The following is a 57,671-nucleotide window of genomic DNA, read 5'->3' on the forward strand; positions in this document are numbered from 1 at the left end:
GAAGCTTGACTGGAACATCAGCCAGAACCACCGCTTCAACATCAAGTATAACTTCCTGAAGTCGTACTCTGATATTCCGCCGAGCACCTCAGGCGCTATCAACAACCAACGCTCTCAGTCGCAGTTCGGTTTGCCGTTCTCGTCGTCGTACTACACGATCAACAACAACCTGAACTCGCTGATTGCTGAATTAAACAGCACCTTCGGCGGCGGCCGCTTCTCAAACAACCTGACGGCTGGCTACTCGGCCTTCCGCGACTTCCGCGAAAGCAGCGGTGGTATTTTCCCGCTGGTTGACATTGGTACTGGCATCGGTCGCAGCACAGGTGCCGCTCTGAATGGTATCACGGCCTCTAACTCGCTGACTTCGTTTGGCTACGAGCCCTTCTCGGCTTTCAACATCCTGAACTCGGATGTGTACCAGTTCGGTGACAACTTTACCGCTTACCTGGGTAAGCACAACGTAACGGTTGGTACCTACAACGAATTCTACAAGTTCCGGAACGGCTTCGCTCCCAACTACTACGGTAACTATTCGTTCAACTCGCTCGAAGACTTCTACGCTTCGGCTGGTTTCAACTACGACCGGGCTACCGGTACCTATACCCCGCTGGCTGCCGGGGCCACCCGCCCCGGTCCGGCTCGCTACAACCTGCAGTACTCGGCTCTGCCGGGCGGTGAGTTCCCCTACGCTGATATCACGGCTGCTCAGCTTGGCCTGTATGCCCAGGACGAATGGTCGCCGCGTAACAACCTACGGGTAACTTACGGGGTACGGGCTGACTTGCCTTTCGTGACGTCAGATCTGCAGCAGAACACGAATGCAGCTAACCTGACCTTCCGCGACGGGGTAAAAATTAATACCAGCCAGCTGCCCAAGAAGCAGGTTCTGTTCTCGCCCCGCGTTGGTTTCAACTGGGATGTAAACGACGACAAGAAAACGCAGGTACGCGGTGGTACGGGTATCTTTACGGGCCGTGTACCGTTCGTATGGTTGTCAAACCAGGCCAGCAACAACGGGGTGCAGTTCGGCTCGTTCAGCACTTCGGGCTCAGTAGCTACTACCAACAGCGCCGGAGTAACAAACCCCAACGCGTCCATCTACCCCTTCAGCCCGAACGTAGATGCTTACCGCCCGCAGAATGCAGCGGCTAACACGGCCTACAACCTGGCCGTAACGGATGAGAACTTCAAGTTCCCGCAGGTATGGCGCAGCAACCTGGCCGTTGACCAGCAGCTGATTGGTGGCATCATTGGTACTCTGGAAGCATTCTACACCCGCGACATTAACGCAGTGTACCACCAGAACGTGAACCTGCCGGGCAGCGAAGAAGCTCCTTTCGCCCGTTCCAACGGCGCAGACACCCGGCCGATCTTCTACACCTTCGGTGCTCCCCAGACCGGTGCCAATGCTGGCTTGGTAACTGCTACTCGTAACTACCAGATTTACGGTGGTCGTGGTGGCGCTACGGCGGCTAACCCCAACATCAGCGACGCCATCCTGATGAAGAACACCAACAAGGGGTATTCGTATGCCGTTACCGCGCAGTTGCAGAAATCGTTCAGCAGCGGCCTGTACCTGAGTGCTGCTTACACCTACTCGGACGCTCGTTCGGTAAACGACGGCGGCTCGATTGCACAGTCTATCTGGCGTGACCGTGCCGTATCCGGTGACCCGAATGCGGAAGCCCTCAGCTACTCGAACTTCCTGCAGCAGCACCGCGTGATTGGTTCGGTGTCGTACCGCAAGGAGTACTTGGGGCACTTGGCTACTACCCTCTCGCTGTTCTACGAAGCTGCTCCGGCCGGTCGTTTCTCCTACGTATACTCGGGTGACATGAACGGGGACAATCAGACGTCGAATGACCTGATGTACATCCCGCGCAACCAGAGCGAAATCAATCTGCGCCCGGTAACCACCAACGGGGTAACCTACAGCGCAGCACAGCAGTGGGCTGACCTGGATGCATACATCAACCAGGACAAGTACCTGAGCAAGCACCGTGGTGAGTACGCTGAGCGTAACGGAGCCGTTCGTCCGTGGCAGAACCGCCTCGACGCTCGTCTGCTGCAGGACATCTTCACCAACATCGGTGAGAACCGCAACTCGCTGCAGCTGAGCATCGACGTCTTCAACATCGGCAACCTGATCAACAGCGACTGGGGTGTGTTCCAGACTACGAACCGCACCAACCCGCTCACGTTCTCTGGTTACAACCAGCAGGGTCAGCCGGTATTTGAATACCGTTACCTGACTAACCCCACCTCGACGACCGTGAATGGCACGACGACGGTGACTCCGGGTGTGCCGCTGTCACAGACTTTCCGTAACGATACCGGTGGTATTGGTTCCCGCTGGCAGGGCCAGATCGGCCTGCGCTACATCTTCAACTAAACCAATGGTTTAGGTTCTAAAAAGTGGGCTGACGATAGTGTCAGCCCACTTTTTTTATGCGGTAATTGAAAATATTTTTCACTTTTTTTGAGGCAAAAACTTGCAGATTCGAAAAGCCGCAGTACTTTTGTCACACCAAACGCAACCGGCGAATGGGTTATCAAAAACGGGGGATTAGCTCAGCTGGCTAGAGCGCTTGCATGGCATGCAAGAGGTCATCGGTTCGACTCCGATATTCTCCACTCTCGTTAAAAAAGCCTGACCGAAAAGTCAGGCTTTTTTGTTAATACCCCGTTTGCCCGCTAAGTACATAAAACCCCAAAGGCCACTCTCAGTAAGCACCGAGAGTGGCCTTTGGGGTTTTATAGAGACGTGCTACCCCTTACACAAACAACCCTTCTACTGAAAGGTACCGCTCACCGGTATCATAGCAGAAAGTAAGCACACGGCCCCCTTCCGGAACTTCACCGAGCTTTTTAGCCACCGCGGCCAGGGAGGCTCCGGAAGAAACTCCTACAAACAGACCTTCCTCGCGCGCAGCACGGCGGGCATACTCAAATGCTTCCTGCTGGCTGACCTGAATAGTACCATCTAGGATGTCGGTGTGCAGGTTGTCGGGGATAAAGCCGGCACCGATGCCCTGAATAGGATGTGGACCAGGGACTCCCCCGCTAATGACGGGGGAAAGCTCGGGCTCCACGGCGAAGGTCTTCATCTGAGGAAAATGCGGCTTTAGGACTTCCGTTACAGCCGTGATGTGGCCTCCGGTGCCTACCCCGGTAATATGAAAGTCGAAGCCTTCGGGGGCATCGCGCAGAATTTCCTGGGCCGTGGTTTCGGCGTGCACTTTGATGTTGGCGGGGTTACTGAACTGCATGGGCATCCAAGCGCCGGGGGTGTCTCGCACCAGTTCGTGGGCTTTTTCAATAGCCCCTTTCATACCCTTCTCCCGGGGGGTCAGCTCTAGGTTGGCGCCGTAGGCGGCCATCAGGCGGCGGCGCTCAATGCTCATGCTCTCGGGCATTACCAGCGTTAGCTTATACCCTTTTACGGCCGCTACCATAGCCAACCCTACCCCTGTGTTGCCCGAGGTAGGCTCTACAATCAGACTGTCAGAGGTCAGAATACCGTCTCGCTCGGCCTGTTCAATCATGCTCAGGGCAATCCGGTCTTTGATGCTGCCGCCGGGGTTGGCGCGCTCTAGCTTCACCCACACTTCTACGTCGGGGCGGTGGGCGAATAGCTTATTGAGGCGCAGCAATGGCGTATTGCCGATGGTATCCAGAATGGATGTGGCTTTCATGATGGTGGAGAAATAAGAGAACAAAGAAGAAAGGCCTGCACCGTCGGGCCGGAGCAGACGGCGAAGGGTGTCAGAACAACTTAAATGGAAAACGTAATATCTTCGGTGGGGTCCTGAGAGCGGGTAACGTGGATGTGAGCCTGATGATATACCCGGGAGTGCGAGGGCACACTTTCCGTCAGCCAGACATTGCCCCCAATAATGCTATGGCTACCTACCGTAGTACTACCGCCCAAAATAGTAGCTCCGGCGTAAATCACCACGTAATCTTCAATGGTAGGGTGGCGCTTGATACCCTGCAGGTGCTTGGCCACACTCAGCGCACCCAGCGTTACGCCCTGAAAAATCTTGACGTGCGCCCCGATTATGCAGGTTTCGCCAATTACCAGACCAGTACCGTGGTCGATGCAGAAAGATGGCCCGATGCGGGCCCCGGGGTGAATATCGATACCCGTACGCTGATGCGCGTACTCACTCAGAATGCGGGGTACGCGCGGTACCCCGCGCTGGTGCAGCCCGTGCGCGAAACGGTGCATGGCAATGGCGTAGAATCCGGGATAGGAAGCCACTACCTCCGCCAGGCCCTGGGCGGCGGGGTCGGCCGCTACAATGGCTGCAGCATCCTGCAGCAAGGTGGCGCGCAGAGCCGGCAAACCTTGCATCAGGGCGGCTGCTAACTCCGCAGCCGGTGGGGCGGCGGGTACCGTCCGGAGCAGGGCAGTCAGGTCGTTCTGGAGCTGGTCGAGGGTAGCAGCCACGGCATCGGGGTTGCGCAAGGGCCGGGCAGAGCGCTCCGGGAAAAGCAGGTCCAGCAGCTGCTCGGCCAGGTGGCAGAACGCGGCGGCGGGTAGTGGAGTGGCCGTTTGCAGGTGAGCCTGCGTCAGGGCCTGGATAAAAGTGTGGTTAGCAGGAAACATGAGCAAAGCAGAAGCCCTGACAGTGGGCGAAAGGGCGGAAGATAAAACGGCCGCGACTTTTCCCAACCACCGTTGCCCGCGGAAGGTTTAGGATTCGGGCACTGAGGTAACCTGTCCTTGCTCCGTCGCGTTAGGTTCAGGAGCAAGCACCTCTTCACTTTACTTCCTACTATATGGCTGATACCACCATCACCAAAGTTGATTCCCGCTTCTCCCCCACCGGCGCCGAGGGCGAAAAATATTTGGCTTCCGGCGTGCACGTGGCCATGCGCTTGTGGGAAGACGAGCAGCCCGGCGAACCGAAAGAGCCCTCGTCCCGCCCCTACGAAACGGTAGGCTACGTGCTGAAAGGCCGGGCTGAGCTACACCTGGAAGGCCAGATGGTAGTACTGGAGCCCGGCAACTCCTGGGTAGTGCCGAAAGGTGCTTCCCACACCTATAAGATTCTGGAAGCCTTTTCCGCCGTTGAAGCCACCACGCCGCCCGCCCAGGCCCACGGCCGCGACGAAGAATAAGTTTACTTCCCATTTCATACACAACGGCCCCAGCTACTAAGGCAATGTAGCTGGGGCCGTTGTGTATAAGGTAAGCGGATCGGAAGCCTGGACTATAGCTCAGAAGTAGAGAAACCGGGGGCCTGCCTTTTTCGAGCAGTGCGAAACGCCTGTGGCGGGCGCGTTTACGGCAATAACTCCACCCGCTCAATTCGGTCCCCAATGTCGAGGCGGCTGACAACCTCCATGCCCTGCACTACCTGCGCAAAAATGGTGTAACGGCCGTCGAGGTGGGGCGTGGGAGCGTGGGTGATAAACCACTGACAGCTTTCCGTGTCCTTGCCCGCCGAGGCCAGGCCCACGGCTCCTTCCCCATAGCGCAGGTCGGCAAACTCGGAGCGCAGGTTATAGTCGGAGCTGCCCCAACCGTCGCCGCGCGGGCAGCCGCCCTGGGCCACAAAGTTGGGTACTACGCGGTGAAAGTTTTTGCCATTGTAGAAGCCTTGGCGGGTAAGCGTCACAAAGCTGGCCACGGAGCCCGGTGCCTGCTCCACCAGCAGCCGCAGAATAATGTCGCCTTTATCCGTGCGAACGGCTACTCGCTGCCCGACCGGAATAGTGCGCACCAGTTCCCAGTCGATGGGATGGGTAGCGGCGGCCGCTACGGGCGTAGTGGTAGCCGGACGGTGCTGCACATAGTCAATAGTCTGCTGCAAGGATTGCCAGGCCTCCAAGTCGCGGGGCAAGGTAAGTTGGTTGCGGGCCTGCACCAGAAAGTCCGGGTTGGGCAGCCACTGGTGCAACTGTAGTTTCGGGTCGCGGATAGCTTCGGCAGCGGTGCCTATTAAAGCTACGTCGCGGCTGAGCACCCCGCGGCGCAGGGCCAGCGCCAACTCGGGGTAACTTGCCTTTGGAAAGCCGGGCGAGCGGCCCATCGCTATCAGCGCTTCCATGCCGTAGGTGCCAATCACGACGGGCTGATTGGGCGCGAAGGTAGCCTCCTGCACAAAACTAAAGGTGGCGGGGTCTTCGCCGAGGGCCTTGAGCAAATAGCCTTTCTCGTAGGGGTCGGGGGCTGCGGTATACCGCTCCTGAACAGCCCGTCGGATGGCCGCCTGCTCGGGGCTAGCCTGGCGCAGGGCCGCCGCCAGCAGAGTAGCCCGTACCCGCCACTGCGGGAGGCGGTTGGCTTTTTCCAGAAAAGAGGCACCAGGCTCCCGGGTGGCATGGAGCAGGAAGAACTCCGCGGCCGCCAGGGCAACCTGGGCGTTGGTATCGGTAAGAGCATCCCAGGCAGCTTCCTTTACCGGGGCGTACATGCCGGCGTTCATTGCCCGCAGAGCGCTTACCCGCACCCGGTAGTCAGGGTCGCGGCGGGAGAGCAGGGCCAGGTGCCCCGGCACGGCAGCGGCCCCCGCAGCTTTGCCCAGTGCCGCCACGGCACCGCTCCGAACAGCATAGTGCGGGTCCTGTTGGGCGGCGGCGCTAATAGCGGCGGCATAGGGCGTCAGGTTCAGGCCGCGCGTACGAGCCAGGGCGTTGGCCGCGGCCAGCCGGGCGCTCATCGGGTTGCCGCGGCCTAGCAGCTGCACCAGCCGCCCAACGGCCGCTTCCGAGGTTACCCCCCGTAAGCTAGCCCGGTACAGGCCCCAGGCCTGCCCACTCAGCGCGGCCGTGTCGGTGGCCAGGGCGGGGGGCAGCCGCGCGAGCATAGCCAGCCCGGCCCGGGACGTGCAGCGTCCCAGGGCTTCCAGTACGTAGCGCCGCACTACCCCATCGGGCTCCACGCTGCTGCGCTGCACCAGCCCTGCTTCGGCGGTGGAGTCGGCGGTTTGCCCGAGGGCATAGGCGGCGGCCCGCCGCACGGCCGCATCGGGGTCTTCCCGCAGCCGGGCCAGCAAGGGCGTAGTAGCCGCCTTATCCTGCACCGAGGCCAGGGCCTCCGCCGCGGCCCGGCGGTACTGGGGCTGGGAACTGCTGAGGTAGGGAAGCAGCGCGGCGGTGCGGCGCTCATCCTGGCTGGTGGCAATGCGGCGCAGCACACTGTCGGCGGCGAAGTGGTTGGCGAAGGCTCGGGTGGCGGCTGGTTTTGGCTGGGAGGCGCAGGCAGAAAGCAGGGCGCTGCCGGCAACCGCCAGCATGGCAGCCCGACACTGGGCAGAGTAGGTCATGGTTGGTCTAAGGTAGAAATTGCTGCCGTAAGCAACTACCCTGGGCGTTCCGCCATCTACTCTGCTGGCGGATACCCGCTCTGCAGAAATCAGCGCATTTGCGCGCGGGTGTGGGGAAACTGCTTTATAATAGCATCTTTACGGCAGCAAGCACCAGCGTATGTCCAGGGCCAGATTTTATCCATTAGCTTTCCTACTGGTACTCACTGCCCTGAGAAGTCAGGCGCAGACCCGGACAACCACTTCGCCCGCTTCCCCGCAGAAAGAGCTGGTAGTGCGCGTAACCCTACCTACTGTGGTAGGACTGCTGGGTGAGTACACGGGTATTCTGCGTTCCAAGGAAAAAGGCAAGCTCAAAACCCTGACCGGGCCCAACCGGCCGCGCAGCACCAGCAACCCCGTGCTGATTCTGTCCATTCCTCTGCCTAAACTGCTGGCCGACCGCAAGGAAGACCCGGCCCCCTAACCTCCCAGCCACCAGCCGTACTGCGTGCTGGCCGCCTGTATACCAGCCCTTTCCTTCACCCATGAACCTCAACGCAGAAGTGTTTTTCACTGTTCTAATGGCGGTGGCCCTCGTGCGGATGCTACGCAAGTTTCTGGACTTGCCTACTCGCCTACCGCGCCTGAACCAGGCGCTGACCTGGATTTGGGTGCCGGGCGTACTGCTGTTTCTCACCGACCGGGTCTTGGGCTGGAAGTCAGACCAGTTGGATGAGGCATACCTGCTGCTGGTGCTGCTCGTTACGGCCGGGCTGCTGGGGCTGCTGCGTGCCTACCGGCCGGCGCGCACGCTGTTGTTGGGGCTACTACCCTTTATCTTGTTTTCCACCCTGGAGCTGCTGCTCTCCAGCACGCGCCTGCTGCAGGACTACGACGAGGCTTTTGACACGTCGAAAGGCTTTTCCTTTATCTGGCTGTTTACTTCCGTATTCATTGCCCGCAGCCAGAAACGGCACCTGGAGAAAGAGCGCCTGGAACGCGAGGAAGAAGAAAAAGCCAAGCAGCTCATTGCCGCCCAAAACGCCGAGTTGGAGCGCCTGGTAGCCGAGCGCACGGCCATTCTGACCCAGCAGGCCGAGGAGCTGCGCGACGCCCTGACCGAACTCAAAACCACCCAGAACCAGCTTATTCAGGCCGAAAAGATGGCTTCACTGGGCGAGCTGACCGCTGGCATTGCCCACGAGATTCAGAATCCGCTCAACTTCGTGACGAACTTTTCCGACGTCAGCGCCGAGCTGGTGGCAGAGTTGGAGGAGGAGCAGCAGAACCCCAACCGTGACCCACAGCTGGAGGCTGAACTGCTCGGCGACCTGAAACAAAACCTGCTCAAGATTACCCACCACGGGCAGCGGGCCGCCAGCATCGTGCGCGGGATGCTGGAACACTCCCGCGCCAGCACCGGCGAGCGGCAGCCTACCAATCTCAACCTGCTGGCCGACGAGTACCTGCGCCTGGCCTACCACGGCCTGCGCGCCAAGGATAAAACCTTTAACGCTACTCTCTCTACTCACTTCGACCCCAATCTGGGCACCGTGGAAGCCGTGTCGCAGGACCTGGGGCGGGTGCTGCTGAACCTGTTTACCAATGCCTTTTACGCCGTGCAAAAGCGCAAAGAACTGAATCAGCCCGGCTACGTGCCGACCGTTACGGTGCGCACGCGGGCCCTGCCTGACGGGGAAGTAGAAGTGCGGGTATGCGACAACGGCACCGGTATTCCGCAGGCCGTCGTAGAAAAGATTTTCCAACCTTTTTTCACCACCAAACCCACGGGCGAAGGCACCGGCCTGGGCCTTTCCCTGAGCTATGATATCGTCACGAAAGGCCACGGTGGCACCCTGACGGTGGAAACCACCGAAGGCAGCGGTACAGAGTTTAGCATTACCCTACCCGCCTAGTATTCCGTCGCCTGCCCCGCTTCCTTCCACACTCTATTCGCGCAATTTCCCATGAAAATACTTGTTGTCGATGACGAAACCGACGTGCGCACGCTGTTCGAGCAGCGTTTCCGCCGGGAAATCCGCAACGGCCAGTTCTCGTTTTCCTTTGCCTACTCGGGCGAAGAGGCGCTTCGCTACCTGCACGAGCACGCCTCCGAGGTCGTGCTGATTCTTTCCGACATCAATATGCCGGGCATGAGCGGGCTGGAACTGCTCAAGCGCATCAAGCAAGAGTATGCCGCGCCCCCGCCCCCTTCGCCCCAGGTCATGATGATTACTGCCTACGGCGACGCCGACAGCCGCGCCGAGGCCCTGCAGCTCGGGGCCAACGACTTCCTGACCAAGCCCGTGGACTTTACCGCCCTCAAAGACAAACTTCTCCAGCTTGCCACCCATGAAAACTAAGATTCTCGTCGTGGATGATGAGGCGGACCTGGAGCTACTCATCAAGCAGAAATTCCGGCGTAAAATCCGGGAGAATGTGTACGAATTCGTGTTTGCCAGCAACGGGCAGGAAGCCCTGGACACGGTGCAGAAAACGCCCGATCTGGACATCATCCTCTCCGACATCAACATGCCCGTGATGGACGGGCTGACGCTGCTCACCAAGCTGCAGGAAGCCAACCCCGTGCTGAAAACCGTGATGGTATCAGCCTACGGCGACATGCAGAACATCCGCACGGCCATGAACCGCGGGGCCTTTGACTTCGTGACCAAGCCCGTGGACTTTCAGGATCTGGAACTTACCATGGACAAGACGGCCGCCCACGTGCAGCAGCTGCGCCAAACCCTGCGGGCCATCCAGGAAAACAACATCCTGAAAATGTACGTCGACGAAACGGTGCTGAACTTTGTGGGCAAGCCCGGCTTCGAGAGTACCTTAATGGCCAGCGAGCTGGTAGAAGCCACGGTGGTGTTTATTGACATCTGCGGCTTCACGTCGCTGTCGGAGGTGCTGCCGCCGGCCGAGGTCGTCGGTATGCTTAATACGTACTTCGACCAGATGGTGAAGGAGGTTATTGCCCAGGGCGGCTACATCGACAAGTTCATGGGCGACGCGGTTATGGCCGTGTTTCGGGGCGAGTACCACCTCGACCGGGCCGTGGACGCGGCCCTGGCCGTGCGCGCGGTGGTGCAGGCCAACCAGCACACCCTGCCCAACGGCAAGCCCTACCAGCCTCAGGTCAGCATCGGCATCAATACCGGCGAAATGGTGTCCGGCAACATCGGCTCGGCCTCCCTTAAACGCCTGGACTACACCGTCATCGGCGACAACGTAAACGTGAGCCAGCGCCTACAGTCTGTGGCTCAGCCCGGGCAGATTATCATCACGGAAGCTACTTATCAGCGCCTGAAAGAGTCGTTTCAGTGCAAGCCCATTAAGGAAGTAACGCTCAAGAACAAGGCCCAACCCGTAATGATTTACGAGGTGGTAGCGTAGCGGTGGAGCGGTGAGGGAGTAGGCGGCACACCAAGCCCGTATCGGCGCCACTCCCTACTGCCGCGACACGCCTATAAAATGCAAGAAGCCCGTACCCTCAGCGCTGCAGGTACGGGCTTCTTGCATTTTAGTAAGGGTAGTACAGTGGCTACGGCAAAGGCGTTGTCGTGCCGGGCCCTCCCCTTGCTTCCTCACCGATTTACCATCTCGTTCTGACGGCGCAGGCGTTGGCAGAGTACGCGCATGATATTACGTAGTACCTCGCTACGCTCTTCCATTACATCGTAGAAATCCTCTTGATCGAGGCGGAAGGCGACAACCGGGCCGTGGGCTACGGCCGTGGCCGAGCGGGGCTCGGCGTCGAGCAGAGCCAGCTCCCCGAAAAAGTCGCCCGAGCGGAAAGTGGCCAACTGCTGGGCGCCGGTGAAGATGCCCACCTCCCCCTCGTGCACGATAAACAGGGAGGCACCCAGGTCGCCTTTGGCGAAAATCTGCTGGCCGTCGTCGAACGCTACCTCCTTCATGATGGGCACAATGCTGCTGAGCACGTTCTCGGGGGTAGCTGCAAACAGCGCGGTGTTTTTAAGCAGTAAAACCCGCTCCTGGGCTGATAGATGGGAGGTGGATGCGTGGTGGTTCATGGTGAGAGTAGCTAACGTGGGCTGGGCCGCCAGCAGGTGCTGGTAGCCCTCGGGGGCGTTGCGGGCGAACTGTTCCAACACAACAAATGCAGCCTCCCGCACCAGCGGGCTGAGGCTGCGCAAGTGGGGTAGCACCCGGTTAATGGTGTAAGGAGTGGGCTGCCACTGCCGGAGTGCCACGCTCAGGGTCCAGTCGGAGTAGGTTTCTTCACCCTGCTCCACAATGCTGTGCACGATGGCTACGGCCTGGGGCAGGTTACCGAGCAGGGCATCGAGACGGCGGGTTTTCTCGGCGGCGGGAGCCACGTCGAGCAAGGTTTGCAGCGCCTGGTACACGGACCGCGCAATCAGGTTATCGAGCACTTCCAGAGCATTGGCCTGCCGCTCGCGCGCGGCGTGCTGCACGCCGCGCTGGGCATCGGCAATAAGCTGCGGGGGGTAGAGCTGAAGCAAGAGCCCGAACAGCCGCTGCTGACTGCGGCTCAGCTCGTACTCTAGGCCCGCCCGCAGCGGCGCGCTGGCCGTGGTGGCCTGGCCGTGCAGCAGGTGCTGGGCCAGCCGCAGCTCCTGCTGCACCAAGTCGTGAAAAACAGCTGCATCGGTTGGCTCCGGCTCGAAATTGCGCAGGGCGCGCAGGGCCGCCTCCCGCCGCAGGAGCCCCGGTTGCCGCGCCAGCTCGACCAGAATGCGCCGACTGGCGGGCCGGCGCACCTGCCCGCACACGTAAGCTGCCCGCCGCACAATGGCTTCGTTGGCACTGGTGCGCAGCGCCTCGGTCAGGGCCGGCAGGGCTGCTTCGCCCAGGTGCACCAGCCGCTCGGTAGCGGCGGCCCGGGTTGTCTTATCGGTTAGTTCGGAAAGAAGTTGCTGGAGGGTTGCCGCGTCAACGTTTTCGTTGGCAGCGGCTGAGGTATGGCCGTTGGAAGATGGCGCGGGAGCTGCCTCGGGGGCAGAAAACCGGCGGCTGACGGCGTGCTGCAGCTCGGCGAGGTAGTGGCCGTAGGTGCGGTAGAGCAGCAATAGCGCCCCCAGCGTCAGGGCCGCCATCCACGCAAACGTGATGTCGGCTCCCAGCTCTAGCCAGCCGTGTACTACAAACAACAGCACCCCGGCCAGGGCCATGCCCAGGGGCTCGTAGACGCCCTTGGCCAGCGTGTGCGCTTGCAGCCGCTCGTGGGCCGGCAGGGGCTGGAAGAGCACCAGAAAAACGGGGTCGAATACGGCTCGGCGCAGCACTTCCAACGCCAGAAACAGGGCGCAGAAGTACAGCATCATCCCGTCGTTGGGGCCCCGGGACTGAAACACCCCAAACAGCCCCAGCCCCACCAGAATAGTAGCCGGTAAGGCCAGCAACGTTCCGCGGAACCCAATCCGGTCGAGGGTCTGGCTGGTGAGCAGAAGCTTGAACACCAAGGCTAGCAGGTAAGTAACGGCCAGCACGCTGCCCAGGTAGCGCATAACCAGGGCCTGGTCGTGGAAGCGGTGCTTTACGTTCACAAAGAAGGAGTACTCTACCCCCGTGGTAACGGCCGCAATGGCCAGCATACTCAGGCACATGGTCAGCACCAGGCGACTGGAGCCAAACCACCGCTGCAGCCGCGGGGCCACGGTTTCGGCGCGCAACGCCCGCGCCGCCGAGCGGGCCTCGACCAGATGGGAGCGGCCCGTGGCTTGCAATACCAGCAAGGCGCCCAGGTACGCCCCGAAGGCCGTAAGCAGCAGCCAGAGCAACTCGGTGTGGTGGTGAATCAGAATAGCCAGCACGGCCCCGAGGGCCTTGGCGGGCATGTCGCCGGAGCTGATAACGCTGAACAGCCGACGGCTCTGGCGTACATCAAACACCACCGCCGACACGCCCCAGAATTCCAGGTTGGTGAGCAGGTAGATGACGCGGTAACCGGCCATGATGGCAATGGCTGCCAGCACCGAGTGTCCCACCGCCACGAGTACACCCAGCACCGCCGTGAGCACCACCACCGCCAGCAGCACCCGCACGGCCACCCGCTGCAGGCCCAGGTGGTGCTCGAAGTGGGCATACACCTTGCCAGCCGCCATCATCAGCAGGGCGGCTACCCCGTAAGCCAGGGGCAAGTTGCGCTCCGGGTGGTTTTCGAGCAGCAGCACATTGGCCGACACGTACACGAGAATGGTGCCGATACCCAGCAGGAAGTTGTGCAGAAAGAACAGCCCTACCGTCCGGCCTTCCTCGGGCCGGATGCCTAGTAGCTGCTGCCAACGCGCAAGTAGTGTCATTCGAGAAAGGAAGCTTGGAGCGAGAAGCTGCAAGATAGGGCTAGCCGCCGCACGGTGCCGGATTTTTCGTGTACTTACAGAACCCTACCCCTGCCCCGCCGCCATGGACTACCCCCGCGCCGAAGCCTACCTCCTCCACCGGCTGCACCACGAGCTGCCGCCCTCCCTTACCTACCACGGGCCCCACCACACCCTCGACGTGCTGGCGCAAGCCCAGGCGCTGGCCGCCGCAGAAGGCCTCCGCGACCTGGAGCAACTCCTGCTTCTGCGCACGGCGGCGCTCTACCACGACGCCGGTTTCCTTACCACCTACCAGGGCCACGAGGCCGCCGGCTGTGAAGTGGTCCGGCAGGTACTGCCGGGCTTTGGGTACTCTGCTGCCCACATAGAAGTAATTTGCACCTGCATCATGGCCACGCAGGTGCCCCAGAACCCGGGCGCTTGCTTGCTGGCCCGCCTCCTCTGCGACGCCGACCTGGACTACCTCGGCCGCTCCGACTTCTGGCCCATCAGCCGAACGCTGTTCGAGGAGCTGCGGGTGCGGAGCCCAGTGGCGGATGAGCGGGCCTGGAACCAGATTCAGGTGCAGTTCCTGACGGCGCACCACTACTGGACACCCAGCGCCCTGCACCGGCGCGAAACGGAAAAGCAAGCCCGCCTAGCGGAAATACAAGCTTGGCTGGCCGCGCCGGAAAATCAGTCCTGATGCTGAAAACCCAGGCGGGCCGGGGCCGCCCGTCCCGCCTGGGTCTCCCCACTTCCGGTGGCCGCCCCACCAGCGCCCCTACCCACCTACTCCGGCCAGCACTTCCTCCAAAGCCGCGAAGAGCTCCTCGTTGCCACGCTGCTCGTACGTACGCAGGGCGGCCTCAAAGCCGCTCAGGTCGTAGAGAAAGGCTTTCAGGTTGTCGGGGGTGAGGGCCGCAAAGTGGCGGCCGTAGCCCAGCTTCTCTACTTCCGCCGCGTTCAGGAACTGCTCGAACTGGGCCGGAATGGGTACGGCGCAGATGGGCTTGCGCAGGTACACGGCTTCGCTGATCAGGGAAAAGCCGCCGTTGGTTACCACGGCCCGGGCACTGGCCAAGTCGTCGAGAAAGCCCTGCTCGCTAAAGGCGCGCAACTGCACGTTGCCGTGGTCTTCTGCCTTGTTGAACCCGTACACCCGGAACTCCTGGCCGGGTAGCTGCTGCAGCTGCGCCACCAGGTCGCGCTGGGTAGTGGCCGACTGGTACACCAGCACGTGCTGGCCGCGGGTAGGCTGCAAAGCCAGCACCTCGGGCCGCAGAATGGGCGGCACCAGCGTGGTGCGCTCCTTAATGACGGGCAGACGGAAGAAGGTAGTAATGAGGTAGTGGTGGCTGCGCGGCAGCTTGGCCCGCACGATCTGCCGGGCCAGCTGCAGGTTACCGCGCTCCGCGGGTGGCACCTGTACGTCCAGCTGTGCCCGGCTGATAATCTGCATGTTATCAATGCTAATAACGGGCACTCCCTTCCACTTGGCAAACAGAAAGCTGAACGACTCGAAGTCGGAAATTACCACCTCGGGCTCAAAGCCGCCAAGCAGCTCCTGATACTTGCGGAAATTCACGCGCAGGTTGTCCGGGGCCGAGCGTAGCGTCAGGGCGGCCGTGCGCGCCTTGGACACGGTCAGTTCCCGGTAAGCCAGGTGAAAGCCCCGGATTTCGTGGACGAGGCCCGGGAAGTTGGCCGCCAGCATGTGGTAGGCCCGTGAGCTGCTGACTACACGCACGGTATGGCCCTGGCTGAGCAAATGCGCAAGTACTACCTTGCTGCGGGTGGCGTGGCCCAGCCCCTCGCCGGGCACTCCGTACAGAATATTCATTGGGTAATCCGTAACGCTGCTAAGTAGAATAAGTAGGGCGCGGTAAGTGCCTGCCCTCCGCGAAAAAGCCTCGCCATAGGCAGAGCTTTACGGCAGAAACCGGCGCTTAGCGCCGAGCCGTGGGAATGCGGAATTGCAGCCCCAGGCTAGGAATAAAGGTGAAGCCTTTCAGGCGAGTGGTTCTGTTGTTCAGCAGTTGATACTCACCGTAGTTCTGGTAGTACACCGACAGGGCCGGAATAAAGTAGGCGTAGCGGTAGCCCAGTTTGGCGTTGAAAAAGGCCCCGAAGGAGCTGAAGCTGCGCCGGGCCGTGGGCAGCTCGGGCACTTTGCCCGTCACATAGCTGCTGCCGGGGCCGTTGTAGAGGTTGCCGGGGGTCAGGCCGTAGCGGAGGAAGCTGTGGGCGTACACCACCCCGTAGGAAATGGCCCCGATTTCCTCTTCCACACCCAGCGACTTGCTGAATACCAGCGGCACCAGTAAATCGTGGCGCGTGGCCCGAAAGCCGAGCAGGTCGTTCACATTGTCGAGGAAGGGAATGCTGGGCAGCTTGGCCCGCTGGGTAGCGTACTGCAGTCCGATACTGCCATAGGTGGCGCCGGCCTGCCGGCTGCCGGGGTTTTCGGGCGTACCCGTGGGCCCCATAAATTGGTACATGGCATCGAACACATGCGAACCAAAGGCGTACTTGTAGCCTACATCAACCCGCTCAGCCAAACCGTAGCGAAGGTATAGGTCGGAGGAAGGGCGCACCGGGTCGAGGATATAGGCCAGGGCCGCTACCTGTAGGTTATCAACCGTCTGGCTGTAGTAAACGCTGTCTTTGGAAGCCTGGTTAGCCAGGTCCTTGGCCGCCGACTTGATCGTAGAACCCAGCTTGCCAATGGTTTGGGTAGGGGCGTTGAAGGACACGTTGCCTCCCACCCGGAACTCGCCCTTGGGCGTTACCTTGCCGGTACTGACAATGGCGCGCGGTGCCGTGCAGGAAGCCGTAAACAGTAGGCCGGCGCTGGCGGCCAGGGTGAGCAGGCTACGGAAGGAGAAGAAACGATGCATAGAATAGAAAAGTAAAAGCCAAATGGCCGGCCCACGGCCAAAACCAGGCCGAAAGTAGAAAAAGCGTGGCACTACCCCGGCTTTTCGGGGCCAGAACCTTTCCAGCCTACCGGGCCGCTGTGCCCGCCTACCAGCCGGCTCGCCGCAACACGAACCAGGGAGCCGCCTAGTACGCCAGCCACCTACGCTATACGTCCCCTCCGGCCGTTTGTCTGCACTGGCCGCCGGCTGCCTTGTATACTTAGTATACCCTGCTCTACTCGCCAAACGCCGAAAATCCATACTCTTTCTCTTCCGCCTCTGGCCACTGTATGCTCCCATTTTACCTTGATGAACAGCTTGTTTGTACGGCGGAGCCTGCCGACAGCCCCCTACTCGATTTCGTGCGCTATACCCGGCACCTGACGGGTACCTAAATCGGGGAGGGTTAGGAGGGAGGCTGCGGGGCTTGCACCGTGCTGGGGGCGAGGTGGCCCCGGATAGCGGTGCACTACCAGGCCATGCCCTCCTACCTAACGCCGCTGGGCACTACCCAGAGCAAACATACGGTAACAGTGGAAGGCACGAGCGCAGCGCGCGGCCTGCTTAGGCTCGTATAGCAGACCATTGTAGCAGAAAGAGAGAAAGTCGTAGTGCGAATTTTGTTCCGCGGGGTTTGGAATGCCGCTGACGGGCCACGTCCTCAGCTCCCAGCCTAGCACCCTGGAAACGCTCTGGTTTCTATTGACGGCAACGTCTGCCGCTGCACGGGCTACAAAAGTCTGGAGCGGGCCGCGGCATTATTGCAGCAGCTCACCTAGCGGCACAAAGCTCTGCTCCGGCTAGCCGAGCATAGCTTTGTGCCCAGCTACTTCGCTCACATGCCCGGCACGCTCACGCCTCTATGCTCCCTGGTGGCCACCCACGATTCTGCTACCCAAGCTGCTACCCCCACACCCTACCGGCGCAACGGCTCATCCTGGGCTGGGGTACCAACCGTATTGGGGCAACGCCCGGAGCAGCTACGCACCGCCGCAATGAAGCTGGTGTACGACCAGCCGACCCCACGCGGTATCCGACGTACCGAGGAGAGCACTATTGTGCTGGGCGCAGCCACCATAGCCCAGCAGTTTCCTAGCCTACCCCTGCCCTCCCCCGCGACCTGGCAGTATATGCGCGTGCGGCAGCCTGCCTACGCCAGCTGACGGGAGTAGTACTACTGTGCTCGAAAGCCACGGCAGCAGCCCGGGCCGAAGAGGGCAAAATGGTAACTAATGTTCTGCCCACTGACTAAGCATCTATTCGCCCGTTTCCCGATCGGCGTTCGTGCCCTCCAGATACCCCGCGGTAAAGACGTGGTACTGGTCGAAGATAGAACGCACGGAGCGGCGGAGCACAATTTCGCCCTGGGGCCCCGAGGGTACGCTTACACCGGAGGCATAGCCGTTCCATACCGCTCGGTTGGTACGGTTGTCGATGAGGGTGACCAGCAAAGTTCCTTCGGAGAGCAACAGGCGCACGGGCTGGTAGCCCTTACGCTCATCGGCGGGCGTCTCCTCATCCTCGGTGCTACCTCGCTCTACCCACTTGGTAAAGTCGTCCTGGCTGTAGCCGCGGAAACGCATGTCGCCCTCGAACAACCGGAAATTCACCAGCAAATCGGGGCGCCGGTTGGCGGGCCGGTAGCCCTGAATTTTCATGCGTGCGCGAATGGCATCGCGCACAGCCTGGCCGAGCCGGCTGGTATCGGAGTTGATGCCGTCACCGCTGATAAACTCGTAGGTGCGGTAGCGCCGGAACTGCCCGGCGTAGCTGTAGTCTGATTCTACCCGCGCCTCGCGCGACATAAGGCACCCGGACAGCAGAAGGCTGCCGCCGGCCAGCAGAGTAGCAAGCAATTTCATAGGCCCGGAAAAGTTAGGAGCATGAGGTTCCTAAATTACGAAACCTAGTGTGCTTTCAGACTGCTGGTTATGGGTAAAATTATGGGTCGAGCCAGGAAACGGCATTAGAAGGAAAGCTAGCCGGTTTTTGCGGATGCAGTACTTTTTTCAAGCACTAGCGTAAGGCCGCGCCCACCCTGGACGGTACCCACAATATCGAACCCGAACCGCAGATTCAGCAGGAGCATAGCCCGCCAGCGGTTGAAGGTTTGGGTACGGATGGTATGGTAGCCCTGCGCTGCACACCACGCATGCTGCTGCCGCATCAACTCGGCGGCCAGGCCCTGGCACCGGTGGTCTGGGTGTACCCCGCCCAGCCAACTATAGTAGTGCCCGGGCTTACGCTCGTATCCCAGCTTGCAGGCTACCGGTTGGTCACCGGAAAAGGCCAGCCACACCTGCACGGGCTGCCGACTTTGCTGGTAGCGCAACTCACTTTCCCAATCAAGAACAGATGTATCAGGAAATATCTGGTGAAGCAGACCAGTTAGGGCGTTGCAGTCTGTAGCGGCGGACAGGGTTGGGAGAAAACGGAATGTCTGGTTCATGCGCGGTAAGGTAGGCGCAGTATCACATGCTATGAATCAATTCAGAAAGCCTACAAGTTCTACGCTACCTCTTCTTAATATCAGGAAAAATAATCAACCTGATTTCTTTATGCTTATTACAATTTCTAAACCTTAGGTTTTATAAAACAGCATCATACTGTTTAAAGTATATAGCCGCCTTATAAGTTACTTTTTCAGCTTACGAAATATTTTAGGCATGGCCTCAGCATCTACGGCTTCCATATCAATGAGCTTCAACGATTTTACCATGCTAAGCGTCGTGGTCTTGTATTTTTGAAAATGGGGGGTTGTTAAATGTAGCTCATACGCCTCCTTGCTGGCATAAATTTCCAAAATCCTCACCAAGCCAGGGTTATCCTTCTGATACATTGGGTATATGGAAATAACACCTGGCTCCAACCTTACCGATGCGTTGGATTCTTCTTGAAGAATTGCCTTGTATTCTTCTAGATACCCCGGTTGAATTTCTATTTCCGCTATCCGAATCATCATCTTATTCTTTTGAGCAAAAGCGCCAGAGCATGACAGCAAAACAAATAGTAGACTTAATAAGCTCTTCATATGCGTTGATGTTAATTCCTTTAACCAGAAAAAACCGGCATCCTTTCTACAACAAACAGCCCACTAGCTGCTCCTAATAACTTCCGGATTACCGAAATTAGTTTAGGCAACTTGTTACTGATAGCCAGCAGCCTGCAGCTGAAACAGCTCGGCGTAACGGCCGCCGCGGGCCAGCAGCTCCGGGTGACTCCCGATTTCCACGAACTGCCCATTTTCGATGACCAGAATCCGGTCGGCCATGCGCACGGTGCTGAAGCGGTGCGAAATCAGCACGGCGGTTTTGCCCTGGGTCAGGTCCTTGAACCGCTGGAAGACCTCGTACTCGGCACGAGCATCGAGGGCGGCGGTGGGCTCGTCGAGGATGAGCAGCTGGGCGTCGCGCATGTAGGCACGGCCCAGGGCTATTTTCTGCCACTCGCCACCGCTCAGGTCTACGCCCCCGTTGAAGCGGCGGCCTATCATTTGGTCGTAGCCCTGGGGTAGCTTGGCAATGACGGAATCGGCCAGGCTTTGGGCAGCAGCCTGCTCAATACGCGGCCGGTTATCTTTCTGCTCGATGCGGCCCACGGCCAGGTTCTGGCCCGCTGGCAACTGAAAGCGCACAAAGTCCTGGAAAATCACCCCAATTTCCTGGCGCAGCTCGGCTGGGTCGTACTCCCGCAGGTCGTAGCCATCGAGCAGGATGCGCCCTTCGGTGGGGTCGTAGAGGCGGGCCAGCAGCTTCACGAGGGTAGTTTTGCCGGCCCCGTTTTCGCCTACCAGGGCCAGCTTTTCGCCGGCCTGCAGCGTGAAGTTGAGGTAGCGCAGGGCCCACTTTTCGGCGTTCCGATACTTAAACCCCACATTCTCGAACCGGAATCCTTCGCGGATGGGCCGCGGAAACGGCCGCACCAGCTGCGACTCGTTGCGGCGGATCCGGGGCTGCAGGTGGAAGAAGTCAAAGAAATCCTGCAGGTACAGCGCGCCTTCGGCCACCGAGCTGAAACGGCTGAGAATGCCTTCCAGCAGTCCGCGCATCCGGCCGAAGGAACCCGCCAAGAACGTAAGCTGCCCAATGGAAATCTGCCCGCGCACGGCTTGGCTGATGATATAGACGTAGGCGGCATAGTAGCCGCCCGCCCCTACGGCAGCGAAGAAGGTGCCCCAACCGGCCCGCCGAATTACTAGGCTTTTGTTTTGCTGGTAAAACTCGTCGGACAACGTCCGGAACCGGTCAATCAGAAAGCCCGACAGCCCGAAAATCTTGACTTCCTTGGCCGTTTCATCCGATGCACCAGTCTGACGGAGGTAGTCCAACTCGCGCCGCTCAGGCGTCCAGCCGTGTACCAGCGAGTAGCTGCGCTCATTAAAGTGCGACTCGCCCAAGAACGCCGGCACCACCGCTACCAGCAGCAGCAGCAGCAGCCACGGGTTGAAAGCAGTGAGCCCGACGGCCAGAAACACCATCGTAATAAAGTCCTGGGCCTGGCTGAGCACCTGGGCCATGAGCACGGTGCGCGAAAGGGTCTGGCGGCGTGCCCGCTCCAGCTTGTCATAGAATGTGCTATCCTCGAACTGGTCGAGGTCCAGCTCGGCCGCGTGCTGCATGAGGCGCACGGAGGTTTGGTTGGCAAACAGGTCGCCGAGCAGCGAATCGAGCAGGGCAACGCCGCGCCCTAGCGCATCGGAGAGAATTGCCAGCCCAAATTCCAGGGCCACCAACGTCAGCACGGGAGTTAACGCCCGCTCGGCGGCCGGCTGGCGGCTGAGTTGCACTACCGTGTCGAGGATAAGCTGCCCAACGTAGAGCATGGCTACCGGTAAGGCAGCCCGCAACAAGCGAAGCGCCACGTTGCCCAGCGTCAGGGCCGGGCTGGTTTGCCACACCAGGCGCAAGAACTCCGGCAGGTTTTTCAGCGCCGAGAACCGCTCCTGCACCGTGAGGCTGGGCTTGCCGTCGGGGCGTGGTTTCTTAGCTGATATAGTAGAGAAAAAGGAATCGGAACGAGCCATATTCCGGCTATACGGCACACTCCGCGCCGAAGTGCTGCATCAGCCGTTTTGGCAGAGTATGCAGGGTAGGAAACAGGAGCAGCTCAGGCGGGCCGTTACCCGAAAGGTCCGGCTGCGTGCAGCCGGACCTTTCAAAGAAACTAGCAGTACAAGGTGCCCGACAGCCCTTACGCATTCATAATCTTGCCCTGGTTGTCCCAGTGGCTATGCTTGACGGTCATGGTGCCGGGCTCGCGCTTGATGGTGCGCGTAAACCGCTCGCCCACAATTTTGCCGTCGGGGCGGCGCTTGCCGAAGAACAGGACCACCGGCTCCCCGTTTTCATTTGTCAGAAAGGTAATGTCATAGCCCTTGAACACGTCGTTGATGCGGGCCGAAGGCTCGTAGATTTTGCTGAGCTTCTTGTCTAGTTCGTGGTGGAGTGGCATGGTTGTACAGAAAAGGGTTATGGGTAGTGTACGGGGCATTTTCGGAAGCGGTATAGTGTTGAGGTAGGCCGGCGTTGCTCCATCCTTAGTGCCCACTACCCTATTCGAAGCGGAAGAGCGTTACTTTACAGCAGTAATTTCTTGCCGCGCGTACATACCGGTTGGGCTTGCGTAATCTGCCCGTTTGCATTCCTTATGCTGCATAGCATTCTGTTTTCTGCCTTCGATGATGTAGCCCGCCAGGCCCAGTACGTAGCGGTGAAAGCCGCTCTGGAAGCGGAGCTTACGGCCTTTCCGACCCTGCTGCTGGGCAACTTTGAGGTGGAAGGCGAGGTAGTCGATGCGCTGGTGGTGCGCCCGCACAGCCTCACCGTACTCCTGTTTGTGCCCGAGGGCGGATTGCTCGACATCGACACCCCACAAGATGGGGCGTGGCGGCTAGGCTCCTACACCCTCCAGGGCGATGAACACGCGGCCAACCCCTTCGAGCAGTTCCTGCGCCAACAGGAAGCCCTTGCCCGCTGGCTGAGCACCCAGCTGCCCACTAGTTCGGTGCAGCCCGAGCTGATTACCGGGGTAGTGCTCTTTGCGGGTCCCGTGCAGTTTGGGCCAGGGGTAGAAACCTACCTGCGCCGGCAGCCTGGGGCCGAAAGCTTCCAGCTGCTGGCCGAACTGCCTCAGCTTCCGCGCCGCCTGCGCCAGCTCAGCAACCCCGAAATCAACTTCCCCAACGACGAGCTCCTGGCCTGGGCGCAAGTGCTCAAAGATTCTCCTACCCCATCCGAAGAGGCCAACCACGATGAGCCCGGTAGCAGCTACTGGGAACAGAAGGCGCGGCAGCTCTGGCGCTGGCTGGGAGCCGAAGACATTCCGCACGACGCGCCCTACGGCTCGGCGGCCGAAGCCGTGGCCGCCAGTGAGCAGGAAATGCACCGCCTGGAGCAGCTCAGCCAGCAGGTGCGGGCCGAGCTGGCTCAGCAGCGGCAGGAAATGGAAGCCCGCGAGGCCGAACGGGAACGAAGCATTGAGCAGCTGCGGGCTCAGCTGACGCAAGCACCCGGCCCGGCCGCTGAGGTAGCCGCCCTGCAGGCCCGCCTAGCCGCCGAAACTCAGGAGAAAAACCGCCTGGAAGAAGCCATCCGAGCGGCGCAGCAGGAGTCGGCGGTGCGTAACCAGGAGCTGGACGCGCGCATTCAGCAGTTGAGCCACCTGATTCAGCAACTGCAGCGCCAGCCGGAACCGGTGGCTGCAGCAGCCCCGGCGGCCGCTGCTCCGATTATTGTTCCGCCTCGCAAGGTAGCGCCCCCCGTAGCGCGGCCAGTCCCGGCTAGCGGCAACCTGCTACCCCGCGGCTCCTGGCGCATCCAGTGGCCACGGGTGCTGATGGTAGTGGTCATTATTCTCGGCATCGGCGGCGGGGTGTGGGGAGTAATCAATCTAGTGCATAACCGCTTTGCGGCCGCGCCCTCTCCTACCCGCACGAACAATTCCAACCCTCAGCGCCCAACCGAAGAGGCGACGGTGCCCTCACTCACCGATATCCAGCCCGACACTATTGTTGTGGCCGACGAGGAAGGCGCGGCTTCCGAGCCAGCTCCTACCCCCGAAACTACCGACAACCTTGCCGCTGATAGTGCCAGCCAGGAAGATGCGGGGCTGTATGAATCGGGAGAAGAAACTCCGGAGGAAACCAGCTCCGATACTGCGGCCGTCGAAAGTCAGCTGCCGGAATAATACTCGCTGTATAAGCAAAAAGGCCCCAGCCAAGTTGACTGGGGCCTTTTTTCAATACGTAACGGCGGAAACCCGAATTAGTAGGGCTTGGCTTCGTGCCCGATTTTCTCGGCCTGCTGAGCTGCTTCCGAGCTCTTGGCGTCGTTGTACTGGTTGCCGCCTTCGGCCGTTTTGCCGGCTTTGGCTTGCTGCAGCCCTTCGGCCAAGCGGCGGCCATATTCGGCGTCGCACTGGGTGCACAGGTCAATCATCTTGTCCTGAATCACCTGGGCAGCATCGGTGAGGGCGCCTACCAGGTTGTTGATAAGGTCATCCTTTTCCCAGTCTTCGTGCAGATTCCACCGCTCACCGGCCTGCTTGAAGTTGTTGGTGCGGTCGATGCTCTCCCGGATCAGGCGGCCTTCGTAGCGGGGCGTGTGGTCGGGGAAGGTGCGGGGCGCTTCCTTCAAGCCGCTCAAGGATGAAGGCTCGTAGTTCACGCTCAGGTTCTGGCCCGGGGCCGAATCCACGTGGTAGGTCATCTGCCCGTCGCGCTGGTTGGTGGCTACGTGCTTTTTGGGCGCGTTGATGGGCAGTTGCAGGTAGTTGGCCCCCACGCGGTAGCGCTGGGTATCCGAGTACGAGAACGTGCGGCCCTGCAGCATCTTGTCGTCCGAGAAGTCGAGGCCATCGACCAGTACGCCGGTACCGAAAGCGGCTTGCTCTACCTCGGCGAAGTAGTTCTCGGGGTTTTTGTTCAGCGTCATCTTGCCTACGGGCAGGAAGGGGAACTGCTCCTGGGGCCAGATTTTGGTGTCGTCGAGCGGGTCGAAGTCCAGCTCCGGGTGCTCGTCGTCGCTCATGATCTGCACGCACAGCTCCCACTGCGGGAAGTCGCCTTTGGCAATGTGCTCGAACAGGTCCTGGGTAGCGTGGTTGAAGTTTTTGGCCTGAATGGCTTCGGCTTCCTGGGCCGTCAGGTTCTTGATGCCCTGCAGCGGCTCCCAGTGGTATTTCACCAATACGGCTTCGCCCTTGTCGTTCACCCACTTGTAGGTGTTCACGCCCGAGCCCTGCATCTGGCGGTAGTTGGCCGGAATGCCCCAGGGTGAGAACAGGAACGTGACCATGTGCATGGCCTCCGGGGTGTTGCAGATAAAGTCGAAAATACGCTCCCCGCTCTGGCGGTTGGTTACCGGGTCGGGCTTCTGGGAGTGAATCAGGTCGGGGAACTTGATGGCGTCGCGGATGAAGAACACCTTCAGGTTGTTGCCTACCAGGTCCCAGTTGCCGTCTTCGGTGTAGAACTTCACGGCGAAGCCGCGGGGGTCGCGCAGGGTTTCCGGCGAGTGGCCGCCGTGTCCTACCGTCGAGAAACGCACGAACACGGGCGTTTGCTTGCCGGCCTGCTGGAACAGCTTGGCGCGGGTGTACTTGCTGATGGGCTCGTCGCCTACCTTGCCATAGGCCTCGAATACGCCGTGAGCACCAGCGCCGCGGGCGTGCACCACCCGCTCCGGAATCCGCTCCCGGTCGAAGTGGCTGATTTTCTCCAGAAACTGGTAGTTTTCCAGCGTAGCCGGACCGCGGTTACCCACGGTGCGCAGGTTCTGGTTGTTGCTGACGGGGTGGCCCTGGCGGGTGGTCAGGGTGTTAGCATCTTCGCCGCTGGCCGTGCGCTGGTCGTACGACGAACCGGTGCCGGTCACGGCCGTGCCGGTTCCCGACATAGCGTCGCCGGAAGCGGCGGAGTGGCCGTTTTGCGCTTGATTCTGCTGGTCTTGTGCCATACCTGATGTTGTGTGAGTGATGGGTGTAATACCGGCAAGGTACACCAGAGGTTAGGTCTAGTGGAGAATTTTTCTCCGAAAGAATTTTGGCATTTTCCTTCCTGCCCGGCCGAAACCACGTTTTATACGGCCGCCCGAAGCTTCAGGAGCTACCTTTGCCCTCCATGTCTGCTCCTTCCCCGACTGCTCCTGCTCCCGTGTACACCATCGGCTTCTGGCTGATGTGCCTCTCGTCGCTCCTGTTTTTCATGAGCTTCAATATGCTCCTGCCCGAGCTGCCCGACTACCTCACGCGCCTGGGCGGGGCCGAGTACAAGGGCTTCATTATTGCCCTGTTTACCCTCACGGCCGGCCTTTCGCGCCCCTTCAGCGGCAAGCTGGCCGATACGGTGGGGCGCATTCCGGTAATGGTGTTTGGCTCTTTGGTGTGCTTTGTCTGCGGGTTCTTCTACCCCTTCACGGCCACGGTAGCCGCGTTTCTGGGGCTGCGGCTGCTGCATGGCTTTAGCACGGGCTTCAAGCCCACTGGCACGGCCGCCTTCATTGCCGACATCATTCCCTATGCCCGGCGCGGCGAGGCTATGGGCCTGCTGGGGGTAGCGGGTTCGTTGGGCATGGCGGCCGGACCCATGCTGGGCTCGTTCCTGGCCGAGCAATTCTCCCTCAATACCATGTTCTACTGCTCCTCGGGGCTGGCGCTGCTGAGCCTGGTGGTGCAGGGAACCATGACGGAAACTCTACCCCAGGCTCAGCGCCAACCTTTCCGCTGGAGCCTGCTGCGCCTGGACTGGAGTGAGGTGCTGGAGCCCCGGGTGCTCAAGCCGGCCCTCGTGACACTGCTGTGCCTCTTTCCTTTTGGGGCGGTGCTCACCGTCATTCCCGACCAGAGCCGCCTGCTGGGCCTCACCCACGGCAGCAAGGGCCTGTTCTACACCTGCTACACCGGCGCCTCCCTGGTTATTCGCCTGCTGGCCGGTCGTGCTTCCGACCGGTACGGGCGCGTGCCGGTGCTCATTGGCTCCTCGGCCCTGATGGCCCTGGCGTTGGGCCTGATGGCCCTGGCTACTTCGGTGCCGGTGTTTCTGGGCGCGGCCATTCTGTTTGGGCTGGCTACGGGGCTGAACTCGCCTACCCTCTACGCCTGGACGGTAGATTTGAGCCACCCCGAGCGGCGGGGCCGGGCCGTGGCTACCATGTACATTGCTCTGGAAGCCGGCATCGGGCTGGGCGCGTTGCTGGCCGGCTGGCTGTATGCCAATGAGCCCGCCCACCTACCCCTGGTGCACGGCCTGAGTGCCGCCATGGTGGCCGCAGCTCTACTCTACCTGCTGCGGCAGCCGCGCACCAGTCCTGTTATGGTTGAGTAAGACTTGCTAGCTCGCGGGGTTTTCAATAGCTTTGCTGCACCCCGGGCCTGCCCGGATAGTTTATATTTCCCAAAGCTATTCTCGTCGGATGATTATGCGTGTTAGCCCTACCGTGTGGCGCGGGGTCCTGAGCGGGTTGCTGCTCACCCTGCCAGCCCTGGGGCGGGCCCAGGAAGTTCCCCTTCGCTTTGGCAAGCTGGACGCCAAGGAAGCCGCCGAACTGCTGGCCCGCCCGGCCCCCGACTCGGCCGCGGCAGAGGTAGTGTGCGACTTCGGACAATCCAAAATTCAGGGTGGCCAGGAAGGCTTCGAGTTGCGCTTCGAGCGCACCGCCCGCCTATTGATCCGGCGCCGCCCGGGCTACGAGCATGCTACCGTGCGGGTGGTGCTCTACCACGACACCAAAAACGGCGAGCAGGAGCAGATTCAGCAGCTCAAGGGCATTACCTACAACCTGAGCGGCAAGGAGCTGACCAAGGATGCGCTCCGCACCGAGGCCGTGTTCAGCCGCAAGCTCTCCGACCGCCTCGATGAGTACGCCTTCACCTTGCCCAACGTGCGCGAAGGCTCCATCCTGGAGTTTACCTACGTGATTCGCTCGCCCTTCCTGTTCAACCTCCAGGACTGGCAGTTTCAGCAGGAAATACCCGTGCGCTGGAGCGAGTACCGGGTGCAGATTCCAAGCTTCTACCGCTACAAGGAAATAACCCGCTCCTACTGGCCCTTTGCCGCCAACGAAACGGGCGCCGCGCCCTACTCCACCGCCTACCGCGAAAGAGTCCGGGATTCATATGGGGTTAGCTCCAGCGCCACCGAACGCGCTTATACCATTACCACCCAGGCGCTTACCCGGCGCTGGGCCCAGAAAGATATGCCGGCCTTCCGGGCCGAGCCCTTCCTGACGACGGAAAACGACTACCTGAGCCGGGTGGATTTTGAGCTGGAACGCATCCAGTTTGACGCCGACCGTGACCCGCAGTTTGTGGTGGGCACCTGGGGCCAGATTGAAAAGGAGCTGCTGGAGCAGGAGGGGTTTGGGGAGTACCTGACGCTCGACTCGCCGCTGGCAGCCGGCGCAGCGGCCCTGCGCACCATGCCGGACCCAGCCGCCCGCGCCGCCGCGGCCCGCCGGCTGGTGCAGCAGGCCGTAGGCTACTCGGGCACGGCCTCGCTCTATGCCCGCGCTACCCCCAAGCGGGTGCTGGAAACGCGCCAGGGCAATGCCGCTGAGGTAAATCTGCTGCTGGTACGCGCCCTGCGCGAAGCTGGCCTGGAAGCCCAGCCTCTGCTGCTGAGCACCCGCAGCCACGGCCAGATTCAGACGGAGCTGCCCGTGCTCAGCCAGTTCAACTACGTGGTGGCCCACGTGCGCCTGCCCGGCGACAAGGAACTGCTGCTCGACGCCACCGACCCTACCCTGCCCGGGGAGCTGCTGCCCCAGAACTGCCTGAACGGGCAGGGCCGCCTGCTCGGGCCGGCCGGGCGCTGGGTTCCGCTGGTTTCGGCCACACCCCACCTGCGCTACACCCACGCCCGCTTGGCGCTTGATGCCCAGGGCAGCCTGCAGGGAACCGTGCGCCAGGAGTACGCCGGCTACGCCGCCACCGAGTACCGACAGCCCCTGGCTGCCCTGCGCCAGCAGTGGCAGCAGGCCCACCCCGACTGGCAGGTGGAAAAAGCGGAAGCCACTACCGACGACCTGTCCCGCCCCGTAATCCTGACCCTGGCGGCCCGCCTGCCCGGAGCCGAGGCGCGCCCCGCTACCCTCTACGTGCGCCCCCTGGCCCAGCTCGGTATTCCGGCTACCCCCTTCCAGCAGCCCGACCGCCTATATCCCCTGGATCTGGGCAATAGCCGTCGGCTGGACTACTTGCTGGAGCTGACGTTGCCCGCGGGCTACGCGGCTACTGAGCTACCCGCAGCGGCCACGCTTTCCTTGCCCAATGATGGCGGCCGCTTTATTTTCCAGGTGGTGCAGCCCACGCCCCAGACCCTGGCCATTACCGGCAGGCTACACCTGGCCAAAACCCGCTATTCGGCTCAGGAGTACGCGGCCGTGCGCGAGCTATACGCCCGCGCCCTGGCCAAGCTGGCCGAACCCATTGTGCTGCAGCGGCAGTAGCGGCTTTTCCCCGTTTGCGTGTGTGCCCGCTACTCGTGATATTTAGCTGTCGGCCGTTTCCCGGTGCTGCTTTTATCCCGTTGCCGCATTTTAGCCCCGTTCTGGCTTCCGCCAGCCCCAGTGTCCTACCCTAGCTATATCCTAACTTACCCTTTTTCCTACCCCTGTTGGTATGATGCAACCTCTACTCCGCCAGCTGCTACTAGCCGGTATCTGCAGCGCCGCGTCCGTGTCGCTGGCCCAGGCCCAGGCCGAGCCTATCAAGTTCGGTAAGATTGACGAGCGAGACCTGACCGGGCAGAACTTCGTGGCCGACAGCGCCGCTCCCGCCGTGGTTCTATGCGACTTCGGCCGCTCTACCTTCGACTACAGCGAAGGTCAATTTCGAGTGATTTTTGAGCGGGTCGCCCGTATCAAGATCCTAAAAAAAGCAGGCTACGAACACGCCACGGTAGAGGTGCCACTCTACCACCGCGGCACCTCGGAGGAAAAGCTGACCGGGTTGCGCGGCTTCACTTACAACTTGGTGAATGGGCAGGTAGTCAAGGAAAAGCTCAATTCCGAGTCTATATTCCGAGAAATCAGTACTCCTAATATTACCATCCGCAAGTTCACCATGCCCAACGTGCGCGAGGGCTCTGTTGTGGAGTTTACCTATACCGTGGCGTCGGAATTTACCTTCAACTTCCAGGACTGGAAGTTTCAGTCGGACATTCCGGTGCGCTGGAGCGAATACCGGGCGGCTATTCCAGAGTACTTTGATTACAAGATGCTGATGCAGGGCTACGAGCCCCTGGAGGTGCAGGAACGCACGGAAGGCACCACGCAATACACCATCCGGTGGTCATCCAACATAGACTCGCGCACGGGCCAGCGCGAATCAGGCGGGGCGGGCGTGGTAACGCCGCGCGTAACCAACTACCGCTGGGCTATGAAGAACGTTCCTGCCCTGCGCGAGGAGCCCTACATGACCACCACCGACGACTATATCGCCAAGATTGACTTCGAGTTGGCCGGCACCAAATGGCCCGATGAGCCCTACAAGGCAGTAGCAAACACCTGGGAAAAGATTGACCGGGAGCTGCTCAACGAAGAAAACCTGGGGGCTCAGCTTAGCCGCGGCGGCTTTCTGAAGGAACAATTGGCCCCGCTGCTGGCCCAGCATACGGAGCCCGCCGCTCGCGTAGCGGCTATTCATGACCTAGTGCGCCGGGCCGTGAAGTATAATGGCAATACTGGCATCCTGACCTCGGGTAACCTGCGCCGGGTGTACGAGCAGAAAACCGGCTCGGCCGCCGACATTAACCTGCTGCTGGTTGCGGCCCTGCGCGAGGCCGGCCTGACGGCTAATCCGGTACTACTAAGCACCCGCAGCCACGGCCGGATGGAAACCAATGTGCCCTTAATCAGCCGGTTTAACTACGTGCTAGCCCACGTAGCCCTGCCCGAAGGCAAAACAATGCTGGTAGACGCTACCGAAGAGCTGGCTCCGTGCGGTATGCTACCCTACCGCTGCCTGAACGGGGTAGGGCGCCTGCTGCTGCCCAAAGAAGGAGAATCGCGTTGGGTGGAGCTAAAGCCCGCCGACCGTCTGCTCACGTACCGCCAGGTAAACCTGACGGTGGATAATACCGGAGCCCTCAGCGGCAAGGTACACCAAGAGCACGGCGGCTACCTGGCCCTGACGCAGCGCGAAAAATTGCGCAAGCTGGGCGAGAAAAAGTACGTGGAAGAGCTGGCTGCCGGGCACGAAGGCTGGAGTGTGCCAAAGTTCACCTTCAAGGAACGTGACACTTTCCACAAGCCCCTGACCCTGGAGTATGAGTTTACTGCGGCGGGCGGCGAAACGCCTGCTGGCACCATCTACCTCAACCCGCTGCGGCATTTCGGCACCGATAAAAATCCCTTCCTGCACGAGGACCGTCGCTTTCCCGTGGACTTCGGCACTGCCCTCGACGAAACGGTGCTCATAAACATTACCCTACCCGCTGGCTACGAGTTAGAGGAAACCCCTAAAGGCATGGCGGTGGAAATACCCGAGGGCGGCGGACGCTTCCTCTACAGCGTGCAGCCGGGCCAGGGGACGCTCCAGATCATCAGCCGCCTAAGCCTGATGCGCCCCGTGTATTCGGCGGAGGAATACGCCCATCTACGCGAGTTTTTCACGCACGTCATCACCAAGCAGGGCGAGAAGCTGGTGCTTAAAAAGAAAGCCTGATGCGTACGTTGCTAGCGGCTCTGACGATGGGAGCCAGCCTTTCCTTTCCCACCACCTCCTGGACAGTTGCCGGCCCGGCTCCCAAATATGCGGTAGCATCCATGCCGGCCGCCCTGCGCGAAAATGCCCACGCCGTAGTGCGCCGCCACGAGGAAACCCTGACGGTGAAATCGGTGGGGCGCACGGTGGAAACCTTGCGCCGGGCCGTGACGGTGCTCGATGAAGCCGGCTCCCGCTGGGCCAGTGAGTTGGTATACTACAGCCAGCTCAACAGCATTAGCTACTTCCGGGGTAGCGTATACGATGCCGAGGGCCGGCTGCTGCGCCAGCTGCGGGCCGCCGACGTCCAAGACATCAGCCTCTCCGACGGCTTTAGCCTGGCCTCCGATGCCCGCGGCCGCGTGGCCGATCTGAGCCAGCCTACCTATCCCTACACCGTGGAGTTTGAGTACGAGGTAGTTTCCGACAACCCTCTGTTTTACTCCACCTGGCGGCCCCAGCCGGTGGAGCAGCTGAGCGTGGAGCAGGCCTCTTTTCGGGTGCTGATGCCCACGGGCCTGCCCCTGCGCTACCAGGAGCAGCACCTGCCCGCCGGCGCTGCTCAGGCCCGACGTACTCAGGGGGGCCAGGAAGTGTACGAGTGGCAGGTGCATGACCTGGCCGCCCGTGAGGAGGAGCCTGATGCGCCTTCGGTAGCCGAAGTTACACCGGCCGTACTGACGGCACCCGCCGAGTTTGAGGTAGAAGGCCATGCAGGCCGCCTAGCCTCCTGGGCCGACCTGAGCCGCTGGACCTACGAGCTGAACGCCGGCCGCGACGCCCTACCTCCCGCCTTGCAAGCCAAAATGGCGGCCCTGAAGCAGGAAGTGCCCGACGAGCGGGCCCGCATTCAGAAGGTGTACGAGTTTCTGCAGACCACCACTCGCTACGTATCCATTCAGCTGGGGCTGGGCGGCTGGCAAACCTTTCCAGCCACTTCCGTGGCCGCCAACGGCTACGGCGACTGCAAAGCCCTGACTAATTACTGCAAGGCCTTACTGGGGGCGGCCGGCATCCGGGGCCACGCCGCCCTGGTGCGGGCCGGCTCCGATGAGCAGGATATCCGCGTGGACTTCCCCAGCTCCCAGTTCAACCACGTGGTGTTGTGCGTGCCGCTGGCCCACAGCGCCCGCCCCGATACCGTGTGGCTGGAGTGCACTAGCCAGAGCAACCCCTTCGGCTACATGGGCGGCTTTACCGGCAACCGCCACGCCTTGCTGCTGCTTCCGGAAGGCGGCCGCCTAGTGCCCACCCCCCGCTACGGAGCCCCAGAAAACCGCCGCGAGCGGCTGGCCGACGTGTTCGTGGATGCCCAGGGTAATGCCACCGCCACCCTGCGGACCCTGCGCACCGGGCTGGAGTATGATGCCGTGGCCGACCTGCCCGGGCTAGACTTGGCCGAGCAAAAAAAGCGTATTGGCAGCCGCCTGTCCTTGGCCAACTTTGCCCTCACCAAAGTAGCCTTCCGGCCTACCCCGCCCGGTGCAGCCGTGCCGGGCCTGACGGAGAACCTGACCCTGACGCTTCCTGCCCTGGCTCCGCCCAGCGGGAAGCGGGTGTTTCTGACGCCCAACCTGCTCAGCCGATGGTCGGCGCCGGCGGCCTCAGTAGGTGAGCGGCAAACTGATCTATGGCTGGGGCATGCGCTTACATATACCGACACCGTGCGCCTGCACCTGCCCGCCAGCCTGCAGCCCGAGCAGTTGCCGGCACCAGTGCAGCTCAGCACTCAGTTCGGGACCTACTCCAGCCGGCTGCATACCCTCCCTGATGGGACTCTGCAGTACATCCGGCGGCTGCAGGTGCCCCGCACTCGCTTTTCCCGCACCGAATATCCGGCCTACCTGGAGTTTCGGCGCAAGATCAGTGCGGCCGACAAAGCGCAGGTGGTGCTGCTGAAAACCGATGCCTAGGCTAGTGCAGTAATCTGCAACCAGTGCGCCTACCTCCAGCGGGTAGGCGCACTGGTTTTTTAAGGACCCGGCTGGTCGTCTATTTTACGCCCGAAGCGCGCTTCGCGTAGGATTTTCCTGCCGACACTACGCCAAATTATGTGGCGCAGCGGCAGAGGGCCTGGTCGCAAAACCAGTACATTAGAGCTTTCTGATTAGGCCACTTATTCCCTTCAGTCTACCCTACTTGTATGCCTGATACTTCTACTCCGCGCTGGCGGCGGCTCTCCTTCCTGAAGGCAGGCACCTTGGTGGCTGCGCTTGGCGCTTCTATCACGTCGGCCACGGCGCAGCGGGTACTGTGGGCCGATGCACCCGCCCTGTCAGTGGCGGCTCGCCGCGCTACTCAACCGCTGGCTCACTTTCGCTCGGTTACATTTCAGCTGGATGCTGTTCGCAGCGTGTTGCAAACAGCTCCTGCAGCCCGCGGTACCAGCGCGGCCGGCTCTACTACGGTGTTGTCTTTGCCCCTCCCCGATGGCACTTCCCAGCGGTTTCGGGTGGTGCAAACGCCCGTTATGGCGCCGGCGCTGGCGGCTGCCTTTCCTTCCATTCAGACGTACGCGGCCCAGGGTATTGACGACCCTACCGCCACGGCCCGCCTGGACGTAAGCCCCGATGGCTTTCACGCCATGATTCTGGCGCCCGATAAAACGGTGTACATTGACCCAGCCGTGCGCGGCGCAGCCGACCACCTGGTGTTTGAGCGGCGGGCCATGAACCGCGCCGCGTTTCCCTTCGTGTGCGCCACACCCTCACCCACGGAACTTACGCCCGCCGCTGCGCCCGGGCCAGTGAGCCGCGCGGCCCGGGCTGCCGTAGCTAACGGTACTACCCTGCGCACCTACCGGCTGGCCCTGGCCTGCACCGGCGAGTACGCGGCCTTCCATGGGGGCACCAAGCAGGGTGCTATGGCGGGCATGGTGGCCTCTATCAACCGCGTGAACGGCATCTATGAAAAAGAGCTGGCTGTGCGTCTGGTAATGGTACCCAATAACGAGAGCCTAATTTTTCTGAACGCTGCCCAGGACCCTTACTCCAATGATGACGGGGTAGCCCTGCTCGATGAAAACCAGACCGTAGCCGACTCGCTCATTGGGCCCGCCAATTACGATATTGGCCACGTGTTCAGCACCGGGGGCGGGGGCATTGCCCAAAAGCCCTCCGTGTGCGTCGAGGGAAAAGCCCGCGGGGTAACGGGTTCCCCGGCGCCTCAGAATGACGCCTTCGACGTGGACTACGTCGCCCACGAGATGGGGCACCAGTTTGGCGCCGACCACACGTTCAACAGCACGACGAACTTCTGCAGCGGCAACCGCACCGCTTCGGCGGCCTACGAACCGGGCTCGGGCTCAACCATTATGGCCTACGCCGGCATTTGCGGAGCCGATGACTTGCAGCCTAACTCAGACCCCTATTTCCACTCCTATAGCTTCGACCAGATTGTGGCCCACATTACGGGGGCGGGCAACTGCGCCGTTGCTACGGCGACGGGCAACACGCCGCCCGTGGTGAATGCGGGCCGTAACTACGCCATTCCCCTCAGCACGCCGTTTGTGCTCACCGGCTCGGCCACCGATGCCAACGGGGATGCCCTTACCTACTCCTGGGAGCAGTTTACCCTGGGCCCCAGCGGTGCGCCCAACTCCCCTGCTGGCGACGCGCCTATCTTCCGCGCCTTCTCCCCCACAGCTACTCCTTCCCGCACCTTCCCGCGCCTGGCTGACTTGCTCGGCAACACCCAAACCAAAGGCGAGCTGCTCCCAACCTACGGCCGGCGCCTTACCTTCCGGCTGGTTGCGCGCGACAACCGTGCGGGTGGGGGTGGCGTCGACTACGACTCCATGCAGGTGGTGGTAGTGCCCACGGCCGGGCCGTTTGTAGTGCGGGCCCCCAACTCGGCTACCGCATGGGTAGCGGGGGCTTCCCAACAGGTTATCTGGGACGTGGCCAACACCAGCCAGGCCCCTGTTAATGCCGCCAACGTGGACATTCTACTTTCCACCGACGGCGGCCTAACTTACCCCACGGTACTGCTGGCCAACACCCCCAACGACGGGTTTGAGGCCGTAACGGTGCCCGCCAGTGTGGCGGCCAGCTCTACCGCCCGGGTGCGGGTGCAGGCCAGTGGCGGCATCTTCTTCGATATTTCCAACCAGAACCTGACCCTGACGGCGCCCACCGGCCCAACGTTCTTTTTGCAGAGTACGGTGGCCGCTTCCCTGGCCTTTTGCCCGGGCACCTCGGCAACTCTACCCGTTAGCGTGGGTCAGTTGCAGGGCTTTTCAGGAGACGTCGCCCTCTCGGCTACCAACCTGCCCACCGGCGTTACGGTGAGCTACGGCGCAGCAACGCTGCCCGCCGGCGGCAGCACTACGGCTACTATTACGGCGGCGGCCACGGCCCCGTCGGGCACCTACACGCTCCAACTCACCGGCACCAGCGGCGGCGTAACCCGGGTGCTGGATGTGCTCTTGACCATTCAGGCTACGGCTACGCAGGCCGCCATTATTTCCACGCCAGTCGCCGCGGCGGCGTCTACCCTGCGGCCGCGCATTACCTGGGCGGCCGTGCCAAGCGCCAGCTCTTATGAAGTGCAGGTAGCTACCGACGGGGCCTTTAGCAATGTGGTAGTTTCGCAAACCGGCATCACGGGCACTTCCTTCACTACGGCGCTGCTCCAGCCCAGCACCCAGTACTACCTGCGGGTGCGCGCCGTCAGCACCTGCGCGGCAGCTCCCTACTCGGCCACCCGGGAATTCCGGACGGGGACGCACACCCTGCGCAGCATTGCCGCCACGCAGGTACCTCGTACCATCGGTACGGCCGCCGGGGCTACGGCCACGTCTACTATTGTTATCGGCAACACGGAGCGGGTGTCGGACTTGCGCATCCGGGACTTGGTCGTTACGCACCCGGATATAAGTGAGCTGGAAATTACGCTTACCAATCCGGCCCGCCGTCAGACTGTGCTGCTTGCTCAGGTCTGCTCCGGCACCGCCAACCTGAACCTGAGCTTTGCCGATGATGGCTCAACGCAAACCTGCCCCCTACCTGCGGGTACTACCGTGCGCCCCGCCGGCTACCTCGGCGACCTGTTGAACGACCCGGCCCTGGGCAGCTGGACACTTACCATCCGGGACACGAAGGCGGCCCGCGGCGGTACGCTCACTGGCTGGAAACTCGACCTCTATACTTTGAATGAAGCCCCGGCCGCACCTTCGGGCCTGAGCGTGCTGGCGCCAGTAATTACCAACAACATGGCCAGCATTGACCTGGCCTGGCTGGATAACTCGGGGAATGAAACCAGCTTCGAGATTGAGCGCGCGCAGCTGAACACCTCCACTTTCAGCCGCATTGCCACGGTAGGCGCCAACGTAACGGCCTACACCGACCAAGTGCGCACGAACGGCACGTTCTGCTACCGGGTGCGCGCCATCAATGCTACGGGGGCTTCGGCCTACTCCAACGAAGGCTGCCAGACGGTTTCCACCGTTACCAATACCGTCAGTGCGGCCCTGCTTCCTGGCATTTCCGTTTACCCTAATCCCAGCGCCGATGTTTTCACTGTGCAGGTGGACAACTCCCAGCGCGGCCCAGTTACGCTCCGCGTCGTGGATGCCCTGGGGCGGAGCATCGCCACCCAGACGCTAACCAAATCGGGGGCAGTGTTCCAACATCCGCTTGACTTACGCACGCTAGCACCGGGCGTGTACAATCTGCACCTCGATATGCCCGATGGCTCAGCGGTGGTACGGCTGCTCAAGCAGTAGCCTAGCGCCCGTACTCGCATTATACAAAAAAGGGGTTCCTGTAAGCAGGAGCCCCTTTTTTGTATAATGCACTACCCCAGCTCTGCGGTTCAGAACCGGTAGCGTATCTGGGCCTTGACCTCGGAGCGGTGCGCCCCTTGTATTTCCTCCAGCCCGGAGCCGATGGTGCGCTGGTGACGGTAATGCGTATTGGCGTAGCGCAGCCACAGCGTGAGGTGCCGGGTAGCCTCCACCTGGGCTAACAGATAGGCGCGCGTACCCTGCCCGGATAAGGCCGGCACGGAAAAGGCGTAGAGCACGTCCTGCTCATACACGTACTGGCGGGTATCGTAGTCGTCGGTGTCAAAGAGAGCATACCGGGCGCTCAGGCGCAGGGCGCGGGCAGGGTGCACGGTTACATCCTGGGCCAATACGTAGCCGCGCCGGATAGGCCCTCCGGCCTGCTCCTGGTACGTAGTGCCCTGCACGCGGGTGCGCAGGCTAAGTACCGGGCTAGGGCTGGCATCATAAAAAAATAGCAGGCTGCGGCGGTGGGTAGGCACGGGCAGCGGCACGGGGCGGAGCGTATCGGCATCGTAGGCCTTGGTACGCTGGCGGAGCTGGGCGTAAAGCAGGCTGGTTTTGGTGGGGCTGAACGTAACACGCACCAGCCAGTCGTGGCCGGTGCTGGGAGCCCCTACCTGGTAGCGCAGCCACGGAAACTGGAACCGGTCGTAGTAAGCCGAAACTTCCCAGCGCGCCGTGGGCCGTACTTTCAGCCCCAGATACAGGCCGCTTTCGTTGGTGTTGCGGGAGTTTTCGCCAAAGGCATTGCCGTAGAGGGTGTGGAACGTGCGGCCGTAGCGGCGGTAGAGCAGGGCCATGTCTACAGTCGGAGCCAGGCTGGCCAGCAGCCCGTTGACGGTGCCCAGTCCGCCGCTGCTGCTGCGCGCCGTTTCGCCGAACAGCAGCACGTTGCGCCACACGTAGCTGTAGTGGGCTCCCAGGGCCAGGTTGCGCGTGCCCCGCAGCTCAAAAGCGTTGTACGGCTCGTCGCGGCGCAGCAGGGGCTTATCGAACTGGGTGCCCACGGCAGTAAATCCGGCCTGTAGGTTGCCACCAGGGCTGGCGTAGCTGACGTTGCCCCCCAGTACCGTTTCGCGCAATACTTGCCGGTTCGTCAGCTCCGTAGGGGTGCGGTGGAAGCCCGTCAGCAGCAGCCCCGAAGAAAACTCGCTGAAATCGGCCAGCGAATCCTGGGCTTGCTGCACGGAGGCATCCACCCGCTTGCGCGAGGCAAAAGCTGTAGCCCGAACGGTGGGGGTTACGGCCACGGTAGCGGCGGCCCCGCGGAAGAAAGTGTTTTCCAGCACCGAGGAATAGGGCCGCACCCCAACGGAGCTGCGGCGCAGGGTGGTAATCGTTTCGGCCCCTTTCCCTACTGCCAGCCCCGAGGATAGCAGCAGCCCTTGCCCAAACTGCAACTGGTAGTCGCCCAGGGCCAGGGTTTTCAGCCGCCCCCGCTCCTGCACCACCACGTGGGCCGAGTAAAAGTCGGCCCCGAATTGCCGGGTAGCAGGGTTCCAGCGAAACTGCTCGCCAGCGTCCTTTTCAGCCGTGAAGCCCAGGCTGAAGTCTTTGCTGTGGCTGACGCGGTAGCGCACCAGCAGCTTATCCGGGGAGCCAAGATAGCGCGTAGCTGGCGCGCCGGAACGGGTAGTATCGGGCGGGGCGTAGCCGGAGCGGCTTTGCAGCACCCGCTCGTAGCGCAGGAACAAGGCGTTGTTTTCTTCGTGCGCAATACGCTGCCAGAGCGAGCCGCGCCCGGCATTGGGGTTGGTAGAGGTAACCGCTACAAAAGGCGCCAGCCGGTAAATCGTGCGCAAGTCGAAGCCCTCAATGGTTTGCAGCTCGTAGAGGCTAAGCAGCGCGCCGTTGCGCTGCCGGTGGTTTAGCAGGCTGGTTATCTGGGTTTCGGAGAGCAGCAACACGCCTCGCAACTCTTCCCGGGTAGCCGAGTTCAGGTTGAGCGGCGTCTGGTAGTACTGCAGCAGCGTTTCATAGAGGTCTTCGGAGGGGACCTGCTCGCTCTGGATTTCGGCAAACAACTCCTGGGTCAGGCGGTCGAGGTCGGGTACCGCAGGGCGCGGGTACTCCTGGGCCCAGGCGGGCAGGGTCGCGGTCAGGGTGCCCACCAGGGCTAGTATACGCCACCTCATGGCTGCTTCGGGGCGCGCTGCCAGGTTACGCTTAGTTGCTGGCTCAGTCCCAGGGTTTCGTGCCAGCCGGCGGCGTAATCAACCCGAAGCCGGCCAGCCTGCACTCCTACCCCGCCCGTGAGCTGGGTGGTAAGCGAGGAAAGACCGGCGCGCAAGGCCAACACCGGCAACGGCTGATATTCCAGGCCGGCTTTGAAATCAGCGTCCTGCTCCACGTCTTTTTCCGTTTCGGTCAGCAGCAGCACCTTCTCGGAAGCTCGCCACGCCAGCCCAGCCCGCAGCACGGTAGGCACCCGCTCCTCTTGGTAGCGGGCCAGCCGGGCCTGGGTGAGGTTGTAGAGGGTAGCGCCGAAGGTGAGCTTGCGCGGAATAATATCGGCCTGTCCGCCCAGGGAAGCCACCAGCACCCGCCGACTGCCCAAACTTTCCAAACTCGTTTGCAGCATCTCTGCCCGGGCACCCAGCCGCACTGTGCCCAGGCGGTAGCCGTAGCCCAGCCCCAGCCGTTGCTCCGAGTACAGCTTGCCCCCGAACCGCTGGGCAGTCAGGCCGAGTACCCCGTAGCGCGGCGCATCGGCTGCCGCCACCGCGGCTGGTACACCTGTCACCGGCGCGGCGGGAGCCTGATAGCCCAGCGGCATTGCAGCGGCTACGGCTACGGTGTTCAGCACGGGCAGCAGGTAACGGTTTTCGGCGCCCATGCCTACACTCAGTTGCGAGAGGCTACCTAACGCCGCTGCGTTGGTGGCGCTGGCCCACACGTCATCCTCCAGCACACTCCCAATCTGCCCGAGGCCCGCGCTGCGGGCACCCCACAAGCCAGGCCCATTGCCCTGAGCGCACACACTCTTACTAAACAGCAAAGCAGCTATCCAACAGTATATTTTTATCATACGCAGGATATATAGAATGTATATTATCGAAAGATAGGACAGCCTCCGTAACGTGCCAAATTTCCCGGTGCATGCTCACGAAAAAGCCCTGGCACCACATGGCACCAGGGCTTTTTTACACGCACGACCGGGCTACTTCCTAGAGCCCGGCGGCGTCCTTCTTGCGCTTGATTTTGGTTTTACCGCCCTGCTCGGTTTTCACCTTCATCTTCTCTACGTCACTCATGTCGGCGGCGGAAGCGGAGGCAGACGGGCCTACACCGGGGTTGGGGCCGTTGTTAACAATAGTCATTTCATCGACGAGGTGCTTGGCGCCGCCCAGCTTCTCCACGCACCAGAGCACGTAGCGAATATCTGCGTTGATACAGCGCTTCAGCTCGGGGTCGTAGGCTAAGTCGCCGGTCATGGCTTCCCAGTTGCCGTCGAAGGCCAGACCAATCAGCTCCCCGCGCCCATTGATGACGGGTGAGCCCGAGTTGCCGCCGGTAATATCGTTGTCGGTGATGAAGGCCACGGGCAGGCTGCCCTGCTTATCGGCGAAGCGACCGTAGTCTTTCAGCTGAAGTAGCTCCAGCTCTTTCTGGGGCACCACGAACTCGGGGGTGGTAGCGTCCTCCTTTTCCAGAATACCTTGGGCCGTGGTTTTGTAGTCGTACGCTACGGCGTCGCGGCCGCGGTAGGGACGCACCGTGCCGTAGCTGAGACGCAGCGTGAAGTTCGCATCGGGCGAGTACACTTTCTGGGAGTTCTTTTCGCGCAGGGCAGCCACGTAGAGGCGGTTAGCCCGGCCCAAGCCGGCTTGCAAGCCCTGCAGCTTGGGTACAATGTTCTGCACGTAGTTCTGGTACACCGACTGGTACGTTTTATAGGCTGGATCGGCTTCCAGCTTAGCCAGGGTTGGCCCGGCCAGGAACGCTTTTATCTTCGCCTCCGAGGCCAGGAAGGAGTTGCCGAACACGTAGGCGGCGTACTTCGGCATCGAGCCCCCGTACTGCTTTTCTACCGTCTGAAACACATCGGGCAGTTGGTCTTTGGGCACGTCCTGCATATACAGGTTCAGCAGGGCTGCAAACACTTTCTGGTCAGTAGAAGCGCTATAGTCCTTGAAATGCTCGGTCATAGGCTCCTGCAGGTCAGCCACGGCCTTGTCGATGGCCGCCTTGTCGCCGGCCTTCAGGGCTGTGGCCAGGGGCATCAGACGGGCAGCCAGCGGAATAATTTCGGTGCCAAATGCGGCTTCGTTCACGTACTGCGTGCTCAGGTTATATTGCCGCAGACCGGCGTAGGCCTGGTTGATGACGTTGAGGGCGTCGCCGTACTGCTGGGCGCGGGCCGGCTCCTGGGCAATCCACTGGAGCAGGGCATTTTCTTCGGCCTTTTTAGCCTCCACGGTTTTCAGCCGCTTCATGCCTTCATTCTGCCCGATGTAGTACTTCCAGTAGTTGGCAATGCCGGCGTACTTGGAAGCGTACTTGAGGCGCAGGGCCGGATCCTGGTCCATGTCTTCCTTCCACAGTTTCAGGCGGGTGTCGCGCAGTTTGATGCGGGCGGGGTTGGTCTGGTCGAGGGTGAGCTGCAGGCCGGCGGCGGGCAGGAAGCGCTGCGTGCGGCCGGGGAAGCCAAACACCATGGCAAAGTCACCTTCGCTCACGCCCTGCAGGCTCACGGGCAGGTGCTTTTTGGGCACGTAGGGTACGTTGCCGGGCTGGGGGGTAGCGGTGGGCTGGTTGTTTTTGTCGGCGTAGACGCGGAACATCGAGAAGTCGCCGGTGTGGCGGGGCCACATCCAGTTGTCGGTGTCGCCGCCAAACTTACCCACCGCTTCTGGCGGCGCGCCTACCAGGCGCACGTCGCCGAAGCGCTGGTAGATGAAGAGGTAGTATTCGTTGCCCCCGAACATGTCGCGCACGTAGGCCACGTACTTGCCGTTTTCCTTTACGTTATCGGCCAGCTCGCGCTGGCGCTGCTGCACCTTGGCCGTGCGCTCCTGCTCGGGCGTGGCCGGCGTGATGCCCTCCAGCACCTTGCTCGTGACGTCCTCCATGCGCACGAGAATATCCACGTACAGGCCGGGGTTCTGCTTTTCATCCCGCCGCGTGGCTGCGTAGAAACCGTTTTGCAGAATGTTGTTCTGGGGGGTGCTGTGGCTCTGAATGGCGTCGTAGCCGCAGTGGTGGTTGGTGAGCAACAACCCCTGGCTGCTGACGAACTCGCCGGTACAGAAGCCGCCAAGCTGCACTACGGCGTCCTTCAGGGAAGCATTGTTCACGTCATAGATTTCTTCGGCCGTCAGCTTGAGGCCCTTCTTCTGCATGTCGGCCTGGTTAAGGCGCTTCACAAAGAGGGGTAGCCACATCCCTTCGTCGGCGCGGGCCGCGAGGGGTAGCAGCAGCGTCAGCAGCAGGGCTTTGGCCCAGTGAGTAGTACGCATGAGTGGGTGGTTAGGGGGTAGAAAATAGGCTGGCCAAGTCAGCGGACAAATTTACAGAATGCCGGGTAGGGCCGGTATCTTGTGCCCCGTTTATCAGCATTGCACTACCAGCGAAGTAGTACCCAGAAATGCCCACTACGACGCGACTGGGCGGGCTCAGAATCTATCATTGTGCACCGCCTATCCTCGTAGTATGCCTAGAATCCTGAATATCGTTCTGACACTGCTGCTTTCAATTTTGCTGATTGCAGGCTTAGCCCATCTCTGTAAGGATGCAGTTGACAACATGCTGTATTAGATAGCCGGGTTCATATTAATCTCTTTCTGGCTTTTCTGGCCTGTTTATCTAGTTATTATTCTGGGCGTAGTCCTCATGATCTTGGGCCGATTATTCCAGAAAAAGTGCCAGCCGTAATTCTTCAAGGTTCAGTAGCGCTTGTCCTGCTTCCAAGACATTTACGTAGCTCCATAGAGTAGACTTCCTAGGGCGTGTTAACAGTCAGGGTTTGTGCCTTATATAAGGCCGTCATGCCCAGCCAGATACTTTGCTGCGCTCGGCATGACAGTTTTCCGAGTTAGCTGGCAACCAGCTCCTAACTTATGGGCGCACGACTGCCGTACACGCCAGTTCCGGGAAAGTAGAACGAGTAGGGTGCTCTTGTCACGACCATCACAGCTGCTTACGTATCGTTCCGCAATCTTTCCGCTCCGTTTGTGGTTCTTTGCGGGTATGTCGTACCTGTTTCGCCAGCTGCTACTAGGCTTGCTCTGGGTGTACCGCCACCTGATTTCGCCGCTCACTCCGGCCAGCTGCCGCTACACCCCTACCTGCTCAGCCTACGCCGTGGAAGCCGTAACCAAGTACGGCCCCTGGCGCGGCAGCCGCCTGGCCCTGCGCCGCATCAGCCGCTGCCACCCCTGGGGCGGCCACGGCTACGACCCGGTGCCGTAAGAGGTGGCTGAACGCGGAAGGGCACCTTCTCCTGCGCTCCAAGCGCAGAACTGTATCACGCGGAATGATTCGCTGGTGCGATAATCGAGCGGACGTGAGGTGTTCGTGCAGCTACCTGCTCCGGATCAGGTGCTGTTCTGAGGTAGCAACTTGCGCATCCGCTGAATCACTACCTCCCTGCTCACCATTTCACCACCTCCCTACCCTTCTCTTCCGTATAAGCACTAGTGTTGCTGCTGTAGCTATTGGCTGTGGCAGCTTTTTTTTCAGCTAGCTACCACCTTATGCGTACTGTATCGTTTGCCGCCGCCGTGGCTGCCCTGCTGCTGAGCAGCTGTTCCGAAGCGCAAACCAAGCAATCTGCCGCCGACCAGCCCAAGCAGGAAAAGTCAGGTAAGAAAAAGGGTAAGAAAGGAAAGGGCACCGCCGACATTGCCAACCTGACCCGCCTGGGTTCTATGGACGGGGTACCGGAAAGCTCGGGCCTGGCCCTGACGGGCGAAGTTGGCACGTTCTACACCCACGGCGACGAGGGCGCCCGCCCCATTCTGTTTAAAGTGGATGCCACCGGCCGGACGCTGGCCGAGCTGGAAGTGCCCGTGCAAGGCGACGACTGGGAAAGCATTACCCGCGATACGCAGGGCAACCTCTACATCGGCGACGTGGGCAACAATAATAACAACCGCCGCGACCTGGTCATCTACCGCGTTAATCCGCAGAATATTCAGCAAATCCAGGAAATCAAGCTCACTTACCCCGACCAGAAAGATTTTCCGCCCGCCAAGCAGGAGCAGAATTTCGACTGCGAGGCTACCCTCTGGCACGCGGGCAACGTGTACTTGTTTACCAAGGACCGGGGCCAGGGCCAGACCAGCAAGGTGTATGCCGTGCCCGACCGGCCCGGCTCCTACACCGCCCGCCTTATTACCAAGCTGGCCATTCCCGGCGAAGTGACGGACGCGGCCCTCAGCCCCGATGGGCGTCGGCTGGTGCTGCTGGCGCGCCAGGAAATGTTCGTGCTGGAAGGCAGCAATTTTGACGAAGCATTACGGGCTACTCCCCAACAGATTTCGCTGAAAGGTGCCGGTCAGACGGAAGGAGCCGTGTTTGCCGATAACAATACCCTCTACATTAGCAGTGAGCAGGGCGCGCTCTACAAGTACACCTTCTAACGCCTGCATCCTGCACAGCCAGGGCCTGTTTGTAGCAGTACCTCCGGGGAGTTTTCTTCTCGCAAATGTTATCCTGTGGATAGGCCCGCTTCTTTCCTTAAGTTTGGCCTACGATTCCGAAACCCGGCGCGGCCTTTCCCCGACCACGTCATCATTTTTTAGTACATGGCTGACCAAACCACCCTCACCGGCCTGCGCGCCGGCGTGCTGCACGGCGACGAAGTGCAGCAGCTCTTCGAACACGCCAAGGCCAACGGCTACGCCCTGCCCGCCGTGAACGTAACGGGTACCGACACGGTAAACGCCGTGCTGGAAGCCGCCCGCGACCTGAACTCGCCGGTGATTATTCAGTTCTCGAACGGCGGCGCTCAGTTTTTTGCCGGCAAGGGCCTGCCCAACGACAAGCAGCAAGCCAGCATTGCCGGGGGCATTTCGGGGGCGCAGCACGTACACCTGATGGCTGAAGCCTACGGTGTACCCGTGATTCTGCACACCGACCACGCCGCCAAAAAGCTGCTGCCCTGGATTGATGGCCTGCTGGAGGCCGGCGAAAAGCACTTCGCCCAGTACGGCCAGCCGCTGTACTCTTCCCACATGCTGGACCTCTCGGAGGAGCCCATTGAGGAGAACATTGAGATTAGCAAGCAGTACCTGGAGCGCATGGCCAAAATGGGCATGACCCTGGAAATTGAGCTGGGCGTAACCGGCGGTGAGGAAGACGGCGTGGACAACTCCGACGTAGACTCCAGCAAGCTCTACACCCAGCCTTCGGAGGTAGCCTACGCCTACGAGGAGCTCAGCAAAATCAGCCCGCGCTTTACGGTAGCGGCGGCGTTCGGCAACGTACACGGTGTGTACAAGCCTGGCAACGTGAAGCTGCAGCCCGTTATCCTGAAAAACTCGCAGGAGTACGTAAAAGAGAAATACGCGCTGGAAGCGGAGCGACCCATCAACTTTGTATTCCACGGCGGCTCGGGCTCGTCGCAGGAAGAAATCCGGGAGGCTATTAGCTACGGGGCCATCAAGATGAACATCGACACCGACCTGCAGTGGGCGTTCTGGGACGGTATTAAGAACTACTACCAGAAAAACGAAGGCTTCCTGCAAAGCCAGATCGGCAACCCCACCGGCGAGGACTCGCCGAACAAGAAGTACTACGACCCGCGCGTGTGGTTGCGCGAGGGCGAAAAAACGTTCGTTACCCGCTTGAAGTCGGCCTTTGAGGACCTGAACGCCGTGAACCGGCGCTTCTAGCCGCCCGGATTATTTACGCGTAAAAAAGCCCCGCTCTCAGCTGAGAGCGGGGCTTTTTATGTCATTCCGAGCAGAGGAAGGAATCTGGGTTAGCCTCTGGCAGGTAATTCAGATTTCTCGCTCTGCTCGGAATGACACGCTCCTACTTACGACTGCCTAAGGCAGCTTCGGCCGCGGCCTGTTCCTCCAGGTCGCGTGGGGCAAAGCCGTAGGGGTTATGGGGGTCTTTGCCCGCGCGCCACACTACCCACAGCCCAATGAAAATCAGCGGAACGCTCAGCCACTGGCCCATATTCAGGCTCATGTTCTGCTCAAATGCCACCTGATCTTCCTTGAGGAACTCCACCAGGAAGCGGAAGGAGAACAGCAATACCACAAACAGCCCGAACAGCTGCCCGCGCGGCGTACGGTCCTTGGTGCGGTTCCACATGCTGTAGAGCAATGCGAAGAGGAACACGCAGTACAACGACTCGTAAATCTGGGTGGGGTGGCGGGGCACCGCCACTTCGGTAGTAGCGGCTACCGCCCCCGACACAGCCTGAGTTTCTACTTTGATCTTGCCATCAGCGTCGCGAAAGCGCTGCACGGCGACGGAGCCGGCCGGCACGGGCTGGCCGGCGCTCATTTGCTGCAGGTGCTCTACGTCGCGCGGAAACACGAACGCCCAGGGCACATCCGTTGGGCGGCCCACAATTTCCGAGTTCATCAGGTTGCCCAGGCGAATCAAAGCTCCGCCCACGGCCACTACCAGCACAATCCGGTCGAGGGTCCAGAGCCAGTCGAACTTATTATTGCGGCTGAATAGCCACACGGCGAAGATGATACCAATGGTAGCTCCGTGCGAGGCCAGCCCGCCCTCCCAGATCTTGAAAATATCTACCAGGCGGTCCTTGTACTGGTCCCAGTCGTAGAAGAAAACGTGCCCCAGGCGGGCGCCTAGCACCGTGCCCAGCAGCATGTAAATGGTAATGACATCGACCCAGCGCGGCGACACCTTCTCGGAGCGGTAGATATGCGAGAGAATAAAGGTGCCCACCACGAAGCCCGACATGAACAGCAGGCCATACCAGCGCAAGGTTAGCGGCCCGATTTCCGCGAGGATGGGGTTGGGGCTCCACAGAATGGCGCTCAGAAAACTCATAAGCAGAAAGAAAGGGTTAGGAGCCCGAAAGTACGGAAAGGCGCGGGTACTCGCTTGCTTGTTGGGTGCTCAGTTCAGCAGCAGCTTGCCGTAGGCGGCCCAGTCCCACTCCTGGGTACCGTAGAAGCAGCCATCATAACGCACCGACAAACGCATATTGTACGCCAGGGCCAGCACTAGCAAGCTTCCGGCGCTCCAGCGCACCGCCCGCGAACGTTGCAGCAAATACCCGACGGCAGCCGCTATCGGCCAAGCCAGCACCGGATACAGCTCCACGAAGCCCCGACCCGCGTAGGCGCAGCCCAACCCATAATCCCACCAGGCGGCATAGAAATAAGAAGCGGCTGCCCATAGGCCCAGCGCCAGCACGGCCCGGCGCGACGAAGTGCGGGCCAGCAGCAGACTACCCGGCAGCAGCAGCAGCAGCACCGGATTATACAGAAAGCTACCGTTGCGGGGTGCCAGCCACAGCTCAATCAGTTTGGGCGCGAGGGCATTCGGAAATCCTTCCTGGCCGTAGCTATACACCAGCCAGCTGCCGCTCAGGTAGTGGTAGTAAGCCAGCTGGGGCAGCCATAATACCAGCCCTGCCACTAGCAGCAGCCCCACTACTCGCCCGTGCACTAAGGCGCGCACCTGAGTTAACCACGAAACGCCCTCCCTCACCGGCCATAATAACAGCGGCACGGCAAACACCAGATTCAGGGGGCGGAGCACCGAAATCAGGGCCACGGTGGTGGCAATGGCGGCTACATGCCCTATGGAGGCTTCCCGCTCATACCAGGCCGGGCCTTCCCGCCTGGTTAGCAGGTAGAGCAACAGAGCAAATGCGAAAAACGAGAATACATGCGACATGCCCGTTTCTCGGATGCCGTAATACCACAGGTTGGTACCGACTACCAGCACAGCAACGGTCAGGGCCGTGACCAGGCCCGAGAAGTGGCGGCGCAGGGTAGCGGCCAGCAGCCAGAGCCCCAGCACGAAATAAGTAGCCGCCGCTACGTCAATGGCTTTGTGCTCGGCCTTGGAAAAGCCCGACTTATCAGTTGTGATGGCGTGCGCTGCCGCCCAGAACGGCGCTTCCAGCAGCGCTACCCCGTACGGATACTTGGTTTCTACCTTACCCGTAGCTTGGTTTAGCCGGAATCCGTCGCCGGTAGCTTTGGCCAGCGAATCGGGGATGGCGCGGGCGTCGAAGTCGTACCTAAAGGCCGCCGGCAGGTACACATAATAGCCAGCCTTGTCGGCCCAGATTTCGCTGTGGTACGTGAAAGGCTTGGCTTTGGAGTGCCGGTTTAGCGCCAGAAAAACTACTAGGCCATAGAATAGCACCCACGCCAAGTATTTCATATATCGTACGGGTTAATGATGCCCTAAAGGTACGGGCCCAAGTATCCCCTACCTTATTTCTTGCTGGCAGGGCTGGCAGGAAGTACTCCAGGATGTTTCGGCTCGGCCCGGTAATCAGGCTGTGAAAAAAGCCGGCGCCGGTAGAGCAAAGCCAGAAGTGCCATCGAAAGCAGCGTGTAAGCTACGGCCCCGCCGCGGGAGGCATGGTAGGCACCCGTGAACAGAGGGTGTCAGTGGGCATACTGCCAGCCGCGGGCGTAGAAGACACAGCCATCCGGGTGGTGAAAGCGGAAGCGGGTCAGAAAGTGTTCCAGGGCTTCCGGCACGGAAAATACCAGCAGCGCGTTGCTGCCACAGGCCACCAGGGGCCAGGGCCAGACCCCGCGCCAGCCCTGCACGTCGCGGAGGAAATACAGCGTGGTCAGAATAGCGCCCGCCAGGCCCCCGGCGTATAGCACGTAGGAGCTAGTGGCTTATTGATGGGAAACCAACTATGCCAGATCAGGCCCAGCACCACCAGCCCGGCGCTGACCACAAACAGCCACGCGGCTTTCTTGCTGCCATCCGGGGTGGGGTGGTGCAGCCACTACCCCGCCAGCACCCTCGAATACTGATACTCACGGTTGGATATAAGGCCTGGCACCAACTCCGGGTCCCAACCTTCCTGGTCGTGGTTCAGATGATGGCGGCTGAATAGCTGCCGATCCGGCCAGGCCCCCAGCTTGGTAGCCGGCTCTAGGTTAGCAGCACCGAAACCCGACACGGGCACTGCCTGCAGCGGCAAGGCATAGAGCACGAGCAGCGCCACGGCCAGCATCACCTGCCGCCACATCGTTTTCAGGTATAGCACGGCGCAGATGCCGTACACTACCCCCAGTCGCTGCAGCAGCCTAGTATGCGGAACGAGGTAAAGTAGAAGTTGGGAACCAGCCCGATCAGCATCCCGAGCACGACCAGGATTGCTACCCGCTGGCCCACGCGCCCCAGGGCCGGGCAGTGCTTTACAGCGTCGGGACGCACTATGGCCAGCCGTACACCACCGACACCCCCATGATAGCCCCGAAAGAAGGAAACACCAGGCCAGCGAGGTGAAGTCCATGCCATTGGCGTGCATTAGGGGGTATAGTAGTAAGGCTATTTCCCCAGTTGTTTACCGGCAGCATCAGCCCAATGGCCAGCCCCCGAAACACGTCCAGCGACACCAGTCGGCTAACGGGCGGGGTAGAACCCAACACCGCTTTTTTACTTCGGTGGCTTCACGTACTTGGACCTGACGCGGGGAAATATTGCTATCAAGAACAATCGAAGCAGAACCTGCGGATAATGGCTACTACTAGCGCCAAAATACGCAGGTTCTGCTTCGATTGAGCTATTGCCAACGGAGCCGGGAAATAGGGGTTACAACAAGGAAGAAGACCAGTCGTTCTGCAAAGGCAGAGCCGAAGCATCTTGCGGGCTACTGTTGGAGGTGCTGCTCAGCCAGTTGAGTGAGATGCTTCGGCTGCGCTCAGCAGAACAATACCACTTCAAGGGTAATACGCCAAATCCTCGGGCTGTGCCTCCACAAGGCCGCCTTTTGGGCGCATTATTAACGCATCTGGCTACCCCAGATTTCTTCCGCAGCGCGCAGGCTGGTATGACCGGTCACAGCTGACTTAACTCTTCTGTGAAGCCCCCGCTCAGGATGGGGAAGCGCAGCCAGGAGCGCGGGTCTACGTTGTAGTCGTCGAGGTGAAAAGCGGGGGCAAACCGTTCCCGCTTCCACTGGTTGCGACTCCAGAGGCTATAAAAGCGCTTTACGTAGGTTTTGAGCACCTCCGGGTCAGTGCCCGATTCTTCCTCGCGCAGTACATTGAACACCTGCCGGGGGCTGAGCCGGTCGTAGAAAGCCAGGCGCTCAATGCGGTTGAGGATGACGTAGGGCATCAGGTCCCGCTCGTCGGTTTGCTTGTCTTCCAGGGGGCGCAGCTCGGCAGTGGGTTGAAGGTTATTTACGTGGCGCAGAGCGGGGTAGCCCAGTTCTGTTTCGGCCCAGCGCAGCCACTTCTTCACGAAGTCTTTGTCCACATCAGCAATGGGCGAGATGGAGCCGGCCGTGTCGCCATCCATGGTGCAGTAGCCTACACTGGCCTCCGAGCGGTTAGAGGTAGTGATGAGCAGGCAATTCTGTACGTTGGCCAGCAGCCAGATGGAAGGGGCGCGCACCCGGGCCTGAATGTTCTGCAGGGCCAGATCATCGGTTTTCCAGGTTAGCTCCCGGCCCAGGGCCTGCTGAATCTTGCCCACGTACCCGGTTACTTCCTGGTCAATTTCCCAGTGGTAAAACACGGCACCAATGGAATCAGCCAGCTCCTTGGCTGAGTTAAAGGTGTCATCGGAGGAATTTACGGTACCCTGGTAGGCGCAGGTGAGCAGGCGGCCGGTTAGTTCTCTGTTAATAGCCAGCTGCTCCGGGCTGGGTTCCGTGTGGGAGGCATCCTTAGGACCGGGTGTATTCTGGTCGGGCGTGGGCGCAGCGGGGCCGGCCAGGCGCTCAATGTCTTCCGTAGTGAAGCACCCCGAGCGGCGCATAAACTCCGCCGTCCCAATTTCATTGGTACCCAGGCGTACCAGTTCGGCTACCGCCACGGCGCACATCACGGAGTCTGCGCCACCGGAGAGGCTCAGCACAAAGCCCCGGCTGCGGGCCTTGCGCAGGTAGTCGAACAGGGCTAAACTCAGGGCTTGGTTTAGTTCGCGGTACTCATCGGGGGTAGGCAAAGGCTGAATTTCATCGGCCCGGACCTGCTCCGTAGCAAAGTCCACATCCACGTACTCCATATCCACCTCCTTGAAGCTCATGAGCTGGTTGCGCAGCAGCAAGTGGCCGTTGCGGGCCACCAGAATTTCGCCGTCGTAGACGATGCGGCCGGCCTCGTTGCCCAGCAGGTTGGCGTAGAGGTAGGTGCAGTTAAAGTTGCGCGAGGCATTCAGCACCAGCTTATAGCGCAGGTCCGTCTTGCTCATGGCAAAGTGGCTGGCCGACGGGTTCACAATCAGGTCAACCTTGCCTGCCAAGCGGGCCGCCGGGCGCACGTTGTCGGGTCGCCAGGCATCCTCACAGATTTCAAACCCGAACCGCACGCCTTTGTGCTCAAACGTCAGGTCGCCGAGGGGCCATTCTTCTCCCTCCCACTGCACTGTGGTAGTTTCGCCGGCCGGCCAGGGATAGAAAAAGCGCTGCTCATAGTGCACCCCGTCGTTGGCCAGAAACTGCTTGGCTGCAAAGCCCAGAATCTGCCCGTCGCGCAGCACTGCCGCCGCATTGTAGGTCCGGTGCTGCAGCCGCACGGGCACCCCCACTACCACGCAAATACCATCGGTCCAGGGCCGCACCTGTTGCAGATGGGCTAGCGCCGCCTCAGGCATCCAGTCACTGAGAAAAAGGTCTTCGCAACCGTACCCGGTAAGGCAAAGCTCTGGCAGGCAAAGTAGTTCAACGCCCGCGGCTTTGGCCTGGCTAATGGCCTCGCGGATGGTACGCAGGTTATGGGTCCAGTCAATGGGTATCTGGTTGAGGGCGGCGCCGGCTATTCGCATAAGTCAGGAAGTTCGTTTTGCAAATCAACTCCATTTTTGCGGTTCAGGTTGCCCGCCGCGCCTACTGCAGACAAAACCCGCGTCCTCCGTGCGCTACGTCGTTAGTACGATGTAAGCGCGCGGAGGACGCGGGTTTCTGCGGTGCGTATCCGCATTCTTACACGCCGAGCACTTCCAGGGCCCGCTCGGCAGCCAGCTGCTCAGCCTGTTTTTTGCTCAGGCCCATACCGGTAGCCACCGGGTTTTCATCTACCAGCACGGTAGCCGAAAACTCCATGACGCCGCCGGGCCGGGCCTCGCCGGTGAGGTCGTAGCGCAGGTTTTTGCCGTGGCGCTGGGCCCACTCAATGAGCTTGCTCTTAAAGTTAGTGGTCGTCTGGGTCATGGCCTTCACATCCACGTAGGGCTTAATCAGGCGACCCAGCACAAACTTGCGGGCCGTTTTGTAGCCCTGGTCCAGGTATACGGCACCTACCAGCGCCTCCAGGGCGTTGCCGTTTACGGAGCGGGAACGGGCGGCCCGGCCCTGGCCAGCATCCAGCTGCACCAGCTTATCGAGCCCAATTTTAAGGGCAATGGCGTTGAGGCTTTCCCGGTTCACAATGCGGCTGCGCATCTCCGTCAGAAAGCCTTCCTGCTCGTACGGAAACTTCCGGAACAGGTATTCCGCTACCACCGTGCCTAGCACCGCGTCGCCGAGAAACTCCAACCGCTCGTTGCTCTGATGACGGGCCTGCTCCCCTTGCTGGCGGACCACCGAGGAATGAGTGAAGGCCAGTTGGTAGAGGCGCACGTTGTCGGGCGTGTAGCCCGTGAGCGTGGCAATGGCCTGCCGAAAAGCCCGGTCACGACCCAGCAGTCGGCGAAAGAAGCCAAACAACGGCAGGGGCTGACCGGGCTTGGGCATTAGTCGCGCACTTTGCGGAAGATAACGGACGTATTATGGCCGCCAAATCCGAAGGTATTACTCATGGCCACATTCACCTCGCGGGCCTGGGCCTGGTTGAACGTGAAGTTCAGCTTAGGGTCCAGTTCCGGGTCATCGGTGAAGTGGTTAATGGTAGGCGGCACCACGTTGTGCTGCATAGCCAGAATACAGGCTACCGCTTCAATAGCCCCGGCACCACCCAGCAAGTGGCCCGTCATGCTCTTGGTAGAGCTGATATTCAGACCGTAAGCATGCTCGCCGAACACTTTCTGGATAGCCTTCACCTCGGCCCCGTCACCCAGCGGGGTGCTCGTGCCGTGGGTGTTGATGTAGTCCACGTCGGCCGGCGAAATGCCGGCGTCGCGCAGGGCATTCTGCATGACCAGCACTACGCCGTTGCCCTCAGGGTCCGGCGCGGTAATGTGGTAGGCATCAGCCGACATGCCACCGCCGATCAGCTCCGCGTAGATTTTCGCCCCGCGGGCTTTCGCGTGCTCGTATTCTTCTAAAATCAGCGAAGCTGCTCCCTCCCCTAGCACAAAACCGTCGCGCTCCTTATCGTAGGGGCGCGAGGCCTGCTCAGGTGCATCGTTCCGCTCGCTCATAGCCTTGAGAGCATTGAAGCCGCCTACCCCTGATTCGGTGATGGCCGCCTCCGAGCCCCCGGTTACTACCACATCGGCCATGTTCAGGCGAATGTAGTTGAAAGCCGAGATGATAGAGTCAGAGGAAGATGCGCAGGCCGAGGTAGTCACGAAGTTCGGCCCCCGGAATTTGTGACGAATGGAGATGTTGCCCGACGCGCTGTCGGCAATCATCTTCGGAATGAAAAAGGGATTGAAACGGGGCGTACCGTCGCCGTTGGCGAAGGCAATGCACTCGGCCTGCAGGGAGGTGAGACCTCCGATGCCGGAGCCCCAAATAACGCCCACCCGGTCTTTATCTACTCCCTCCAGGTTGGCATCCTTGATGGCCTCATCGGCGGCAATCAGGGCAAACTGGGTGAAGATGTCCATCTTCCGGCCTTCCTTGGTGGGGAAATAGGTATCCGGGTTATAGTTCTTCACTTCGCAGGCGAAGCGAGTCTTGAACTTGCTGGCATCGAAACGGGTGATGGGGGCGGCCCCGCTCACGCCGGCTTGCAGGCCCTCCCAATAAGCGGGGGCGGTGTTGCCCAGCGGGGTAATGGCACCCAGGCCGGTCACGACAACTCTCCGAAGAGACATAGGCTGGCTCAGAGAAGCGAAAGAAAGGAAATCACTGGAAAAGCAAAACGGCCGGCGGCAGGCCGGCCGGTAAGCACTTTAAGGGTAGAAGAGCTTGCCGCGGATTACTTGGCGTGCTCCTCGAGGTAGCTGATAGCCTGACCCACGGTACCGATATTCTCGGCTTGGTCGTCCGGAATCGACACGTTGAATTCTTTTTCGAACTCCATGATGAGCTCAACGGTATCCAGCGAGTCGGCGCCCAGATCGTTTGTGAAGCTAGCTTCCGGGGTAACTTCCGAAGCTTCTACGCCAAGTTTATCAATGATGATGGCCTTTACTTTTTCTGCAATTTCAGACATTTCCGTGGGGGTTTAAGGAAAACTCGGCACAAATAACACCATCTTCGCTAACATTGTCAAACTTCGCCCCCCTAATCTTCCCGGTGCAAGATTATGGCCCGGGGAGTTCCGCGGGGGTACTGCGGTGCCTATTTTTGCGTTTCCTCTCCTTTGCCACCGCCCATGAAAACTCTGACGCTCGATGTAGAGTACGACTGCGAGTTCGACCTGTTTGGGTTGGTTTCCTCGACCCGGGAGCATACGTTGGCCTGGCTGTTGAACCGGTCCCTGAAGCTGCGCCTGGTGAAGCAGCAGGATCTGATCTATGACTTGTTTAACAAAGGTCGGTTGGTAATCAGCAATTACCTCTATGCCACGGAGCACTACACGCTACGCCTGCTGCGAAACCGCTCCGTGGACCCTTCTCCGTTAAAAAAGCCGTTTCTCGCGCCGGATATCAAGGAATACGATTATCTGCTGCAAGTCAGCAATGGCACCGGAGCCTTGGCCTCTGAGCAGTTGCTGGCACAGCTTACGGCCTTGCCAGAAGTTCAGTTGGTCAGCCAATTCGACCCCAATGACCTTAAATTCAAAGAAAATCTGCTCTTTTGAGCTTCGGAGCCATCCTTCAGCTTGAGCCGGGCCGCAGCCCCACCACGGAATTACTGCAATGGCATTCGGCCGTGGTAAGGGCTCTGGCAGCCGACGCAGGCAACGGATGGCTATACTCCGCACTTACGATTTTTTGCATACAAACCCCCGAACATGGAATCTCGCCCGCAGTTTAATAGGACTAAGATTATTGCCACCGTTGGCCCCGCCTCCAACACCTACGAAAAGCTGGGTATGCTCATGCGGGAAGGCGTGGACGTGTTCCGCCTGAACTTCTCCCATGGCAGCCACGAAGACCACCTCTCGGTGATTAACACGGTGCGCCGTCTTAACAAGGATATGCGCACACACGTGGGCTTGCTGCAGGATTTGCAAGGCCCCAAAATCCGGCTGGGCGAGGTAGAAGGCGGAGGCGTGGAGATTAAGCCCGGCGACAAAATTAAGCTGGTATGCGGCGAGAAGGAGATTAGCACGGCTACCCGTCTGAGCACAATTTACCTGGGTCTGGCCCGCGACGTGAAGGCTGGCGACATGATTTTGATTGACGACGGCAAAATTGAGCTGCGCGTACTGGCTACGGACCGCGACAAGGAAGTGGACGTGGAGGTAATCTACGGGGGCCTTGTGAAGCCCCGCAAAGGCATCAACCTGCCCGACTCTGACGTGTCGGCTCCGTCTATGACGGAAAAGGACATTGAGGACCTGAAGTTCGGGCTGGAAAACGAGGTGGACTGGATTGCCCTTTCGTTCGCCCGTCGCGCCGAGGATATTCGCTTTATTAAGAGCCTGATTGCGGAGAGCGGTAAATCGGCCCGCGTTATTGCCAAGATTGAAACGCCGGAAGGCCTACGTAACCTCGACGAAATCATTGCCCTCTCCGACGCCATAATGGTAGCCCGCGGCGACTTAGGGGTGGAGGTAAAGATGGAAGAGGTGCCGATGGCTCAGAAAATGATTGTGGAGAAGTGCAACAAGGCGGGCAAACCCGTAATTGTGGCTACCCAGATGATGGAAAGCATGATTACGGCCCCCCGCCCGACCCGCGCCGAAACCAGCGACGTAGCCAACGCCGTTATTGACGGGGCCGACGCCGTAATGCTGTCCGCTGAAACGGCCGTAGGTCAGTACCCAGCCGAGGTGATCCGCTCTATGGTAGGCACGATTACCAGCGTAGAAAGCCGTATGCCCAGCCTCTACCACCACTGGCACCCCATCACTCCGGAGTCGCCTACCTTCATGGTCGACAGCGTACTTTCCGCCGCCTGCCACCTGGCCAAGAACACGGGGGCGAAGGCCATTACCGGCATGACCCACCGCGGCTACACGGCCTTCCAGATTGCCAAGTACCGCCCCAAAGCCAGCATCTTTATCTTCACCGACAACCGGGCGCTGCTCACTACCCTAAGCCTGATTTGGGGAGTCCGCGGCTTCTACTACGACCGGATGGTAAGCACCGACGGCACCGTGTCGGACATTAAGTATGCGCTGACCACTACGGGTCACCTGCAAAAAGGCGACGTATTTATCAACACGGCTTCCATGCCCATCAATGAGAAAGGCAAAACGAATATGGTGAAAGTAAGCGTAGCGTAAGCTTCGCCGACTGCTCCCAGCAAAAAGCCCGCTCAACTAATGGTTGAGCGGGCTTTTTAGTGCCAGTAACACAGGATGCCTTCGCTCTCTTTTCGACGGTATTCGCCTTGGCAGTGCCGCCGGGTGGAAGGGTAGAAAACCGGTCACACGCAGCAAGGCCCCGAGCTTGCGCCCAGGGCCTTGCGTATATAGAGCAGAGTGCCGTTAACTGCTTAGGCAGCCAGCGACTTCACGAACTTAGCCAGCTTCGACTTGTTGTTAGCGGCTTTGTTCTTGTGAATGATGTTCTTCTTGGCCAGACGGTCCAGCATCGACGAAACTTTCTGCAGCAGCTCCTGAGCGGCCGAAGCGTCGGTGGTAGCACGCAGCTTCTTGATAGCCGTGCGAGTAGATTTAGCCTGGTAACGGTTCAGCACGCGCTTAGCTTCGTTGGAACGGATGCGCTTGAGGGCCGACTTATGATTTGCCATGGGGGTTGAAATATGGTCTTCTGCTCGAAATCAATTCAATTGGGGAGTGCAAAGGTAAGGCTTTGCTCGGAAATAGCAAATAGTGTGTCAGGAATTGACCCAGCATTCTGCCCTACCTCTGGCCCGGCTTACAAGCAGCGGAGCACCGCAGAAGGGACTGCGGTGCTCCGTTTACAGCGTGCTTTGTTGGGCCGTCGCCACTTTAATCTACCTTTTTCTCGATTTCATTCGCCATTTTTTCGTGGGAGCGAAGCATTGGCAGCGTTTTCGTAGCAAATGATTTCACGGTAGGCGTTTCTGCCGCATTGCTTTTCACCTCAAACATGGCAATATCCATCTTGTGGGCCGTTTCCATAGCGTCCATGTAGCCTTCGTCAAACGCCTTGCCCGACTTGTTCATCAACTTGTCGGCCATGGCCTGGTGCACGGGCATCATGGTTTGGGGTAGGGTGACGCCGAGCGGCGTGGCTACCGTTTTCAGTTCCTGGGTAGCCTTGGTGTGGTGGTCGACCATCATCTGGCCAAATCTTTTCACATCAGCATTCGTTGATTTCTGGGCTGCCATCTGCCCTAGCTGAATTTCCAGCAGGTTGCTGCTGGCGGCATTCATCAGGAATACCGGGTCTTGCATGGTGGCAAACGTAGCCATGA

General features: G+C 60.5%; 45 protein-coding genes and 1 tRNA gene (2 of these 46 running past the window's edge). 20 read left to right on the forward strand and 26 right to left on the reverse strand.

Annotated elements, in window-relative coordinates; translation table 11 throughout:
* Positions 1-2,395: the 3' portion of a TonB-dependent receptor gene (locus K3G63_RS17005; protein ID WP_259404537.1), read on the forward strand. Its footprint begins 1,100 nt before the window's first position; 2,395 of the gene's 3,495 nt are visible here — the last part of the coding sequence; its start codon lies beyond the left edge, outside the window; it ends in the stop codon at positions 2,393-2,395.
* A gap of 168 nt (positions 2,396-2,563) precedes the next feature.
* A tRNA-Ala gene (locus K3G63_RS17010) sits at positions 2,564-2,637 on the forward strand.
* 140 nt (positions 2,638-2,777) lie between these two features.
* Here the strand turns inward: K3G63_RS17010 and cysK are convergent.
* On the reverse strand, positions 2,778-3,698 hold the full coding sequence (cysK, locus tag K3G63_RS17015; RefSeq protein WP_220615325.1) for a cysteine synthase A: 921 nt from the start codon (positions 3,696-3,698) through the stop codon (positions 2,778-2,780).
* 80 nt (positions 3,699-3,778) lie between these two features.
* Entirely contained in the window at positions 3,779-4,615 is an 837-nt protein-coding gene (locus K3G63_RS17020; protein WP_220615326.1) for a serine O-acetyltransferase, read from the reverse strand.
* A gap of 173 nt (positions 4,616-4,788) precedes the next feature.
* Here K3G63_RS17020 and K3G63_RS17025 point away from each other — a divergent pair, with 173 nt between their 5' ends.
* Positions 4,789-5,130 (forward strand): cupin domain-containing protein, encoded by a 342-nt coding sequence (locus tag K3G63_RS17025; protein ID WP_220615327.1) that lies wholly within the window; start codon positions 4,789-4,791, stop codon positions 5,128-5,130.
* Between the two features lie 164 nt (positions 5,131-5,294).
* On the opposite strand, the gene K3G63_RS17030 is transcribed toward K3G63_RS17025, so the two are convergent.
* Positions 5,295-7,280 carry a peptidylprolyl isomerase gene (locus tag K3G63_RS17030; protein ID WP_220615328.1) on the reverse strand — a complete coding sequence of 662 codons (1,986 nt, stop codon included), beginning with the start codon at positions 7,278-7,280 and terminating at the stop codon, positions 5,295-5,297.
* A 160-nt stretch (positions 7,281-7,440) separates the two neighbouring features.
* On the opposite strand from K3G63_RS17030, the gene K3G63_RS17035 reads away from it, so the two are divergent.
* The 4 genes from K3G63_RS17035 (at position 7,441) to K3G63_RS17050 (ending at position 10,661) form a co-directional block, all read left to right on the forward strand.
* Positions 7,441-7,746: a hypothetical protein gene (locus tag K3G63_RS17035; protein WP_220615329.1), complete on the forward strand. Its 306-nt coding sequence runs from the start codon at positions 7,441-7,443 to the stop codon at positions 7,744-7,746.
* A 61-nt stretch (positions 7,747-7,807) separates the two neighbouring features.
* Positions 7,808-9,178, forward strand: coding sequence for a sensor histidine kinase (locus K3G63_RS17040; RefSeq protein ID WP_220615330.1), 1,371 nt, complete (start codon positions 7,808-7,810; stop codon positions 9,176-9,178).
* A 51-nt stretch (positions 9,179-9,229) separates the two neighbouring features.
* A complete protein-coding gene (locus K3G63_RS17045; RefSeq protein WP_220615331.1) occupies positions 9,230-9,625 on the forward strand; it encodes a response regulator in 396 nt (131 codons plus the stop codon).
* A complete protein-coding gene (locus K3G63_RS17050; protein ID WP_220615332.1) occupies positions 9,615-10,661 on the forward strand; it encodes an adenylate/guanylate cyclase domain-containing protein in 1,047 nt (348 codons plus the stop codon). Before K3G63_RS17045 ends, K3G63_RS17050 begins: the two co-directional genes overlap by 11 nt.
* Positions 10,662-10,852: 191 nt before the next feature.
* Here K3G63_RS17050 and K3G63_RS17055 read toward each other — a convergent pair whose 3' ends face one another.
* Complete coding sequence (locus K3G63_RS17055) at positions 10,853-13,555, reverse strand: cyclic nucleotide-binding domain-containing protein (protein WP_220615333.1); 2,703 nt, start codon at positions 13,553-13,555, stop codon at positions 10,853-10,855.
* A gap of 103 nt (positions 13,556-13,658) precedes the next feature.
* Here K3G63_RS17055 and K3G63_RS17060 point away from each other — a divergent pair, with 103 nt between their 5' ends.
* Positions 13,659-14,261 (forward strand): HD domain-containing protein, encoded by a 603-nt coding sequence (locus K3G63_RS17060; RefSeq protein ID WP_220615334.1) that lies wholly within the window; start codon positions 13,659-13,661, stop codon positions 14,259-14,261.
* Positions 14,262-14,339: 78 nt separating this feature from the next.
* Here the strand turns inward: K3G63_RS17060 and K3G63_RS17065 are convergent, their stop codons facing one another.
* Both K3G63_RS17065 and K3G63_RS17070 read right to left on the reverse strand, forming a co-directional pair.
* Complete coding sequence (locus K3G63_RS17065) at positions 14,340-15,398, reverse strand: MJ1255/VC2487 family glycosyltransferase (protein WP_220615335.1); 1,059 nt, start codon at positions 15,396-15,398, stop codon at positions 14,340-14,342.
* Positions 15,399-15,504: 106 nt separating this feature from the next.
* Positions 15,505-16,455 (reverse strand): hypothetical protein, encoded by a 951-nt coding sequence (locus K3G63_RS17070; protein ID WP_220615336.1) that lies wholly within the window; start codon positions 16,453-16,455, stop codon positions 15,505-15,507.
* Between the two features lie 860 nt (positions 16,456-17,315).
* Here K3G63_RS17070 and K3G63_RS17075 point away from each other — a divergent pair.
* On the forward strand, positions 17,316-17,639 hold the full coding sequence (locus tag K3G63_RS17075; protein ID WP_220615337.1) for a hypothetical protein: 324 nt from the start codon (positions 17,316-17,318) through the stop codon (positions 17,637-17,639).
* A 93-nt stretch (positions 17,640-17,732) separates the two neighbouring features.
* Here K3G63_RS17075 and K3G63_RS17080 read toward each other — a convergent pair whose 3' ends face one another.
* The 5 genes from K3G63_RS17080 to K3G63_RS17100 form a co-directional block, all read right to left on the reverse strand.
* A complete protein-coding gene (locus tag K3G63_RS17080) occupies positions 17,733-18,338 on the reverse strand; it encodes a DUF4136 domain-containing protein (protein ID WP_220615338.1) in 606 nt (201 codons plus the stop codon).
* A gap of 116 nt (positions 18,339-18,454) precedes the next feature.
* A complete protein-coding gene (locus K3G63_RS17085; protein WP_220615339.1) occupies positions 18,455-18,925 on the reverse strand; it encodes a GNAT family N-acetyltransferase in 471 nt (156 codons plus the stop codon).
* A gap of 186 nt (positions 18,926-19,111) precedes the next feature.
* A complete protein-coding gene (locus tag K3G63_RS17090; protein WP_259404538.1) occupies positions 19,112-19,507 on the reverse strand; it encodes a putative quinol monooxygenase in 396 nt (131 codons plus the stop codon).
* Positions 19,508-19,621: 114 nt separating this feature from the next.
* Positions 19,622-21,499 carry an ABC transporter ATP-binding protein gene (locus tag K3G63_RS17095; RefSeq protein WP_220615340.1) on the reverse strand — a complete coding sequence of 626 codons (1,878 nt, stop codon included), beginning with the start codon at positions 21,497-21,499 and terminating at the stop codon, positions 19,622-19,624.
* A gap of 167 nt (positions 21,500-21,666) precedes the next feature.
* On the reverse strand, positions 21,667-21,927 hold the full coding sequence (locus K3G63_RS17100) for a hypothetical protein (protein WP_220615341.1): 261 nt from the start codon (positions 21,925-21,927) through the stop codon (positions 21,667-21,669).
* A 195-nt stretch (positions 21,928-22,122) separates the two neighbouring features.
* Here K3G63_RS17100 and K3G63_RS17105 point away from each other — a divergent pair, with 195 nt between their 5' ends.
* Positions 22,123-23,661 carry a hypothetical protein gene (locus tag K3G63_RS17105; RefSeq protein WP_220615342.1) on the forward strand — a complete coding sequence of 513 codons (1,539 nt, stop codon included), beginning with the start codon at positions 22,123-22,125 and terminating at the stop codon, positions 23,659-23,661.
* A gap of 77 nt (positions 23,662-23,738) precedes the next feature.
* Here the strand turns inward: K3G63_RS17105 and K3G63_RS17110 are convergent, their stop codons facing one another.
* Positions 23,739-25,370, reverse strand: a complete 1,632-nt coding sequence (locus tag K3G63_RS17110) for a catalase (RefSeq protein ID WP_220615646.1) — start codon at positions 25,368-25,370, stop codon at positions 23,739-23,741.
* A 224-nt stretch (positions 25,371-25,594) separates the two neighbouring features.
* On the opposite strand from K3G63_RS17110, the gene K3G63_RS17115 reads away from it, so the two are divergent.
* The 5 genes from K3G63_RS17115 (at position 25,595) to K3G63_RS17135 (ending at position 36,901) form a co-directional block, all read left to right on the forward strand.
* Positions 25,595-26,797 (forward strand): MFS transporter, encoded by a 1,203-nt coding sequence (locus tag K3G63_RS17115; RefSeq protein WP_220615343.1) that lies wholly within the window; start codon positions 25,595-25,597, stop codon positions 26,795-26,797.
* 88 nt (positions 26,798-26,885) lie between these two features.
* The gene (locus K3G63_RS17120) at positions 26,886-28,919 is read left to right on the forward strand and encodes a DUF3857 domain-containing protein (protein WP_220615344.1); all 2,034 of its coding nucleotides are present in this window, start codon (positions 26,886-26,888) and stop codon (positions 28,917-28,919) included.
* A gap of 172 nt (positions 28,920-29,091) precedes the next feature.
* Positions 29,092-31,137, forward strand: coding sequence for a DUF3857 domain-containing protein (locus K3G63_RS17125; protein ID WP_220615345.1), 2,046 nt, complete (start codon positions 29,092-29,094; stop codon positions 31,135-31,137).
* The gene (locus K3G63_RS17130) at positions 31,137-33,089 is read left to right on the forward strand and encodes a DUF3857 domain-containing protein (protein ID WP_220615346.1); all 1,953 of its coding nucleotides are present in this window, start codon (positions 31,137-31,139) and stop codon (positions 33,087-33,089) included. The genes K3G63_RS17125 and K3G63_RS17130 overlap by 1 nt, the downstream gene beginning before the upstream one ends.
* Positions 33,090-33,319: 230 nt before the next feature.
* Positions 33,320-36,901 carry a reprolysin-like metallopeptidase gene (locus K3G63_RS17135; protein WP_220615347.1) on the forward strand — a complete coding sequence of 1,194 codons (3,582 nt, stop codon included), beginning with the start codon at positions 33,320-33,322 and terminating at the stop codon, positions 36,899-36,901.
* 89 nt (positions 36,902-36,990) lie between these two features.
* Here the strand turns inward: K3G63_RS17135 and K3G63_RS17140 are convergent, their stop codons facing one another.
* From K3G63_RS17140 to K3G63_RS17150, 3 genes are all read right to left on the reverse strand, one after another.
* Entirely contained in the window at positions 36,991-39,099 is a 2,109-nt protein-coding gene (locus K3G63_RS17140) for a helix-hairpin-helix domain-containing protein (protein WP_220615348.1), read from the reverse strand.
* A complete protein-coding gene (locus K3G63_RS17145; RefSeq protein ID WP_220615349.1) occupies positions 39,096-39,992 on the reverse strand; it encodes a hypothetical protein in 897 nt (298 codons plus the stop codon). Before K3G63_RS17145 ends, K3G63_RS17140 begins: the two co-directional genes overlap by 4 nt.
* 139 nt (positions 39,993-40,131) lie before the next feature.
* On the reverse strand, positions 40,132-42,423 hold the full coding sequence (locus K3G63_RS17150) for a S46 family peptidase (RefSeq protein ID WP_220615350.1): 2,292 nt from the start codon (positions 42,421-42,423) through the stop codon (positions 40,132-40,134).
* 730 nt (positions 42,424-43,153) lie between these two features.
* Here K3G63_RS17150 and yidD point away from each other — a divergent pair.
* The 3 genes from yidD (at position 43,154) to fbaA (ending at position 45,801) form a co-directional block, all read left to right on the forward strand.
* Positions 43,154-43,375, forward strand: coding sequence for a membrane protein insertion efficiency factor YidD (gene yidD, locus K3G63_RS17155; RefSeq protein WP_220615351.1), 222 nt, complete (start codon positions 43,154-43,156; stop codon positions 43,373-43,375).
* A 284-nt stretch (positions 43,376-43,659) separates the two neighbouring features.
* Complete coding sequence (locus K3G63_RS17160) at positions 43,660-44,547, forward strand: hypothetical protein (RefSeq protein ID WP_220615352.1); 888 nt, start codon at positions 43,660-43,662, stop codon at positions 44,545-44,547.
* Positions 44,548-44,712: 165 nt separating this feature from the next.
* The gene (gene fbaA, locus K3G63_RS17165) at positions 44,713-45,801 is read left to right on the forward strand and encodes a class II fructose-bisphosphate aldolase (RefSeq protein WP_220615353.1); all 1,089 of its coding nucleotides are present in this window, start codon (positions 44,713-44,715) and stop codon (positions 45,799-45,801) included.
* A 142-nt stretch (positions 45,802-45,943) separates the two neighbouring features.
* Here the strand turns inward: fbaA and lgt are convergent, their stop codons facing one another.
* The 9 genes from lgt to K3G63_RS17210 form a co-directional block, all read right to left on the reverse strand.
* Positions 45,944-46,942 carry a prolipoprotein diacylglyceryl transferase gene (gene lgt, locus K3G63_RS17170; protein ID WP_220615354.1) on the reverse strand — a complete coding sequence of 333 codons (999 nt, stop codon included), beginning with the start codon at positions 46,940-46,942 and terminating at the stop codon, positions 45,944-45,946.
* A 69-nt stretch (positions 46,943-47,011) separates the two neighbouring features.
* Positions 47,012-48,292 carry a hypothetical protein gene (locus K3G63_RS17175; protein ID WP_220615355.1) on the reverse strand — a complete coding sequence of 427 codons (1,281 nt, stop codon included), beginning with the start codon at positions 48,290-48,292 and terminating at the stop codon, positions 47,012-47,014.
* A gap of 230 nt (positions 48,293-48,522) precedes the next feature.
* Complete coding sequence (locus K3G63_RS17180; RefSeq protein ID WP_220615356.1) at positions 48,523-48,750, reverse strand: hypothetical protein; 228 nt, start codon at positions 48,748-48,750, stop codon at positions 48,523-48,525.
* 128 nt (positions 48,751-48,878) lie between these two features.
* The gene (locus K3G63_RS17185; protein WP_220615357.1) at positions 48,879-49,142 is read right to left on the reverse strand and encodes a hypothetical protein; all 264 of its coding nucleotides are present in this window, start codon (positions 49,140-49,142) and stop codon (positions 48,879-48,881) included.
* A 17-nt stretch (positions 49,143-49,159) separates the two neighbouring features.
* Positions 49,160-49,396, reverse strand: a complete 237-nt coding sequence (locus tag K3G63_RS17190; protein ID WP_220615358.1) for a hypothetical protein — start codon at positions 49,394-49,396, stop codon at positions 49,160-49,162.
* Between the two features lie 540 nt (positions 49,397-49,936).
* On the reverse strand, positions 49,937-51,871 hold the full coding sequence (gene nadE, locus K3G63_RS17195) for an NAD(+) synthase (RefSeq protein ID WP_220615359.1): 1,935 nt from the start codon (positions 51,869-51,871) through the stop codon (positions 49,937-49,939).
* 157 nt (positions 51,872-52,028) lie between these two features.
* Positions 52,029-52,778: a ribonuclease III gene (gene rnc / locus K3G63_RS17200; protein ID WP_220615360.1), complete on the reverse strand. Its 750-nt coding sequence runs from the start codon at positions 52,776-52,778 to the stop codon at positions 52,029-52,031.
* On the reverse strand, positions 52,778-54,025 hold the full coding sequence (fabF, locus tag K3G63_RS17205; protein WP_220615361.1) for a beta-ketoacyl-ACP synthase II: 1,248 nt from the start codon (positions 54,023-54,025) through the stop codon (positions 52,778-52,780). The genes rnc and fabF overlap by 1 nt, the downstream gene beginning before the upstream one ends.
* Positions 54,026-54,129: 104 nt before the next feature.
* Positions 54,130-54,366, reverse strand: coding sequence for an acyl carrier protein (locus tag K3G63_RS17210; protein WP_019948606.1), 237 nt, complete (start codon positions 54,364-54,366; stop codon positions 54,130-54,132).
* A gap of 162 nt (positions 54,367-54,528) precedes the next feature.
* Here K3G63_RS17210 and K3G63_RS17215 point away from each other — a divergent pair, with 162 nt between their 5' ends.
* Together K3G63_RS17215 and pyk are read left to right on the forward strand one after the other, a co-directional pair.
* Entirely contained in the window at positions 54,529-54,957 is a 429-nt protein-coding gene (locus K3G63_RS17215; RefSeq protein ID WP_220615362.1) for an IPExxxVDY family protein, read from the forward strand.
* A gap of 153 nt (positions 54,958-55,110) precedes the next feature.
* A complete protein-coding gene (pyk, locus tag K3G63_RS17220) occupies positions 55,111-56,550 on the forward strand; it encodes a pyruvate kinase (protein WP_220615363.1) in 1,440 nt (479 codons plus the stop codon).
* A gap of 212 nt (positions 56,551-56,762) precedes the next feature.
* Here the strand turns inward: pyk and rpsT are convergent, their stop codons facing one another.
* On the reverse strand, positions 56,763-57,020 hold the full coding sequence (gene rpsT, locus K3G63_RS17225; protein ID WP_088843362.1) for a 30S ribosomal protein S20: 258 nt from the start codon (positions 57,018-57,020) through the stop codon (positions 56,763-56,765).
* Positions 57,021-57,222: 202 nt separating this feature from the next.
* Positions 57,223-57,671 carry the 3' portion of a DUF4142 domain-containing protein gene (locus tag K3G63_RS17230; RefSeq protein ID WP_220615364.1) on the reverse strand. 292 nt of this gene lie beyond the right edge of the window, so 449 of the gene's 741 nt are visible here — the last part of the coding sequence; the start codon falls outside the window, past its right edge; the stop codon is at positions 57,223-57,225.

This window comes from Hymenobacter sp. HSC-4F20 (assembly GCF_019599275.1).
Taxonomy (GTDB): domain Bacteria; phylum Bacteroidota; class Bacteroidia; order Cytophagales; family Hymenobacteraceae; genus Hymenobacter.

Bases quoted from the DNA above. Each gene is read 5' to 3' on its own strand.
- K3G63_RS17085 (WP_220615339.1), bottom strand. From the start codon at position 18,925: ATGAACCAGACATTCCGTTTTCTCCCAACCCTGTCCGCCGCTACAGAC.
- K3G63_RS17080 (WP_220615338.1), bottom strand. From the start codon at position 18,338: ATGAAATTGCTTGCTACTCTGCTGGCCGGCGGCAGCCTTCTGCTGTCC.
- lgt (WP_220615354.1), bottom strand. From the start codon at position 46,942: ATGAGTTTTCTGAGCGCCATTCTGTGGAGCCCCAACCCCATCCTCGCG.
- K3G63_RS17150 (WP_220615350.1), bottom strand. From the start codon at position 42,423: ATGCGTACTACTCACTGGGCCAAAGCCCTGCTGCTGACGCTGCTGCTA.
- rnc (WP_220615360.1), bottom strand. From the start codon at position 52,778: ATGCCCAAGCCCGGTCAGCCCCTGCCGTTGTTTGGCTTCTTTCGCCGA.
- K3G63_RS17090 (WP_259404538.1), bottom strand. From the start codon at position 19,507: ATGAAGAGCTTATTAAGTCTACTATTTGTTTTGCTGTCATGCTCTGGC.
- K3G63_RS17070 (WP_220615336.1), bottom strand. From the start codon at position 16,455: ATGCATCGTTTCTTCTCCTTCCGTAGCCTGCTCACCCTGGCCGCCAGC.
- pyk (WP_220615363.1), top strand. From the start codon at position 55,111: ATGGAATCTCGCCCGCAGTTTAATAGGACTAAGATTATTGCCACCGTT.
- K3G63_RS17055 (WP_220615333.1), bottom strand. From the start codon at position 13,555: ATGACACTACTTGCGCGTTGGCAGCAGCTACTAGGCATCCGGCCCGAG.
- K3G63_RS17025 (WP_220615327.1), top strand. From the start codon at position 4,789: ATGGCTGATACCACCATCACCAAAGTTGATTCCCGCTTCTCCCCCACC.
- K3G63_RS17175 (WP_220615355.1), bottom strand. From the start codon at position 48,292: ATGAAATACTTGGCGTGGGTGCTATTCTATGGCCTAGTAGTTTTTCTG.
- fabF (WP_220615361.1), bottom strand. From the start codon at position 54,025: ATGTCTCTTCGGAGAGTTGTCGTGACCGGCCTGGGTGCCATTACCCCG.
- K3G63_RS17045 (WP_220615331.1), top strand. From the start codon at position 9,230: ATGAAAATACTTGTTGTCGATGACGAAACCGACGTGCGCACGCTGTTC.
- K3G63_RS17190 (WP_220615358.1), bottom strand. From the start codon at position 49,396: ATGGCATGGACTTCACCTCGCTGGCCTGGTGTTTCCTTCTTTCGGGGC.
- K3G63_RS17115 (WP_220615343.1), top strand. From the start codon at position 25,595: ATGTCTGCTCCTTCCCCGACTGCTCCTGCTCCCGTGTACACCATCGGC.
- K3G63_RS17110 (WP_220615646.1), bottom strand. From the start codon at position 25,370: ATGTCGGGAACCGGCACGGCCGTGACCGGCACCGGTTCGTCGTACGAC.
- K3G63_RS17140 (WP_220615348.1), bottom strand. From the start codon at position 39,099: ATGAGGTGGCGTATACTAGCCCTGGTGGGCACCCTGACCGCGACCCTG.
- K3G63_RS17125 (WP_220615345.1), top strand. From the start codon at position 29,092: ATGATGCAACCTCTACTCCGCCAGCTGCTACTAGCCGGTATCTGCAGC.
- nadE (WP_220615359.1), bottom strand. From the start codon at position 51,871: ATGCGAATAGCCGGCGCCGCCCTCAACCAGATACCCATTGACTGGACC.
- fbaA (WP_220615353.1), top strand. From the start codon at position 44,713: ATGGCTGACCAAACCACCCTCACCGGCCTGCGCGCCGGCGTGCTGCAC.
- yidD (WP_220615351.1), top strand. From the start codon at position 43,154: ATGTCGTACCTGTTTCGCCAGCTGCTACTAGGCTTGCTCTGGGTGTAC.
- K3G63_RS17030 (WP_220615328.1), bottom strand. From the start codon at position 7,280: ATGACCTACTCTGCCCAGTGTCGGGCTGCCATGCTGGCGGTTGCCGGC.
- K3G63_RS17035 (WP_220615329.1), top strand. From the start codon at position 7,441: ATGTCCAGGGCCAGATTTTATCCATTAGCTTTCCTACTGGTACTCACT.
- K3G63_RS17060 (WP_220615334.1), top strand. From the start codon at position 13,659: ATGGACTACCCCCGCGCCGAAGCCTACCTCCTCCACCGGCTGCACCAC.
- K3G63_RS17210 (WP_019948606.1), bottom strand. From the start codon at position 54,366: ATGTCTGAAATTGCAGAAAAAGTAAAGGCCATCATCATTGATAAACTT.
- K3G63_RS17050 (WP_220615332.1), top strand. From the start codon at position 9,615: ATGAAAACTAAGATTCTCGTCGTGGATGATGAGGCGGACCTGGAGCTA.
- K3G63_RS17120 (WP_220615344.1), top strand. From the start codon at position 26,886: ATGATTATGCGTGTTAGCCCTACCGTGTGGCGCGGGGTCCTGAGCGGG.
- K3G63_RS17105 (WP_220615342.1), top strand. From the start codon at position 22,123: ATGCTGCATAGCATTCTGTTTTCTGCCTTCGATGATGTAGCCCGCCAG.
- K3G63_RS17020 (WP_220615326.1), bottom strand. From the start codon at position 4,615: ATGTTTCCTGCTAACCACACTTTTATCCAGGCCCTGACGCAGGCTCAC.
- K3G63_RS17095 (WP_220615340.1), bottom strand. From the start codon at position 21,499: ATGGCTCGTTCCGATTCCTTTTTCTCTACTATATCAGCTAAGAAACCA.
- K3G63_RS17135 (WP_220615347.1), top strand. From the start codon at position 33,320: ATGCCTGATACTTCTACTCCGCGCTGGCGGCGGCTCTCCTTCCTGAAG.
- K3G63_RS17065 (WP_220615335.1), bottom strand. From the start codon at position 15,398: ATGAATATTCTGTACGGAGTGCCCGGCGAGGGGCTGGGCCACGCCACC.
- K3G63_RS17075 (WP_220615337.1), top strand. From the start codon at position 17,316: ATGCCCGGCACGCTCACGCCTCTATGCTCCCTGGTGGCCACCCACGAT.
- K3G63_RS17130 (WP_220615346.1), top strand. From the start codon at position 31,137: ATGCGTACGTTGCTAGCGGCTCTGACGATGGGAGCCAGCCTTTCCTTT.
- K3G63_RS17215 (WP_220615362.1), top strand. From the start codon at position 54,529: ATGAAAACTCTGACGCTCGATGTAGAGTACGACTGCGAGTTCGACCTG.
- rpsT (WP_088843362.1), bottom strand. From the start codon at position 57,020: ATGGCAAATCATAAGTCGGCCCTCAAGCGCATCCGTTCCAACGAAGCT.
- cysK (WP_220615325.1), bottom strand. From the start codon at position 3,698: ATGAAAGCCACATCCATTCTGGATACCATCGGCAATACGCCATTGCTG.
- K3G63_RS17040 (WP_220615330.1), top strand. From the start codon at position 7,808: ATGAACCTCAACGCAGAAGTGTTTTTCACTGTTCTAATGGCGGTGGCC.
- K3G63_RS17100 (WP_220615341.1), bottom strand. From the start codon at position 21,927: ATGCCACTCCACCACGAACTAGACAAGAAGCTCAGCAAAATCTACGAG.
- K3G63_RS17145 (WP_220615349.1), bottom strand. From the start codon at position 39,992: ATGATAAAAATATACTGTTGGATAGCTGCTTTGCTGTTTAGTAAGAGT.
- K3G63_RS17160 (WP_220615352.1), top strand. From the start codon at position 43,660: ATGCGTACTGTATCGTTTGCCGCCGCCGTGGCTGCCCTGCTGCTGAGC.